Annotated in this window: 52 protein-coding genes (1 of these 52 running past the window's edge); 29 read left to right on the forward strand and 23 right to left on the reverse strand. The window is 68.6% G+C overall.

Translation table 11 applies throughout. From position 1 onward, the window contains the following. Positions 1–250: 250 nt before the first annotated feature. The 3 genes from rplT to infC all read right to left on the reverse strand — a co-directional run bounded on the left by rplT (position 251) and on the right by infC (position 1,644). Positions 251–631: a 50S ribosomal protein L20 gene (rplT, locus tag G1H11_RS23310; RefSeq protein ID WP_163821028.1), complete on the reverse strand. Its 381-nt coding sequence runs from the start codon at positions 629–631 to the stop codon at positions 251–253. Between the two features lie 76 nt (positions 632–707). Further along, positions 708–902: a 50S ribosomal protein L35 gene (gene rpmI / locus G1H11_RS23315; RefSeq protein ID WP_163821029.1), complete on the reverse strand. Its 195-nt coding sequence runs from the start codon at positions 900–902 to the stop codon at positions 708–710. 16 nt (positions 903–918) lie between these two features. Beyond that, complete coding sequence (infC, locus tag G1H11_RS23320; RefSeq protein WP_216844068.1) at positions 919–1,644, reverse strand: translation initiation factor IF-3; 726 nt, start codon at positions 1,642–1,644, stop codon at positions 919–921. A gap of 281 nt (positions 1,645–1,925) precedes the next feature. Between infC and G1H11_RS26160 the strand changes: the two genes are divergently transcribed. Further along, positions 1,926–2,300 carry a DUF1844 domain-containing protein gene (locus tag G1H11_RS26160; RefSeq protein ID WP_163821103.1) on the forward strand — a complete coding sequence of 125 codons (375 nt, stop codon included), beginning with the start codon at positions 1,926–1,928 and terminating at the stop codon, positions 2,298–2,300. 65 nt (positions 2,301–2,365) lie between these two features. Here the strand turns inward: G1H11_RS26160 and G1H11_RS23330 are convergent, their stop codons facing one another. Continuing rightward, the gene (locus G1H11_RS23330; protein WP_163821030.1) at positions 2,366–2,869 is read right to left on the reverse strand and encodes an SseB family protein; all 504 of its coding nucleotides are present in this window, start codon (positions 2,867–2,869) and stop codon (positions 2,366–2,368) included. Between the two features lie 227 nt (positions 2,870–3,096). On the opposite strand from G1H11_RS23330, the gene G1H11_RS23335 reads away from it, so the two are divergent. From G1H11_RS23335 to aroF, 3 genes are all read left to right on the forward strand, one after another. After that, the gene (locus tag G1H11_RS23335) at positions 3,097–5,217 is read left to right on the forward strand and encodes a Stk1 family PASTA domain-containing Ser/Thr kinase (RefSeq protein WP_163821031.1); all 2,121 of its coding nucleotides are present in this window, start codon (positions 3,097–3,099) and stop codon (positions 5,215–5,217) included. Between the two features lie 20 nt (positions 5,218–5,237). Continuing rightward, positions 5,238–6,164 (forward strand): deoxyribonuclease IV, encoded by a 927-nt coding sequence (locus tag G1H11_RS23340; RefSeq protein WP_216844070.1) that lies wholly within the window; start codon positions 5,238–5,240, stop codon positions 6,162–6,164. A 289-nt stretch (positions 6,165–6,453) separates the two neighbouring features. Next, complete coding sequence (gene aroF, locus G1H11_RS23345) at positions 6,454–7,521, forward strand: 3-deoxy-7-phosphoheptulonate synthase (RefSeq protein WP_163821032.1); 1,068 nt, start codon at positions 6,454–6,456, stop codon at positions 7,519–7,521. Between the two features lie 7 nt (positions 7,522–7,528). On the opposite strand, the gene G1H11_RS23350 is transcribed toward aroF, so the two are convergent. Continuing rightward, complete coding sequence (locus G1H11_RS23350; RefSeq protein WP_163821033.1) at positions 7,529–8,431, reverse strand: TSUP family transporter; 903 nt, start codon at positions 8,429–8,431, stop codon at positions 7,529–7,531. 359 nt (positions 8,432–8,790) lie between these two features. On the opposite strand from G1H11_RS23350, the gene G1H11_RS23355 reads away from it, so the two are divergent. Together G1H11_RS23355 and G1H11_RS23360 are read left to right on the forward strand one after the other, a co-directional pair. Continuing rightward, positions 8,791–10,185 carry a sigma 54-interacting transcriptional regulator gene (locus G1H11_RS23355; protein ID WP_163821034.1) on the forward strand — a complete coding sequence of 465 codons (1,395 nt, stop codon included), beginning with the start codon at positions 8,791–8,793 and terminating at the stop codon, positions 10,183–10,185. Beyond that, positions 10,182–12,194 (forward strand): vWA domain-containing protein, encoded by a 2,013-nt coding sequence (locus tag G1H11_RS23360; protein ID WP_163821035.1) that lies wholly within the window; start codon positions 10,182–10,184, stop codon positions 12,192–12,194. Before G1H11_RS23355 ends, G1H11_RS23360 begins: the two co-directional genes overlap by 4 nt. 22 nt (positions 12,195–12,216) lie before the next feature. Here G1H11_RS23360 and G1H11_RS23365 read toward each other — a convergent pair whose 3' ends face one another. After that, positions 12,217–13,422, reverse strand: a complete 1,206-nt coding sequence (locus tag G1H11_RS23365; RefSeq protein WP_216844071.1) for an MFS transporter — start codon at positions 13,420–13,422, stop codon at positions 12,217–12,219. A 64-nt stretch (positions 13,423–13,486) separates the two neighbouring features. Here G1H11_RS23365 and G1H11_RS23370 point away from each other — a divergent pair, with 64 nt between their 5' ends. Beyond that, positions 13,487–14,407 carry a LysR family transcriptional regulator gene (locus G1H11_RS23370; protein ID WP_163821037.1) on the forward strand — a complete coding sequence of 307 codons (921 nt, stop codon included), beginning with the start codon at positions 13,487–13,489 and terminating at the stop codon, positions 14,405–14,407. Positions 14,408–14,413: 6 nt separating this feature from the next. Here the strand turns inward: G1H11_RS23370 and metX are convergent, their stop codons facing one another. From metX to G1H11_RS23385, 3 genes are all read right to left on the reverse strand, one after another. Further along, positions 14,414–15,553, reverse strand: a complete 1,140-nt coding sequence (metX, locus tag G1H11_RS23375) for a homoserine O-acetyltransferase MetX (protein WP_163821038.1) — start codon at positions 15,551–15,553, stop codon at positions 14,414–14,416. A gap of 7 nt (positions 15,554–15,560) precedes the next feature. Continuing rightward, complete coding sequence (locus tag G1H11_RS23380; RefSeq protein ID WP_163821039.1) at positions 15,561–16,853, reverse strand: bifunctional o-acetylhomoserine/o-acetylserine sulfhydrylase; 1,293 nt, start codon at positions 16,851–16,853, stop codon at positions 15,561–15,563. 370 nt (positions 16,854–17,223) lie between these two features. Then, positions 17,224–18,258: a threonine aldolase family protein gene (locus tag G1H11_RS23385; RefSeq protein WP_174257913.1), complete on the reverse strand. Its 1,035-nt coding sequence runs from the start codon at positions 18,256–18,258 to the stop codon at positions 17,224–17,226. A gap of 88 nt (positions 18,259–18,346) precedes the next feature. Between G1H11_RS23385 and G1H11_RS23390 the strand changes: the two genes are divergently transcribed. The 4 genes from G1H11_RS23390 to G1H11_RS23405 all read left to right on the forward strand — a co-directional run bounded on the left by G1H11_RS23390 (position 18,347) and on the right by G1H11_RS23405 (position 22,868). Next, entirely contained in the window at positions 18,347–18,967 is a 621-nt protein-coding gene (locus G1H11_RS23390; RefSeq protein ID WP_163821040.1) for a TIGR02453 family protein, read from the forward strand. Between the two features lie 128 nt (positions 18,968–19,095). After that, positions 19,096–20,730: a LuxR C-terminal-related transcriptional regulator gene (locus tag G1H11_RS26165; RefSeq protein WP_163821041.1), complete on the forward strand. Its 1,635-nt coding sequence runs from the start codon at positions 19,096–19,098 to the stop codon at positions 20,728–20,730. 518 nt (positions 20,731–21,248) lie between these two features. Beyond that, positions 21,249–22,631 (forward strand): FAD-binding oxidoreductase, encoded by a 1,383-nt coding sequence (locus G1H11_RS23400; protein ID WP_163821042.1) that lies wholly within the window; start codon positions 21,249–21,251, stop codon positions 22,629–22,631. 15 nt (positions 22,632–22,646) lie between these two features. Further along, entirely contained in the window at positions 22,647–22,868 is a 222-nt protein-coding gene (locus G1H11_RS23405) for a putative antibiotic biosynthesis monooxygenase (protein ID WP_216844072.1), read from the forward strand. Between the two features lie 34 nt (positions 22,869–22,902). On the opposite strand, the gene G1H11_RS23410 is transcribed toward G1H11_RS23405, so the two are convergent. Next, on the reverse strand, positions 22,903–24,264 hold the full coding sequence (locus G1H11_RS23410; RefSeq protein ID WP_343074913.1) for a class II 3-deoxy-7-phosphoheptulonate synthase: 1,362 nt from the start codon (positions 24,262–24,264) through the stop codon (positions 22,903–22,905). A gap of 154 nt (positions 24,265–24,418) precedes the next feature. Between G1H11_RS23410 and G1H11_RS23415 the strand changes: the two genes are divergently transcribed. Further along, positions 24,419–25,633 (forward strand): pyrophosphate--fructose-6-phosphate 1-phosphotransferase, encoded by a 1,215-nt coding sequence (locus G1H11_RS23415; RefSeq protein WP_163821043.1) that lies wholly within the window; start codon positions 24,419–24,421, stop codon positions 25,631–25,633. 197 nt (positions 25,634–25,830) lie between these two features. On the opposite strand, the gene G1H11_RS23420 is transcribed toward G1H11_RS23415, so the two are convergent. Both G1H11_RS23420 and G1H11_RS23425 read right to left on the reverse strand, forming a co-directional pair. Further along, positions 25,831–27,918, reverse strand: a complete 2,088-nt coding sequence (locus G1H11_RS23420; RefSeq protein ID WP_163821044.1) for a penicillin-binding transpeptidase domain-containing protein — start codon at positions 27,916–27,918, stop codon at positions 25,831–25,833. Further along, a complete protein-coding gene (locus tag G1H11_RS23425; RefSeq protein WP_163821045.1) occupies positions 27,915–28,811 on the reverse strand; it encodes a hypothetical protein in 897 nt (298 codons plus the stop codon). The genes G1H11_RS23420 and G1H11_RS23425 overlap by 4 nt, the downstream gene beginning before the upstream one ends. Positions 28,812–28,891: 80 nt before the next feature. Here G1H11_RS23425 and G1H11_RS23430 point away from each other — a divergent pair, with 80 nt between their 5' ends. The 8 genes from G1H11_RS23430 to G1H11_RS23465 all read left to right on the forward strand — a co-directional run bounded on the left by G1H11_RS23430 (position 28,892) and on the right by G1H11_RS23465 (position 38,627). Beyond that, complete coding sequence (locus tag G1H11_RS23430; protein WP_163821046.1) at positions 28,892–29,842, forward strand: LysR family transcriptional regulator; 951 nt, start codon at positions 28,892–28,894, stop codon at positions 29,840–29,842. After that, positions 29,839–30,726, forward strand: a complete 888-nt coding sequence (locus G1H11_RS23435; RefSeq protein ID WP_163821047.1) for a serine hydrolase — start codon at positions 29,839–29,841, stop codon at positions 30,724–30,726. Before G1H11_RS23430 ends, G1H11_RS23435 begins: the two co-directional genes overlap by 4 nt. Positions 30,727–30,862: 136 nt before the next feature. Then, entirely contained in the window at positions 30,863–31,417 is a 555-nt protein-coding gene (locus G1H11_RS23440) for a helix-turn-helix domain-containing protein (protein WP_163821048.1), read from the forward strand. Between the two features lie 2 nt (positions 31,418–31,419). Beyond that, positions 31,420–32,391 (forward strand): alpha/beta hydrolase family protein, encoded by a 972-nt coding sequence (locus G1H11_RS23445; RefSeq protein WP_163821049.1) that lies wholly within the window; start codon positions 31,420–31,422, stop codon positions 32,389–32,391. A gap of 333 nt (positions 32,392–32,724) precedes the next feature. Then, positions 32,725–33,336 carry an NYN domain-containing protein gene (locus tag G1H11_RS23450; RefSeq protein ID WP_163821050.1) on the forward strand — a complete coding sequence of 204 codons (612 nt, stop codon included), beginning with the start codon at positions 32,725–32,727 and terminating at the stop codon, positions 33,334–33,336. A 107-nt stretch (positions 33,337–33,443) separates the two neighbouring features. After that, positions 33,444–35,243: an N-acetylglutaminylglutamine amidotransferase gene (locus G1H11_RS23455; RefSeq protein WP_163821051.1), complete on the forward strand. Its 1,800-nt coding sequence runs from the start codon at positions 33,444–33,446 to the stop codon at positions 35,241–35,243. A 41-nt stretch (positions 35,244–35,284) separates the two neighbouring features. Then, positions 35,285–37,021, forward strand: coding sequence for an N-acetylglutaminylglutamine synthetase (gene ngg / locus G1H11_RS23460; protein ID WP_343074914.1), 1,737 nt, complete (start codon positions 35,285–35,287; stop codon positions 37,019–37,021). 91 nt (positions 37,022–37,112) lie between these two features. Further along, positions 37,113–38,627: a M48 family metallopeptidase gene (locus tag G1H11_RS23465; RefSeq protein ID WP_163821053.1), complete on the forward strand. Its 1,515-nt coding sequence runs from the start codon at positions 37,113–37,115 to the stop codon at positions 38,625–38,627. A 58-nt stretch (positions 38,628–38,685) separates the two neighbouring features. On the opposite strand, the gene G1H11_RS23470 is transcribed toward G1H11_RS23465, so the two are convergent. Beyond that, positions 38,686–40,251, reverse strand: a complete 1,566-nt coding sequence (locus G1H11_RS23470) for a PucR family transcriptional regulator (RefSeq protein WP_163821054.1) — start codon at positions 40,249–40,251, stop codon at positions 38,686–38,688. Positions 40,252–40,494: 243 nt separating this feature from the next. Here G1H11_RS23470 and G1H11_RS23475 point away from each other — a divergent pair, with 243 nt between their 5' ends. Then, positions 40,495–40,977: a nucleoside deaminase gene (locus G1H11_RS23475; protein ID WP_163821055.1), complete on the forward strand. Its 483-nt coding sequence runs from the start codon at positions 40,495–40,497 to the stop codon at positions 40,975–40,977. Continuing rightward, positions 40,961–42,244 (forward strand): cytosine permease, encoded by a 1,284-nt coding sequence (gene codB, locus G1H11_RS23480; protein ID WP_163821056.1) that lies wholly within the window; start codon positions 40,961–40,963, stop codon positions 42,242–42,244. Before G1H11_RS23475 ends, codB begins: the two co-directional genes overlap by 17 nt. 111 nt (positions 42,245–42,355) lie before the next feature. On the opposite strand, the gene G1H11_RS23485 is transcribed toward codB, so the two are convergent. Beyond that, the gene (locus tag G1H11_RS23485; protein WP_163821057.1) at positions 42,356–42,928 is read right to left on the reverse strand and encodes a dihydrofolate reductase family protein; all 573 of its coding nucleotides are present in this window, start codon (positions 42,926–42,928) and stop codon (positions 42,356–42,358) included. Between the two features lie 94 nt (positions 42,929–43,022). On the opposite strand from G1H11_RS23485, the gene G1H11_RS23490 reads away from it, so the two are divergent. Together G1H11_RS23490 and G1H11_RS23495 are read left to right on the forward strand one after the other, a co-directional pair. Next, a complete protein-coding gene (locus tag G1H11_RS23490) occupies positions 43,023–43,598 on the forward strand; it encodes a TetR/AcrR family transcriptional regulator (RefSeq protein ID WP_163821058.1) in 576 nt (191 codons plus the stop codon). 75 nt (positions 43,599–43,673) lie between these two features. Further along, on the forward strand, positions 43,674–44,837 hold the full coding sequence (locus G1H11_RS23495; RefSeq protein ID WP_163821059.1) for an osmoprotectant NAGGN system M42 family peptidase: 1,164 nt from the start codon (positions 43,674–43,676) through the stop codon (positions 44,835–44,837). A 205-nt stretch (positions 44,838–45,042) separates the two neighbouring features. Here G1H11_RS23495 and G1H11_RS23500 read toward each other — a convergent pair whose 3' ends face one another. Then, complete coding sequence (locus tag G1H11_RS23500; protein ID WP_163821060.1) at positions 45,043–45,756, reverse strand: 1-acyl-sn-glycerol-3-phosphate acyltransferase; 714 nt, start codon at positions 45,754–45,756, stop codon at positions 45,043–45,045. A gap of 154 nt (positions 45,757–45,910) precedes the next feature. On the opposite strand from G1H11_RS23500, the gene G1H11_RS23505 reads away from it, so the two are divergent. Together G1H11_RS23505 and G1H11_RS23510 are read left to right on the forward strand one after the other, a co-directional pair. After that, positions 45,911–46,696 carry an alpha/beta hydrolase gene (locus tag G1H11_RS23505; RefSeq protein ID WP_216844073.1) on the forward strand — a complete coding sequence of 262 codons (786 nt, stop codon included), beginning with the start codon at positions 45,911–45,913 and terminating at the stop codon, positions 46,694–46,696. Positions 46,697–46,757: 61 nt separating this feature from the next. After that, a complete protein-coding gene (locus tag G1H11_RS23510) occupies positions 46,758–47,267 on the forward strand; it encodes a hypothetical protein (protein ID WP_163821061.1) in 510 nt (169 codons plus the stop codon). A gap of 16 nt (positions 47,268–47,283) precedes the next feature. On the opposite strand, the gene G1H11_RS23515 is transcribed toward G1H11_RS23510, so the two are convergent. From G1H11_RS23515 to G1H11_RS23530, 4 genes are all read right to left on the reverse strand, one after another. Beyond that, the gene (locus G1H11_RS23515; protein WP_163821062.1) at positions 47,284–48,003 is read right to left on the reverse strand and encodes an endonuclease/exonuclease/phosphatase family protein; all 720 of its coding nucleotides are present in this window, start codon (positions 48,001–48,003) and stop codon (positions 47,284–47,286) included. A 16-nt stretch (positions 48,004–48,019) separates the two neighbouring features. After that, positions 48,020–48,970 (reverse strand): ROK family glucokinase, encoded by a 951-nt coding sequence (locus G1H11_RS23520; protein WP_163821063.1) that lies wholly within the window; start codon positions 48,968–48,970, stop codon positions 48,020–48,022. Further along, positions 48,967–49,413 (reverse strand): SRPBCC family protein, encoded by a 447-nt coding sequence (locus tag G1H11_RS23525; RefSeq protein ID WP_163821064.1) that lies wholly within the window; start codon positions 49,411–49,413, stop codon positions 48,967–48,969. Before G1H11_RS23525 ends, G1H11_RS23520 begins: the two co-directional genes overlap by 4 nt. Positions 49,414–49,674: 261 nt before the next feature. Beyond that, positions 49,675–50,148, reverse strand: coding sequence for a hypothetical protein (locus G1H11_RS23530; protein WP_216844074.1), 474 nt, complete (start codon positions 50,146–50,148; stop codon positions 49,675–49,677). Between the two features lie 70 nt (positions 50,149–50,218). On the opposite strand from G1H11_RS23530, the gene G1H11_RS23535 reads away from it, so the two are divergent. Then, positions 50,219–51,835 (forward strand): histidine kinase, encoded by a 1,617-nt coding sequence (locus tag G1H11_RS23535; RefSeq protein WP_163821065.1) that lies wholly within the window; start codon positions 50,219–50,221, stop codon positions 51,833–51,835. After that, on the forward strand, positions 51,816–52,439 hold the full coding sequence (locus tag G1H11_RS23540; protein ID WP_163821109.1) for a response regulator transcription factor: 624 nt from the start codon (positions 51,816–51,818) through the stop codon (positions 52,437–52,439). Before G1H11_RS23535 ends, G1H11_RS23540 begins: the two co-directional genes overlap by 20 nt. A 207-nt stretch (positions 52,440–52,646) precedes the next feature. On the opposite strand, the gene G1H11_RS23545 is transcribed toward G1H11_RS23540, so the two are convergent. The 4 genes from G1H11_RS23545 to G1H11_RS23560 form a co-directional block, all read right to left on the reverse strand. Further along, positions 52,647–53,780 (reverse strand): glycosyltransferase, encoded by a 1,134-nt coding sequence (locus G1H11_RS23545; protein ID WP_163821066.1) that lies wholly within the window; start codon positions 53,778–53,780, stop codon positions 52,647–52,649. A 42-nt stretch (positions 53,781–53,822) separates the two neighbouring features. Then, on the reverse strand, positions 53,823–54,914 hold the full coding sequence (locus G1H11_RS27305) for an NlpC/P60 family protein (protein ID WP_163821067.1): 1,092 nt from the start codon (positions 54,912–54,914) through the stop codon (positions 53,823–53,825). 44 nt (positions 54,915–54,958) lie between these two features. After that, positions 54,959–55,216 (reverse strand): hypothetical protein, encoded by a 258-nt coding sequence (locus G1H11_RS23555; RefSeq protein ID WP_163821027.1) that lies wholly within the window; start codon positions 55,214–55,216, stop codon positions 54,959–54,961. Between the two features lie 80 nt (positions 55,217–55,296). Then, positions 55,297–56,583 (reverse strand): NYN domain-containing protein, encoded by a 1,287-nt coding sequence (locus G1H11_RS23560; protein WP_216844075.1) that lies wholly within the window; start codon positions 56,581–56,583, stop codon positions 55,297–55,299. Between the two features lie 113 nt (positions 56,584–56,696). Here G1H11_RS23560 and G1H11_RS23565 point away from each other — a divergent pair, with 113 nt between their 5' ends. Next, a protein-coding gene (locus G1H11_RS23565; protein WP_163821068.1) for a DEDD exonuclease domain-containing protein crosses the window boundary here: on the forward strand, positions 56,697–57,671 show its 5' portion. Its footprint extends 804 nt past the window's final position; the window shows 975 of its 1,779 coding nt (coding positions 1–975); the start codon lies at positions 56,697–56,699; the stop codon falls past the right edge of the window.

The following is a 57,671-nucleotide window of genomic DNA, read 5'->3' on the forward strand; positions in this document are numbered from 1 at the left end:
CACGCACGCCGTTCTCCTCACACCTTGTTTTTGATCTTCGACAATCAAAAACCTAGGCGGAAAGAACGGCGTGCGCTGCTATGACACGCTCAACCCACCCACGGACATGTCACAAGAGCCTCATTTGAGTGTGGGTGGGCGGAGGAGGTGGGCGGCGGACAAAGCAAAGGGCCTGCTGGAAAGGTTCCAGCAGGCCCCCATGGATGGGCGGCACCCAGTGCCATCCATGTTCAGCCGATACGCATCAACCTCAGGCGGCCGGAGCGTTCCGGTCGGCTGGCAAAGCCGCGCGAGCAGTCTCCACCAGCGCCTTGAAAGCCGTCGGGTCGTTCACCGCCAGGTCCGCGAGGATCTTGCGGTCCACCTCGATCTCGGCCAGCTTCAGGCCCTGGATGAATCGGTTGTACGTCAAGCCCTCGGCACGCGCCGCGGCGTTGATACGGGTGATCCACAGCTGGCGGAAGTCGCCCTTGCGCTGCTTGCGGTCACGGTAAGCGTAGACGAGCGAGTGGGTGACCTGCTCCTTCGCCTTCCGGTACATTCGGGAACGCTGGCCCCGGTAGCCGCTGGCCCGCTCGAGGGTTACGCGGCGCTTCTTGTGGGCGTTGACTGCCCGCTTCACGCGTGCCACTGATACTCCTTGCTAGTTCCGGTCAGCCACCATCAGCCGGCCGGATGTCGTCGAAAACGGTCAGGACGTACGTCGCTTACTTGCCGAGCAGCTTCTTGATGCGCTTCACATCTGCCTTGGACACCTCAGTGGTGCCGGCGAGCCGACGAGTGAGGGTGGTGTTCTTGTGCTCCAGGTAGTGCCGGCGGTTCGCCTTCTTGCGCAGCACCTTGCCACTGCCGGTGACACGGAACCGCTTGTTGGAGCCACTGTGGGTCTTGTTCTTCGGCATGACGCCGTACTCTCCTCTACTCTTCGTTCTCGGCGGCGTGAGGTTCCCGAACCTGACGGCCGGAGCGTTCCTGCTCCGCCGCCGCGCGCCCGGCAGCCCTCTCCGCTCGCTCTGCTTCAGCGTCCGCCTCGCGCTGAGCCTGCCGCTCCACCTTCGCGGCCTCACGCTCGGCTTTGGCATCCGCCTTCTTCTTGTGCGGCCCGAGAACCATGATCATGTTTCGGCCGTCCTGCTTGGGCGCGGACTCGACGAAACCCAGCTCTTCGACGTCCGAGGCCAAGCGCTGCAGCAGCCGGAAACCCAGCTCCGGGCGCGACTGCTCACGTCCGCGGAACATGATGGTGACCTTGACCTTGTCGCCGTCGGCGAGGAAGCGCTCCACGTTGCGCTTCTTGGTCTCGTAATCGTGCGTATCGATCTTGGGCCGGAGCTTCTGCTCCTTGATCAGGACATGCGACTGGTTCCGCCGAGCTTCCCGCGCTTTCATCGCGGACTCGTACTTGAACTTGCCGTAGTCCATGAGCTTGGCCACCGGAGGCCTCGCACTGGGGGCTACTTCGACCAGATCGAGCTCAGCTTCCGCAGCGAGACGCAGTGCGTCCTCAATACGCACGATGCCGACCTGTTCACCGTTCGGGCCGACGAGCCGGACCTCTGGTACCCGGATCCGGTCATTGATACGGGGCTCGACGCTGATGCCTTCCTCCTGATGCTGAGAGTGATTCGTTAAGTTGTCCTGCACGCGGTGTGGACCACGAAAAAGGCCCCCACTGCGTCAGCGGAGGCCATCCAAGGCGCGGACCGCGCATACGCACGGCCAGCACAGGAGCATCATGGGATGCTCGGACCTGGAACCCGACGGCCTGGTACGGCTGTTCGGGTGGGAGGTTCTCCGCTTGCGTTCCACCCGGCGGGACTTCTCTCGATGCCCTGTTCGGGTGAACCGGTCAGTATGACAGGCTATCACGAGTGACTAACAGTTCCCACCGCGGCTCTCTTCCCGACCCGGAGCGCCCGGGCAGCATGCCGCACCCGGCGCGAGACCACACACCGCAGCCCGGCTCCACGCCGGCGGCCGAGGCCGGCCGGGATCTCGCCGAGGTGCCGTCCGTCGAGGTCATCTCCACCGCGGCGGTGCACATGCTCAGCGCGGCGGCCGTGCATCTCGGGCTCGCCGAGGACCTGCCCGAGCACCGCGACCTGGATGAGGCCCGGTCGCTCATCGACTCCCTCGCGGGTTTGATCACCGCGGCGGCGCCTCATCTGGGCCACCACCACGCCGCTCCCCTGCGCGACGGGCTGAAGAGCCTGCAGCTGGCGTTCCGGGAGGCCTCGACCATCCCCGACGCGCCGGGTGATGGACCCGGAGAGAAGTTCACCGGGCCGATTCACGGCTGACCGCTTCGCCCAGCGCTGACCGCTTCGCCCAGCGCTGACCGCTTCGCCCAGTGCTGGCCGCCGGCCTACTCCTGACCCCAGACGGCTACCGGCCGGTATCCGGACGCGAGAGCACGCAAGCCCTCCGCGTCAACGGAGAACAGCACCGGCCCGGCCAGGTCGATCACCAGGGCGTCGGCCGAGTCGGCGAGCGCGGACTCGGCTGCCGCCCGGGTCGAGACCGGCACCGGCCGCGCCTCGGGGTTCCATCGTCGCAACGTCTCCATGCAGGTGAAGGCGAGCAGACCTCGTCTCCCGTCGCGGCCGATGGTGCTCACGGCGGCCATGTGCGACGACTTCTCCCCGGCGACGACGCCGCCGGGAATGGGAGTCGCCACGTCGGCGGGCTCGTCGAGCACGGAGACCACAGGAACCAAGACGCGGCTGCCGGCCAGTGCGGCGAGCACGTCAGCCGGCCCGCCGGCGCCTCGTTCATAGGCAGACAGCGCCGATTCGACAGCCGGGTCCACCGAACCGTCGTCGTCGCCGAACGAGGCGGGCGGCAAGGTCTTGTTGAGATCCACAGTCACGGGCGGCGAGACTAGCGTGCCTCAGCGCCAGATGCCAGGACCTCACCCCGGCTCGCGGCCGGCGTGGTGAGCCGCCGAGGCCGGTGCGGACCTGGCGAGCGTGCAGATTGACGCGCCACACATACTCGCGGCACCTGGTGAAATCCAGCCCCGCGGCGGCCGGCGCGCCCGCCGGGCGCCGTGTCGTCCTCCCCGGACGGCGGCCGGGGACCGTACACTCCATATCCGTGGACCTTTCTGTCTCCGATGCGCCGGTCGGGCGACTCCTCGACGGCCGGTACCGTGTCGAGTCGCTGCTGGCGCGCGGCGGAATGGCCACCGTCTACCGCGCCACGGACACTCGCCTGGACCGCACTGTGGCCCTGAAGGTCATGCATGCCGAGCTCGCCGCCGACGACGACTTCGTCGATCGATTCATCGGCGAGGCCAGGTCTGCGGCGCGGCTGTCGAACCCGCACATCGTGGGGGTCTTCGATCAGGGCGAGGACCAGGGGGCGGTGTTCCTCGCGATGGAGTACGTCCAGGGCCGCACCTTGCGTGACCTCCTGCGCGAGCGCGGCCGGCTGGATCCGGCCGTCACCCTGGAGATACTCGAAGCGGTACTGGCGGCGCTGTGGGCCGCTCACGAGGCACACATCGTGCACCGTGACATCAAACCGGAGAACGTGCTCATCAGCGACGACGGCCGGGTGAAGGTGGCCGACTTCGGATTGGCCCGGCCGTCTACCGGCCCCTCGAACGCCACCACGCGCGGCCTGCTCCTCGGCACGGTGAACTACATCTCCCCCGAACAGGCGCTCGGTGAGCGGGCCACGTCCCGCTCCGACGTCTACTCGGCCGGGATCATGCTCTACGAACTGCTGACCGGGCGTCCGCCGCACACCGGCCCCACCGACTTCGTCGTGGTCCGCGCGCACATCGATGAGGCCGTGCCGCCGCCGTCGGAATCGGCGCCCGTCCCAGGAGTGGTGGACAACCTTGTCCTCACCGCGACGGCACGTGATCCGCACGCGAGATACGCCGACGCCGGAGCGTTCCTGGCCTCGGTCAGGCTGGCCCGGGCGGCGCTGGCCAGCGGGGAGGCGCAGGACGGCCCAGGTAAGCACGCATCGGCCGGTTCGCTGTTGCCTCCGCCGCCGCCGGGGACCGGTGCCGCCGGTCCCATCGAGGTGGCCGAGGCTTTCCACCGCGACTCCGGCCAGGTGAACGTGGACCGGGATCACGCGCCTGCCAGCAACCCCATCGACCTCGCCAACGCGTTTTACCACGAGACCGCGCCCCCGCCGCCTCCGCCGCATTCCGCGGGGACGGCTCGCACCCGGGTGATCCACACCAGTGACGCGTCGTCCGCGGGCTCGCCTCATGCTTTCCACGAGGCCGGCGCCGCTCCCGCCTCCTCGCCGCAGACCGGCGAGGAAGAGCCGCGCCGTGCGCAACGGCGCGCTCATGCGCAATCACAGCGGAGTTGGCGCGGCCCGATCCTGTTCGTGCTGGTGCTCCTGCTTGCCGCGGCGGTGACAGTGGCCGCCTGGTGGTTCGGGGCCGGCCGCTGGACGTCGACGCCCGCACTGCTCAACCTCGAGCCGGCGGCCGCGATCGCGGCGGCGGAGGACGCGGGACTGAGCGCCAAGGCTGATGGAGAGGTGTACTCGGAAGGCGTCGAGGCGGGGCTCGTGGTCCGTACCGAGCCGGCGCCCGGTGAACAGATCCTCCGCGGCGGCACCATCAGCTTGATCATCTCTCAGGGACCGGAACGCTATGAAGTTCCCGACGTCAACGGTATGACCCGGGAACAGGTCGAGACCGCCTTGGGCGATCGCAACCTGATCCCCAACTTCACCGAGCGCCACGACGCCGACGCCTCCGAAGGCACAGCGATCTCCCAGGACATCGAGCCGGGCGAGGAAGTCCGGCCCCACACCGAGGTGACCGTGGTCCTCAGCCTCGGGCCGGAACCGATCGACGTCACCGACTTCGTCGGCAGCTCCGGCGAGGAGGCGCGCCAACAGCTCACCGACGACGGGTTCGAGGTCAACGTCGATGAGCAATACTCCGACGACGTCGCCGCGGGCCTGGTCATCTCCCAGGAACCGCGTGACGGCACCGGCTTCGCCGGCGACCAGATCTCGCTGGTCGTTTCCCGAGGGCCGGAGATCGTCGAGATCGACGTCCCGGACGTCCGCGGCTGGCAGCTCAAGGACGCCCAGCGACACCTCAAGGACGCGGGTTTCGAGGTCGAGGTGGAGTCGTCGTTCCCGGGACGCGGCCGGGATCGGCTGGTGCTCAACCAGGAGCCCGCCGGCGGAACCGCGCCACAGGGCACCACCGTCACCCTGTACGTCCTCTGACATCGGGAGAACGGAATTTCGTGAGCTTGTCCCCGTCCCCGCCCGGAGCTGCGCTGCCCGGCGCACCCCTCCCCGGAACGCACCTGTCCTCCAACGGCAAGCTGGCGTCGGTTCCCGAGCGCGCTGCCGCATTGGGAGCCTCCAGTGTCCAGATCTTCCTCGGCAACCCGCGCGGATGGACGGCGTCGCCGGGAGATCCGGCCGTCGATCTGGCGTTCCGGACCGCGGCGGAGGAACGAGCCATGCCCGTGCTCGTCCACGCCAACTACCTCATCAATCTCGGAAGTCCGACCGTGCAGACCTACGAGCGGTCCAAGGACAGCCTCACGCATGCGCTACACCGGGGCCGCGCCGTGGGCGCGGCGGGCGTCGTCGTTCACACCGGCTCGTGCGTCGCCGCAGGCAATCGTGATGCCGCGCTGAAACAGGTGCGGGAAGCTCTCCTGCCCGTCTTGGACGGTCTCGACGACGACGCACCGGCGCTCATGCTCGAGCCGACCGCCGGGCAAGGACAGTCACTGTGCGCCCGGATCGAGGATCTGGCGGCGTATCTCGACGCTCTGGAGCGCCATCCGCGGGCGCGAATCTGCTTCGACACCTGCCACATCTTCGCGGCCGGGCACAACCTCGCCACTCCAGGGGGCATGACCGCCGCGCTGGACACGCTGGTGGAGCTCGCTGGACCGGGCCGGCTCGCGGCCGTGCACGCGAACGACTCGATGGATGTGTGCGGAGCTTTCAGGGACCGGCACGCACGGGTCGGCACCGGTCACATCGGTGCCGCCGCGTTCGGTGAGCTGCTCCGGCATCCGGCAGTGGCCGGCCTGCCGGTAGTCCTGGAGACTCCGGGCGGCCCCGACGCGTACGCCGCTGACATCGCCTTACTGAAGTCCATGGTGCCCGGGCAGGAGCCGCAGGACACGCAGTCCCTAGCGCCTAGGGCCTAACTCACTAGCCCGCCCCGCGCCGTGGGGAGCCCGTCCACGGGCACCCAGTTCTGCGAGGACGTCTCGATAAACATCGCGCATATCCGGAGCTTCGTGCCGTGGCGCATCGAGTCAGTGTGCCAGCCGTATCATCCCGAACAACTACGCCTACTGCGTCCTGATCAATCCCGCATTTATAGCCTTGACACCAATAGTGACCAGACTGTGACCAATCGTCTTACTCACCGGACCTGGGATCCGCTTCCAGCGGAATCTGTCCTAACGTCGAGCCAGCGAAAGGAGTCCGGTCATGGTGGTCGTGATGACGCCCGATGCCAGCGACACGCAGGTAGACGCGGTTGTTTCGCGAGTTCGCAATATCGGCGGCGAAGCTTTCGTCAGCCGGGGTGTGCGCCGGACCATTGTCGGCCTCATCGGTGATGTCGATCAATTCCGTGCGCTGAATCTTCGCCGAATGGCGGGAGTCGCGGACGTGATCAGAGTCTCCACCCCGTACAAACTCGTCAGCCGTGAACACTATCCGAGCCGGAGCACCGTGGTGGTCGGGCAGAGTTCCGAACGCCCTGGCGTCAGCATCGGCCCCGGCTTCTTCACGCTGCTGGCCGGGCCGTGTGCCGTCGAGTCCCTGGATCAGGCTCTCGAGGCCGCCGAGATGGCCCGAGCGGCCGGTGCCAGCCTGCTCCGTGGCGGTGCGTTCCGCCCGCACACCTCCCCGCAGGCCTTTCGCGGCCTCGGCAAGTCCGCGCTGAGGATCCTGGCTGAGGCAGGTGCCGCGACGGGGTTGCCGGTAGTGACCGAGATCATGGATGCGAAAGACATCGACCTGGTCTCCGAGTACGCCGACATGCTTCAGATCGGTGCCCGGAACATGCAGAACTACGCCCTGCTGGACGCCGTGGGCCGCATCGCCAAGCCGGTGTTGCTCAAGCGCGGCATCCAGGCGACCGTCGAGGAGTGGCTCTCCGCGGCCGAATATGTGGCCCAGCGCGGCAACCTCGACATCGTGCTGTGCGAGCGCGGCATCCGCACGTTCGAGCAAGCGACCCCGGCCACGCTCGACATCTCCGCTGTTCCTACCGTGCAGCGGCTGTCCCACCTTCCGGTCATCGTCGATCCGACGCATGCCAGCGGCCGCCGGGACCTCGTCTTGCCGCTGGCCCGGGCGGCCATCGCCGTGGGGGCCGACGGCGTCTTGATCGACGTGCACCCGGATCCGGACTCGGCCCTGTGCGATGGGCCGCAGGCGCTCGCCGGATCGGAGATTCGCGAGCTTGCCTCGGCGATCCGACGGCTCGCCCCGTTGTTGGACCGGCGCACCACCGAGGTAGCCGCCGCCATGGTGCCCGAGCCCCGCTAAGCGCCGTCTAAGCCGGTCCGGACGGCGCGGAGACAGACTCTCGCGCCGTCGCCTCGCGGTGCGCCTTGATCGCGTAGGCGACCGCGGTACCCCAGACCACAAGTACGGTGACCACGACTGTGGCTCGGACACCGCCGGCCAGACCAAAGCCATGCTCGGACATGAGCGTTCGAGCGTTCAGCAGGACGATGAGCCCTCCGACCGCTGAACCGAGGACACGGGCGGGTATCCGTTTCACCAGCCACGCGGCGATCGGCGCCGCGATCACTCCGCCGATCAGCATCGCGGCGACCCACGTGAAGTCGATGCCGCCGAGTCCAAGACCGAGCAGGAAGCCGAGACTCGCGCAGGACGCGACCACGAATTCGCTGGTTCCGACCGAGCCGACGATTTTGCGCGGCTCTAACCTGCCCGTGGCGAGCAGGGCGGAGGTGTTGACCGGCCCCCAGCCGCCGCCCGCCGTGCCGTTGACGAATCCTGCGACAAAGCCGAGGGGCGTGAGGAACCGTGAACGCAGGGGCATGCCGAGCTTGTCGAGCGGCAGCGCGGCGACCGTAAAGCGCACCAGGATGTAGGCGCCCAGGGCGACGAGTATTCCGGCCATCAGGGGCACGGCCGCACCGATGGACAGACTGGTCAGAAAGAGGGCCCCGGCGAAGGCTCCCACACCACCGGGGATGACGATGCGACGCACCACGTCCCAGTCCACGTTGCCGAACCGCCAATGCGAGGCACCGGATGCCAAGGTGGTGCCGATCTGGGTCAGGTTGACGGTAGCCGACGCCAGCGCCGGATTGGTTCCCACTGCCAGCAGCAACGTGGTGGACGTCGCGCCGAAACCCATGCCGAGGCTGCCGTCCACCATCTGTGCACCGAAGCCCACGAGCCCGAGGATCACCAGGATGTGCACGCGCCGACCTCTTCCGATAATTCCTATGGACTCAGTAGGATTACTCTACGAGCACGAGGCGGCGTGTGGTCAAGGCTTAAGACGGAACGTCTCGGATAGCGATACGTCTGGCGTGGAGGAGACACGTCGCCGATTCGGCGGCGGCTCCACGGCGGCCGCGACGACGAACGAACGGGCCAGCGCCTGGCGCTGCCCAGGAGATCGTGGCGGCGCACCGGCTGGTGGCGCGAGAGAGCACGCTCGGGCTGGGGAACGGCCCGTCCGTCGTGTATCCCATCCCGGGCACGGACGCCTCGACCTCCCGGCTGTGACCGCCGTCACTTTGGGCTGCAGGTCCGCATCGACATAGGTTCACAAAGGTGACGGCTCACGAACAGCTCCCCCGCACCGTCGGTGAACTGCGCGCGGCCAGCCATCAGCCGCGTGGGGTGAAGACCGAGATCACCGAGAACCTGCTGGCGTTGCTGCGTGCCGGACAGGATCCTTGGCCCGGTATCGTCGGGTTCTCCCGGACTGTGCTTCCCCAGCTGGAGCGTGCCCTCCTGGCCGGGCACGATGTCGTCCTTCTCGGCGAACGCGGTCAGGGCAAGACCCGGTTGCTGCGGGCCATCGGCGGCCTGCTCGACGAGTGGACACCCGCCATCGCCGGATCCGAGCTGCACGAACATCCGCTGCGGCCCATCACGCCCGCGTCCGTCCGGCGCGCGGCCGAGCTGGGTGACGAGCTGCCGGTCACCTGGATACACCGCTCGCAGCGCTACACCGAGAAGCTGGCCACGCCGGACACGTCGGTCGGCGATCTGGTGGGCGACGTCGACCCGGTGAAGGTGGCCGAAGGCCGTAGCCTCGGAGACCCCGAGACCATCCACTTCGGACTGGTGCCCCGCTCGCACCGCGGCGTCGTCGCCATCAACGAACTCCCCGACCTGGCCGAGCGGATCCAGGTGTCGCTGCTGAATGTGATGGAGGAACGCGACATCCAGATCCGCGGCTATACACTTCGCCTCCCCCTCGACGTGCTGATGGTGGCCACCGCGAACCCCGAGGACTACACGAACCGCGGCCGGATCATCACACCGCTCAAGGACCGGTTCGGGGCCGAGATCCGCACTCACTATCCGCTGGAGGTGAGCGACGAGGTCGCGCTCATCCGGCAGGAAGCGCTCCTGGTCGCGGACGTGGGCGAATCTCTTCTGGAGATCCTTGCCCGGTTCGTGCGGAACCTGCGCGGATCCGCCGCGGTGGATCAGCGCTCCGGTGTGTCCGCGCGGTTCGCGGTCGCGGCTGCGGAGACCATCGCCGCGGCTGCCCTGCGGCGGGCCGCCGTGACCGGCGAGCACCCGGCTGTCGCGCGGCCGGTCGATCTAGAAGCAGTGCCGGCCGTGTTGCGTGGGAAGGTCGAGTTCGAGCCGGCCGAGGACGGCCGTGAGACCGAGCATCTGGTTCACCTGCTCCGCCTGGCCGTCGCCGAGACCGCCCGCGAGCGGTTCGCCGGAATCGACCTGGGCCCGCTGGCCGCCGCCGTGGAGGACGGCCATCTGGTGGCAACCGGGGAGAACGTGCCTGCCAGTGAGGTACTCACCGCGCTGCCGGAGTTGCCTCTCCTGCACGAGGTGGCACGACGAGCCGGAGCGGAGCCGGACGACCCGCCCGGCCGGCTGGCCGCCGCCGTGGAGCTTGCGCTCGAGTCGCTGTATCTCGCCCGGCGGCTGGCCAAGGACACCGACGACGACACGGCGGTCTACGGCCGATGACCGGCACCGGGCGCTACCTCTACGGCCGCTGGCACGAGGGCCCGGACCCGCTGGCGCCGCCGGTGGACCTTCGCGAGGCCCTGGATTCCCTGGGTCGCGACGTCATGCAGGGCTACTCGCCACGGTCGGCGCTGGACGAGATGCTGCGGCGCGGCACCCGGACGGCCACCGGCCTGGACGACCTCACCCGCCGGGTGTGGCAGCGGCGGGCCGAGATCCAGGCCCGCAATCGGCTCGACGGCACGTTGCGCGAGGTACGCCGGCTGCTCGACGAGGCAATCGACGCCGAGCGCCGAGCGCTGTTTCCCGATCCATCCGACGAAGCCCGCCTGAGTGAGGCCGAGCTCGACGCCCTGCCGGCGGGCACGGCGGCCGCGGTACGGGAGCTGGCACCGTACCGCTGGCGCTCGGAACAGGCCCGGGAGAAGTACCGGCGGATCGAGGAGCTGCTCGGCCGGGAATTGCTGGACGCACAGTTCGCGCGCATGAGAGACGCGCTGTCCCAGGCCGACCAGGTGGACGCGGACCGGGCACGCGAGATGCTGGCAGATCTCAACGCCCTGCTCAGCGCCCACGCCCAGGCGGCCGGTGACATCAACGCACGGTTCGACGAGTTCATGAGCCGCCATGGCGCGTACTTTCCGGAGAACCCGAACGACGTCGACGAGCTGATCGACGCGCTCGCCGCCCGTGCGGCCGCTGCCCAGCGCATGCTCAATTCGATGACGCCCGAGCAGCGGGCCGAGCTGGCGGAGCTGTCCCAGCGCGCGTTCGGCGATCCGCGGCTGGCCGGCGAACTGGCGGCGCTCAACGAGGCGCTGCGCGCGCTGCGCCCGCAAGAAGACTGGTCGTCGTCCACGCGGTTCAGCGGACAGCAACAGCTCGGGCTCGGCGCCGGTGCGCAGGCGATGGCCGATCTCGCCGAACTCGACGCGCTCGCCGAACAGCTGTCCCAGTCCTATCCCGGCGCGCGCCTGGAGGACATCGACGTCGAGGCGCTGGAGCGCCAGCTGGGATCGGAGGCCACCGTCGACGCGCGCCGGCTGGCGGAGCTGGAACGCCAGCTACGTGAGCACGGACTACTCGAGCGGGCGGCCGACGGATCCTTGCGGCTCTCCCCCAAGGCTCTGCGCCGTCTCGCGGAAGCGGCGCTGGCCGACGTCATCCGAGCCGTCCGCGAGACGGGCCAGCGCGACACCGAGTCTGCGGGTTCCGCTGGGGACCTGTCCGGCGCGACCACACCCTGGGAGTTCGGCGACTCCCGCCCGTGGGACGCGTCACGGACTGTCCGCAACGCGGTGCTGCGAGTGGCGGCCTCCGGCGCGGCGGCCGGGCGGGGAACCACCGACGGCCCGGCCGGGCGCGGTCCGCACCCCGCCGGTGACGGGCGGATACGGCTGGATGTGACCGACGTCGAGGTGGCCGAGACCGAGCACCGGTCCCGCGCGGCGGTCGCCTTGTGCGTCGACACGTCCTGGTCCATGGTCCAGGAGGGCCGCTGGCTGCCGATGAAGCGCATGGCGCTCGCCCTGCATCACCTGCTCTCCACCCGGTTCCGGCAGGACGCGCTGCAGCTCATCACGTTCGGAAGACATGCGGCCTCGGTCGAGCTCGAGGAGCTTGTCGGGCTGGACGGCGTGTGGGAGCAAGGAACCAACGCCCACCACGCGCTCCTGCTCGCCGGCCGGCACCTGCGCCGCCACCCCGGCGCCAAGCCGGTGGTGCTGATGGTCACCGACGGAGAGCCGACCGCGCACCTCGAACCCGACGGCACGGCGGAGTTCAGCTACCCGCCGTCGATGCGCACCCTGCGCAAGACCGTGGCCGAGGTGGACCGGCTCGCCGGGCTGGGTGCGTCGGTGACCGTGTTCCGTCTCGGCGACGACCCGGCGCTCGCGGAGTTCGTCGACCTGATCGCCCGCCGGTCCGGGGGCCGGGTGATCGCCCCGGTCATGGACGGGCTCGGGGCCGCCGTGGTCGGCGACTACCTGCGCACGCGCAACCGCTGAGCCTTTCGCCGGCCCTGGGATCTCACCGGCGCCGGGTGTTCAGGGTAACGACGACGACGCCGCCCCCGAGCGACGTCACGACGGCCACGACGAGCCAGGTCCAGCCGCCGTGGCCATACACGGCGGCACCGGCCGCGCCCGCGATGCTGCTTCCCAGGTAGTACGCCGAGGTGTAGGAACCCGACACCTGGCCACGCGCACCTTCGGGGGCTGCGGCCGCGGCCCAGCCGTTGGCCACCGAGTGGGCTGCGAAGAAGCCGGTGGTGAGGGTCACGATCCCGGCGACGATCCACGGCAGCGAATCGGGAACCGTGAGCGTGGCGCCGACGGCGGTCACGAACAATGCTCCGACCAGTGCGCGCCGCTTCCCGATCCGGCTCACGAGCGTCCCCGCCGTCACCGAGGAGACCGCGCCGGCCGCGTAGGCGAGAAAGACCAGCGACGCCACCGCGGATGACAGCGCGAACGGCTCGTCGAGCAAGCGGAACCCGATCGAGTTGTACACGGCTACGAAAGTCCCCATCCCGACGAACGCGACCACATACTGCGCCCGGAGGACCGGTGTGCGCACAGCGGCCGCCATGCCTGCCGCCACGCCGCGTGAAGGCACCGGAGCGCCGGACATGTCCTCGCGGTGTACCCGATCCGAGGTACGCGGCAGCGCGATGAGCGTGAGCACCGTACAGACGGCTGAGAACCCCGCGACCACGCCGAAGGCTCCGCGCCAGCCGAGCGTGTCGGCGCTGAACCCGGCGCACAGTCTGCCGAGCATGCCGCCCATCGTGTTACCCGCGATCATCGCGCCGATGGCTGCCGTCACCCCCGCGCGCCCCAGCCGCTCCACCAGAAAGGCCGCCGCCACACCCGCAACCCCGGCGATGGCCACGCCCTGGGCGGCGCGCACAGCCAGGAGTACTCCGTACGACGACGCGAACGGCAGGAGAACGCTCAGCACCGCGGAGGCGGCGAGGGACCCCGTGATCACTCGCCTCCGGCCGATCACCTCGGACAGCACCGCGATCGGCAGGACCGCGAGAGCCAGGGCGCCGGTGGCCACGCTGATCGCGAGCGAGGCACCGCCCGGGTCGAGCCGGAACTCGGCGGCCAATTGCGCGAGCACCGGCTGCGGCGCGTAGAGCAATGCGAACGACGACGTCCCCGCTACCGCCACGCCCAGGGTGAGTCGCCGGACCTCGGATCGGGGCGTCACCTGCGCATCGAGACTCACGCCAGGCACGCTACGGCCGGGCCGTTCCATACGTCCAATACAATCTCCTGCCATAATCCATACGATGATGAATCATTCGCCGCGGGACGCTGCTGATCAGCGGCTCGCCGTGGACCTGGCGCCCATGCTCGCCCTCCTCACAGCGCTCCGGGATACGCGCAACATCACCCGGGCAGCCGAACACCTGGGCACGCCGCAGCCCACGGTCAGCAGGCGTATCGCCGCGATGGGCGCCGCCCTCGGAGCGCCGCTGACCGAGCCGTCCGGCCGGGGCATCCGCCTGACCAGAGCCGGCCGGATCCTGGCCGAGGCCGCGAGCGAAGCGATGGAGACCATCGAGACAGCCGCCCGCCGCGCTCGCGAAGAGATCGACCCCGACCGTGGCCACGTGGTCTTCGGGTTCCTGCACCTCATGGGCCGCTCGCTCGTGCCGAATCTGCTGCGCGGGTTCCGCGCCACCCATCCAGGCGTGCGGTTCACCCTCGTCCAGGGTTCCCGGCAGCACATCCTCGACCAGCTCGGAACCGGTCAGGTCGATCTCGCCCTGGTGGCGCCACTGCCCAGCGAGGACCCTCTGCTGACCGGGTTCGCGGTCACCGACCAGGAACTCCTGCTCTCCGTTCCCGCTGCGCACCATCTGGCCGCACGACGCCGGATCCGCTTCGCCGAGCTCGCCGGCGAGCAGTTCGTCACCCTCGAGCCCGGCTATGGGCTCCGCCAGATCATGGACCGGCTCTGCGCCGAGGCCGGGTTCACGCCGCGCATCGCGTTTGAAGGCCAGGAGTCCGACACGGTCCGGGGACTCGTCGTCGCCGGCCTCGGCGTGGCGCTGCTTCCGCACTTCGACCCCGGAACCCCCGCTGGCGTCGTCGAAGTGCCCCTGTCACCACGGATCACCCGCACCATCGGGCTGGTCTGGCCGCGCGCGAAGGCGATCACTCCGACGGTGCGCGCGTTCCGGGACCACGTGCGCACCCACGTCTGACCTGCCTCAGCCGAGCGCCGCCGCCACGAGCGACCCGACGGGCCCGGTCTCGATCAGGAAGCCGTCGTGGCCGAACGGGGACGTGATCACCTGCACGTCGCTCGCGGACGGGATGTGGCGCGCGAGCAGTTCCTGCTGCCACAACGGATACAGCCGGTCCGAATCGATGCCCGCGACGACGGTACGAGCGCTGACCCGGGCCAGGGCGGCCTCCGTCCCGCCTCGGCCCCTGCCCACGTCATGGCTGTTCATCGCCTCACTGAGCACGATGTAGGAGTTGGCGTCGAACCGCCGAACGAGCTTGCGCGCGTGGTGGTCGAGGTACGACTCCACGGCGAAACGGCCACCGCCGAGCGGGTCCTCACCATCCTGGGGACGCCGGCCGAACCTCTCCTGCAGCTCCAGCTCGCTGCGGTAGGTGATGTGCGCGATCCGCCGGGCGATGCCCAGCCCGACGTGGGGACCAGCACCGGGTGCGGCGTCGTAGTAGTCGCCGCCGTGGTAGCCGGCGTCCGCCCGGATCGCATGGATCTGCGCGGCCGACAGGCCGATCTGCTCGGCCGAGGCGGCCGCGCACGTGGCCAGCAGCACCATGCTCCGTACGCGGTCCGGCCAGGTGACCCCCCACTCGACGGCGCGCATGCCGCCCATCGACCCGCCGACCACGCCTGCCCACGCATCGATTCCCAGGGTGTCGGCAAGCAGGGCCTCGACCGCGACCTGGTCCCGGACCGTTGTCCTCGGAAACCGCCCGCCCCAGGCCCGCCGCCCGCCTGGCTCCGCCGACGACGGTCCGGTGGTCCCCTGACAGCCGCCCAGCACGTTGGGCGCCACCACGAAATACCGGTCCGTGTCCACCGGAGCCCCGGGGCCGACCATCCCCGCCCACCAGCCGGGTGACGGGTGGCCCGGTCCCTGGTCGCCGACCACGTGGCTGTCGCCGGTGAGGGCGTGCTGGACGAGCACGGCGTTCGAGGCGTCGTCGTTCAGCTCGCCCCAGGTCTCGTAGGCCACCCGCACATCTGGGATCACCTGCCCCGACTCCAGCTTGACGTCACCGACGCCGGCGAACAGCCGATGCCCAGCGTCGTCGCCCTCCCGCCAGGCGCCGCTGGCGGGAGGACTCGGGTCGTCGCGTGGAGGCACCCGCCTGCTAGCCCTTCGCCGCCCGTAGGCCGGCTTCGAGGTCCGCCTTGATGTCCTCGACGCCCTCGAGCCCCACGGCCAGGCGGACGAGTCCCGGGGTCACGCCGGCCGCGCGCTGCTGCTCCGGGTTGAGCTGCGAGTGGGTGGTACTCGCCGGGTGGATCGCCAGACTGCGCACGTCGCCGATGTTCGCTACGTGGCTGAACAGCTCAAGCGAGTCGATGAAGCGCCGCCCGGCCTCGTGCCCGCCTGCCAGCTCGAAGGTCAGGACGGCTCCCGCGCCGCGTGGCAGATACTTCTTGCTGGTCTCGTACCACGGGCTGGATTCCAGACCCGGATAGTTGACCGACTCGACCTCGTCGCGCGCGGTGAGCCAGCTGGCGACCGCCACGGTGTTCTCGACGTGCCGTTCGATCCGCAGGCTCAGCGTCTCCAATCCCTGGGCCAGCAGGAACGCGTTGAACGGGGAGATCGCGCTGCCGAGGTTGCGGAGGAACTGGACCCGCGCCTTGGTGATGTAGGCAGCCGGCCCAAGTGCTTCGGCGTAGACGAGGCCGTGGTAGCTCGCGTCGGGCGTGGTGAAGCCGGCGAACTTGGCGCCGTGGGCGGCGTAGTCGAACGTCCCGCCGTCGATCAGCACGCCCGCTATGGCCGTGCCGTGCCCGCCGATGTACTTGGTGGCCGAGTGGACGACGACGTCAGCGCCGTGCTTCAGCGGATTAAGCAGGTACGGGGTGGCGATGGTGTTGTCGACGATGAGCGGGACACCCACGTCGTGCGCCACCGCCGCCACGGCCTCCACGTCGAGAACGTCGCCCTTGGGGTTACCGATCGTCTCGCCGAAGAACGCCTTGGTGTTCGGCTGGACGGCATCGCGCCAGGCCTGAGGGTCGTCGGGCGCATCGACGAAGCTCACCTGCACGCCCAGCTTCGGGAAGCTGTGCCGCAGCAAGGTGTCGGTGCCCCCGTACAGGCTGGCCGAGGCGACGATGTGGTCTCCGGCCTCGGCTACGTTCAGCAGCGCCGCCGAGGTGGCCGACTGCCCCGAGGACAGCAGCAGGGCGCCGACGCCGCCTTCCAGGCTGGCCAGCCGCTGCTCCACGACATCCTGGGTCGGGTTCATGATCCGGGTGTAGATATTCCCGGGCTCGGCAAGGCCGAACAGGTTCGCGGCGTGCTCAGTGTCGCGGAACGCGTACGACGTCGTCTGGTAGATCGGCAAAGCCCGTGCGCCCGTGGCGGCGTCGGGTTGCTGACCGGCATGGATCTGGCGGGTCTCGAACGACCACTGTTCACTCATCGGGTTACTCCTCGATCGGGTTCGGTCATCAGATATCGGGCTCGGTCATCAGGTGGAGGCTTCGACGGGGTGACGCATCGCCAGGGCCGGCCAGCGGCCAGCATGCGAGCCGGCGGGGCTGGCGGAAGGAGACGGCCCGGTCTGCGCGGTCACAGCACCGTTCGGGTCGTCCGGCACCGGCGCCGCGTCCAAGGCGTCAGGCGGAGACTCGGCAACACATCATGCTGGCCATGCACCTGGAATCCATGGCGACAGGCTGGCTCAGCATCAATGCGAACATGGAGACATCGTCAGGTCAGGAGAGCCGGGAAATCAATACTGTTCCATATAATGAGATACGAGTCCGAAATGTGGACCTGCCGGTCATGGTCTATCGAGAGAGGACTGCGCCCAGCACCTCGGCCGCCTTCCTCGACTCGCCCGCGCCGACGTCGAGATGAGTGATGAGCCGGACAATGCCGGGGCCGACCACGCCGACCAGCACGCCTGCCTCGCGCGCTTCGGCCACCAGCCGCTCGGCGCGGTCACCGACGTTGAGCAGCACGATATTGGTCTCCACCGACGCCGGGTCAACGACGCCGGGCGCGGCGTCGTTGACCACCTCGGCGACCATCCGCGCATGAGCGTGATCCTCGGCGAGCCGATCCACATGATGATCGAGGGCGTACAGGCCCGCCGCCGCGAGCACACCGGCCTGCCGCCAGCCCCCGCCCAGTCGCTTGCGCCACTGCCTGGCCTCGGCGATCATGTCCGCCGGGCCCACCAGGACCGAACCGACGGGCGCACCAAGCCCCTTCGACAAGCACACCGACACCGAATCGAACACCGAGGCGTACTCCGCCGCGGGCACACCAGTGGCCACCTGGGCATTCCACAGCCGCGCACCGTCAAGGTGCAGACGCACGCCGGTGCCGTGCACGGCCTGCCGCAACGACGTCAGCTCGTCGAGTGCCTGGACGGTGCCACCGGCGAAGTTATGCGTGTTCTCGACTGCGATGGCCGCAGTGGAGACGAGGTACGGCCCGGCGTCCGGCGCCACCAGCGCGCGCACGGCGGCGAGATCCACCTTTCCGCGCGGATGGAACCAGGTGCGAGTGGTGACGCCGTTCAGCGCGGCGTGCGCACCGAGCTCAGCCCGCACGATATGCGCCTGCGCCTCGCAGAGCAGTTCCTTCCCAGGGGCCACCCAGGCTCGCACCCCGAGGATGTTCGCCAGGGAGCCGGTGGTGGTGAACAGGCCTGCCTCGTGCCCGAGCATGGCGGCGACGCGTTGCTCCAGCGCATTGGCCGTGGGGTCCTCACCATAGACGTCGTCGCCGGTATCTGCGGCCGCCATCGCCGCCAGCATCGGCGGCGACGGGCGGGTCACCGTGTCACTGCGAAGATCGATCACGCCTGAGGCCATACTCGCACTCTATCCACCCGGATGGATCTGGAAGACTCACCCTGGGTGGGGCTCCACCAGACGGGCTGGACGAGAAGAGGTGAGGCCGGTGGGCTTCGAGGGGTGGCCGGTTGAGGCGCTCGAGTTCTACGAGGGCCTCGAGGCGGACAATTCGCGGACGTACTGGACCGCGAACAAAGCCGTCTACGACCAGGCGGTCCGCGAGCCGATGACGCTGCTGCTGAAGGAGCTCGAGCCGGAGTTCGGCCCCGGCCGGATCTTCCGGCCGAACCGGGACGTGCGGTTCAGCACCGACAAGTCGCCCTACAAGACCACCATCGCTGCCACCCTGGAGCAGGGTGGGTACGTCCAGCTGTCGTCCGCCGGGCTGGCCGCCGGCAGCGGAATGTACCTGATGGACACCGACCAGCTCGCACGTTATCGCCGGGCCGTCGACGACGATTCCACCGGCGAGGAGTTGCGCGCCGTCGTCGACGCGCTCACGGACCGCGACGTCGAGATCACTGCGCACGGACGGCTCAAGACCGCACCGCGTGGGTACCCCAGAGATCATCCTCGTCTCGGGCTTCTCCAGCTCAAAGGGCTGGTGGCCTGGAAGCACTGGCCCGCGGACGCCTGGCTCGGTACAGCCGGTGCCAAGGACCGCGTCGTCGACCTCCTGCGAAATACCCGACCGCTCAATGGCTGGCTGGCCGAGCACGTGGAATGATCCCGCGGCCCACGGGATCCGAGGGCTCGACGCCGCCCGGCGCCGACGTCCGGCGCTAGAATGCCCACACCATCGCAAAGAGTGGTGAACCCGTCGCCTTGCCGGCACGATTGTGTGCAGGGGGTGTGATGAACCTCGGTCGAACGGTGAAGCCGGCTGAGCATCAGCCCGCGTCCGGGGGCGCACACTGGAGAGAGATCTGTGACCGCCTCGGCGATGTCGCACCCGAGACCCTCGAAGCCGGTGAGCTCGAATCACTCGCCGATGCCAAGTTCTGGCTCGGCCGCCCACGCGAGTCGATCACCGTCCGCCAGCTCGCGTATCGCCGGCACCGGGACGCTCACGACGCCGCACGCGCCACCAAGGCCGCCTGGCGACTCTTCTACAGCTACTTCGACCTCAACGAGACCGCCGTGGCCAGCGGCTGGCTCCAGCGTGCGCACCGGCATGCTCTGGAGGCTCCGGAGCAGATCGAGAGCCATTACGTGTCGCTGGCCGACGCGGACTGGGCGCTGTACCAGAACAAGCTGGACGACGCCCTCTCCTCGGCTCGTCACGCGTGCGACGCGGCACGCCAGTTCGACGACCGTGACCTCGAAGCGCTGAGCTTGGGTGTCCAGGGCAGGATCCTCATCAGCCGTGGCGCCCCCGCGGAAGGACTCGACCGGCTGGACGAGGCGATGGTCGTGGCGCTCAGTGGCGAGCTCACCGCGTTCGCTACTGGCTGGGTCCACTGCCTTCTCCTGTCCACGTGCCAGGAGCTCGGCGACGTACGTCGTGCGGCCGAGTGGACCGGCGTCGCCGTCCCGTGGGCCGAGGATCACGGCGAGGAGAGCTGGTATCCCGGCCTGTGCCGGCTGCACCGGTGCGAGGTCCAGTCGCTGCGCGGCGAGTGGTCGGCGGCCGAGCGCGAGGCACTGCACGCCGCCGAAGAACTGGCCCCGTTCGGCGAATACCTGATCGCTGACGGGCAGTATCTCGCCGGCGAGATCCGGAGGCGCAGAGGTGACCACGAGGGCGCGAAAGAGGCCTTTCTCCGCGCCCATCAACTCGGCCGCGACCCGCAGCCAGGACTGGCACTACTCAAGCTCGCCCAAGGCGAGGCCCACCAAGCCGCCGCGACGCTCAGGCTGGCTCTCTCCGCGCAGTACGGTGGCCCGGTCGGGCGCGCTCGCCTGCTGTCCGCGCATGTGGAGGCGGAGCTGTGCGCCGGTGACGTGGAGGCTGCCGCCAGATCGGCCGGGGAACTGCACGACCTCGCGGAGGCAAGCCGGACGCCGTACCTCCGTGGTATGGCCGCGGCGGCGAACGGTGCGGTTCTGCTGGCAAGGGGCGACGTCAACGGCGCATTACCGGTGCTGCGCTCGGCGTGCGACATCTACCGCAGCCTGTCATGTCCGTACGAGTGCGCCGCCTCCCGAGTCTTCCTGGGAATCGCCGCACGCCAAGCGGGCGACGAGCACACGGCGCGTCTGGAGTTCGACGCCGCGATGGCGGTTTTCGAGCGCCTAGGAGCGGCACCCGACGTCGAACGTGTCAACGCCCTGCTCAACCGCGACACCTCCACACCCGACGGCCTGACACAACGCGAGCTGGAGGTGCTGAAGCTGGTGGCGCACGGCCGATCAAATCGGCAGATCGGCGCTGAGCTCTTTATCAGCGAGCACACGGTCGCGCGGCACGTCAGCAACATCTTCGCCAAGATCGACGTCACCTCCCGTTCCGCCGCGACGTCCTATGCCTTCCGGCACCATCTCGCCTGAGAACCTGTCTCCGAGCCGAGCCTCGCATTCGTACAGCCCCATGTGGCGGGTGCCCGCCTGCCTTGGCGCGCGGCGTGACTACACCCCACTGGGCAGCACTACCCATCGGGACGATGCCGCGGGGAGTGGGTGTTGACCGGCCTTCAGGTGATCGCCACGTGGGCCGCCGGGCGGGAGAGGTGGTAGGCCTGGCTGCTCGGCGCTGCGTACAGCCCGTGTGAGATCGTCGACGCCGTCGTGACCGCCCAGCTGGGCTTCGTCCCCGGGTGCGTGGTTTCCGCGGCCGTGAGAACTGCACAACGTCCGCGTTCGCGAGCCGGCGGCCGCGCCGTCGATGGTCAGTTCTGACCATCGCGGGACGTCGCTACATACACATTCCTCTCGATGCCGGCGCGACGTGGCCAGCCGTAGCGTCAAGTCGCACGATGTCCACCGTGTGTCCGCACGGCTCGACTCCGCGGCGGACGTCGACCCCGCGGCGAGCCGATCAGGACTCGCTCCCACCAGAAAGGTGTGTCATGACACGCGACAATCTGCGCGCATTCGGCGACCAGCTGCGCGGAGACCTCATCCGGCCAGGCGACGCTGAATACGACGATGCACGCGCCGTCTGGAACGGCATGATCGACCGCCTGCCCGCCGCGATCGCGCGGTGTGCCGGCACCGACGATGTGCTGGCGACGGTCGCCTACGCCCGCGACAATGCCCTTCCGCTGACCGTGCGCGGCGGCGGGCACAACGTCTCCGGCAGTGCCGTCAGCGACGACGGGGTCGTCATCGACCTGTCGCGGATGGACGCCGTCCACGTCGATGCCGCGCGCCGGCGCGTCGTCGCCGGGGGCGGGGCCACGATCGGCGACGTCGACCGAGTGGCCCAGGAGTTCGGACTCGCCGTACCCCTGGGCCTGGTGAGCAAGACCGGAATCGCCGGTCTGACGCTCGGCGGCGGACTGGGGTGGCTTCGCCGGGCCTATGGCGCCAGCTGCGACAACCTGGTCGCGGCCGACGTCGTCACCGCGACCGGCGAGCGTCTTCACGCGTCGGAGACTGAGAACCCAGAGCTGCTCTGGGGACTGCGCGGCGGAGGCGGTGGCCTCGGAGTCGTGACGTCGTTCGAGTTCCGCGCATATCCCGTCCCGCCACAGGTGTCGTTTGCGCTCGTCTTTCATCCATGGCACGACGCGAAAGCCGCACTGCAGCACTACCGCGAGTGGGCGGACACGGCGCCGGATGACGTGAGCTCGTTCGCGATCTTGTGGCACGCGCCGGCCATCGACGAGATCCCCGGCGAGTATCACCATCAGCCCGTGGTCGTCTACGCCGCCGTTCACTGCGGTGACCGAGCCGAAGCTCGGAGTGATCTCAGCCCGCTGCGGGACTTCGGCAATCCCATTGCCGACCTCAGCGATGCCGTGCCCTATGCAGAGGTGCAGCAACTGTTCGACGAGGACTATCCCGCACACATCATGCGGTATTACTGGAAGTCGCTGTACCTCACCGGCCTCGACGACGCCGCCCTGGAGACGATGAGGTCGCTCAACGAGATCAGCCCCTCTCCCCACTCGACCCTCGACGTCTGGCAACTCGGGGGCGCCTTCTGCCGCGTCGCACCGGACGAGTCCGCCTTCGGTGACCGGTCGGCACCGTTCCTGCTCGGCATCGAGGCCAACTGGGAGGATCCGGCCGACGACGAGGCGAACATCGCCTGGGCGCGCAGAGTTCATGAGGCGATGAGCCGCTTCTCGACCGGCGCCGAGTACCTCAACTTCCCGGGCTTCTTCGAGGACGGTGAGCAGAGTCTCCTTCGCAAGTCCGTGGGGGCGAACTACGCACGGCTGTCCGATCTGAAAGGCAAGTACGACCCCCAGGGTCTCTTCGCACTCCGCGGCGGTTTCAGCTGACCCCTGCCCGCCGCCATGCCGTCGATCCACCGGCGAGCACTCATCACCTGGCTCGCGATCTTCCCGCTGGTCTGCCTCGGCCAAGTGGGGCTATCCCCCGTCGTGGACGAGCTTCCGTTGGTGGTCAGCGCGCTGATCCTCACGGTCGTCGTCGTGCCGGTAGCGGTGTACGTCGTCGTGCCATTCCTGCTGAAAGCCAACGCACGTATCTCGCGCCGCCCCGACGCCCGCCGGTAGGACGGCTCGCCGTGACGGCAACCACGGCGTGAGCTCAGCTGGCGGGTTCGAGAAGCTCCGCGACGAGGAAAGCCAGTTCGAGGGACTGGGTCCGGTTCAGGCGCGGATCACAGACCGTCTCATAGCGGCTGCCCAGGCCGTCCTCGGCGATCGGGTCTCCCCCGCCGACGCACTCGGTGACGTCGTCGCCGGTCAGCTCCACGTGCAGGCCGCCCGGATGGGTGCCGAGACCGTGGTGCACCTCGAAGAACCCGCGGACCTCGTCCATGACGTCGTCGAACTTGCGGGTCTTGTGCCCGCTCGCCGCCTCGTAGGTATTGCCGTGCATCGGGTCGCAGACCCAGGACGCCACCAGGCCGCTCGCCGTCGCTTTCTGCACCAGCGGCGGCAGCGCCTCCCGGATCTTGGCCGCGCCCATGCGCGAGACGAACGTCAGCCGTCCTGGTTCACGGTCCGGGTCCAGTTTCTCGGCCAGTGCCATCAGGTCGTCGGGGGACGTCGTCGGGCCGACCTTCACTCCGATCGGGTTCCGGATCCGGGATGCGAACTCCAGGTGCGCACCATCCAGCTGGCGGGTTCGCTCGCCCACCCAGACGAAATGTCCCGAGACGTCGTAGGGCGACCCCGTACGTGAGTCCACCCTGGTCAGCGCCGTCTCATACTCCAGGAGCAGGGCTTCGTGGCTGGAGTACAGCTCCACCTTGCGCAGAGTTTCGGCGTCGATGTCGATGGCTCGCATGAACCGCAGCGCCTGGTCGATCCGCCCGGCAAGGCGCTCGTAGCGCTGGCCCGCGGGAGAGGTCCGGACGAAGTCGGTGTTCCACGAGTGGACCTGGTGCAGGTCCGCGAACCCACCGCCGACGAAGGCGCGGGTGAGGTTCAGTGTCGCCGCCGACGCGTGATAAGCCCGCAGCATTCTGTGCGGGTCCGGAACGCGGGACGCCTCGGTGAACTCGAACCCGTTCACGATGTCGCCGCGGAAGGCCGGAAGCGTGACGCCGTCTCGTGTCTCGGTCGATTTGGACCGCGGCTTCGCGTACTGCCCGGCCAGCCGCGCCACCTTGACCACCGGCATGCTCGCCGCGTAGGTCAGCACCACCGCCATTTGCAGCAGGGTCTTGAGCTTGTTGCGGACGTTGTCGGCGGAGACGCCGTCGAAGGTCTCGGCGCAGTCGCCGCCCTGAAGCAGGAACGCCTCGCCCCGCGATACCGCCGCGAGCCGTTCCCGCAGCAGGTCACACTCACCGGCGAACACCAGCGGCGGCATGGCACGCAGCTCGGTCACCGCCTGCTCGGCGGCCGAGCGGTCCGGCCATTCGGGCTGCTGGGCCGCGGGGAGCGCACCGAGCGCGGTAGTCAGTTCCGCGAACAGTTCATTGTCAACATCCGACGTCACTCGGCCTAGGGTAAGCGGTCATCCGTCATCCGAGCCAAACATCCCACTCTCCGGACGCGTAGGCCGCGAGGCGCAGCGATAGGCTGGCGCACGACTACGCGACACGACGACGTGCGCGCCATCCGATGTTGAGTTGTGCCGAAAGGTCTGGGTCATGTCCGACAAGCCGATTCGTAAGGTCGCGATGCTCACCGCCGGAGGTCTGGCCCCGTGCCTGTCGTCCGCTGTCGGCGGGCTCATCGAGCGCTACACCGAGATCGCCCCCGAGGTCGAGATCATCGGATACCTCGACGGCTATGCGGGTCTACTGACCGGCCGCTCGGTGACCGTGACACCCGAGATCCGGGCTACCGCCCACCGTCTGCACCGCTTCGGCGGGAGCCCCATCGGCAACAGCCGGGTCAAGCTGACCAACGTCGAGGACGCCGTGACGCGCGGCCTGGTCGCCGAGGGTCAGGACCCGCTGCAGGTCGCCGCCGAACAGCTCGAGCGCGACGGCGTCGACGTCCTGCACACCATCGGCGGCGACGACACGAACACCACGGCTGCTGACCTCGCCGCCTACCTGGCGCGGCACGACTACGAGCTCACCGTCGTGGGGCTGCCCAAGACCGTCGACAACGACATCATTCCCGTGCGGCAGAGCCTCGGGGCGTGGACCGCGGCCGAGCAAGGCGCCCGCTACGCGCAGAACGTCGTCACCGAAAACACCTCCAACCCGCGCCACCTGGTGATCCACGAGGTCATGGGCCGGCATTGCGGCTGGCTCACGGCGGCGACGGCCCGCGCGTATCGGGGCTGGCTCGCCACCCAGGAGTGGGCGCCGGAGATCGGCGTGGATCCGCGTCGCTGGGACGTGCACGCGGTGTACGTGCCGGAACTCGAGCTCGACATCGACGCTGAGGCCGGCCGCCTGCGCGCGGTCATGGACGAGATCGGCTGCGCCACGATCTTCCTCTCCGAGGGCGCGGGCGTCGAGGAGATCGTCGCCGAGCTCGAAGCGTCCGGCCAGGAAATCCCGCGCGACCCGTTCGGCCACGTCAAGCTGGACAAGGTCAACCCCGGGGAATGGTTCGCCAAGCAGTTCGCCTCACGCCTCGGCGCCGAGAAGGTCCGGGTGGAGAAGAGCGGATACTACAGTCGCTCCGCCGCTCCCAACGCCGACGACCTGCGCCTGATCAAGAGCTGCACCGACTACGCGGTGGAGTGCGCGCTGCGCCGGGAAGGCGGCCTGGTCGGGCACGACGAGGAGCACGGCGGCCGGCTGCGCGCCATCGAGTTCGAACGCGTCAAGGGCGGCAAGGCCTTCGACCCCTCGGCCCCCTGGTTCGCCGATCTCCTCAACGCCATCGGCCAACCCACCAAGTAGCCCGCCTTTGGTCACCTGATCGTCGATATGTCGACTGATCGTCGCCTGGGCGGCGATCAGGTGACCTTGGGGTGCTGTGGGCACGGTTGACGTCATCTGATCGCGTCTCACGATACGAACGTGCGGCGATCAGACGGCCAAGTCGCGCGAGCGCTGGACGTTGTGTCATCTGATCGTCCGGCGCCCGGAGCCGACGGTCAGATGCCGCGCAGGAACTCCTCGAGGATCGGGCCTGCGGTGCTGGAACCGGACTCTCCCTCCTCGACGAAGACGGCGACCGCGAGGTCGTCCTGGATGGCGATCATCCATGCGTGCAGCCCGGGTTCGCCGTCGGCGACGTACTCCGCCGTGCCGGTCTTGGCGCCGACCCGGCCCCCGGGGACGTCCTGGAGGAACGAAGCTGTTCCACCGTCCACCGCGGCCCACATCATCTCTCGGAGCTGGCTCGTCTCCTCGGTGGTCAGCGGCTCGTCAGGCGCCTGGTCGTCACTCTCCGGCGACGGCTGCTCCACCATGATCGGGCTGACCGCCTCTCCCGCGAGCACCGACGCGGCGACGGTGGCCATCGCCAGCGGCGACGCCAGGATCTCGCCTTGGCCGATCATGGCCGCCGCGTGCAGGGTGCCGTCTGCCTCGGACGGCACCGAGCCGAGGAAGGCCGGTGCGCCCACCGGACGGTCCACTCCCATCCCGAGCGCCACGGCCGCATCGGCCAGATCCTGCTGGGAGGCCTGGTCGCGTTCCCCCATCAGCGCCGTGTTGCAGGACTCGGCCACCGCGGTCAGCAATGAGATGTCGCCCAGCGCGCTGTCCGGATAGGCGCTGTAGTTGCCGAACTCCCGGCCATCGACGGTCAGTGTGGGCGGGCACGACACGGTCGTCTCCGGCGTCAGGCCGGCCCGGAGCAACGCCAGAGCGGTCACCATCTTGAACGTCGAGCCCGGCGCGTACTGGGCGACCGTCGCCGTCGGGTACCCGCCGCCACCCGGCCCGCTCGCCGCGGCACGCACCTGGCCCGTCGGTGCGTGAACGGCGACGACGGCGCTGGCGGGTGCCACATCCGACAGCACCGACTCCGCATGGGTCTGCAACTCAAGGTCGAGGGTGGTGACGACATCCTCCCCCGCGATCGGTTCCGTCTCGTGCACGGTCGACGGATCACCTTCGGACGGGACGATGTCGACCCGCAGACCCGGCGTGCCGCGCAGGACGTCGTCGTACTGGTGCTGAAGGCCGGAGAGCCCGACCATGTCTCCTGCCTGTACGGTGCCGCCGGACTCCTCGATGATTTCCGCCGTGGCCTCGCCTACCGTGCCGAGGATCGGCCGGGCGAACTCACGGGTGGGCGCCAGTTGCATGGTTCCCAGGAGCGCGGCAGCGCCGTCAATGGCGTCGACCTCGTCCAGGACATCCTCCGCCTCATGCGCACGCAATGTGATCGCCTCGATGAACGCCTTCTCACCAGCCGCCAGGACGCGGCCGGCCAAGCCCTCGCCGTCGACGTCCAGCAGATCGCCGAGCGCCCGCGCCGAATCCTCCATGTCGTCCTCGGACACATCACCGTCGAACCGAGTCTTGTCGATGCCGATCCGGTAGACGTCGCGTTCGGTGACCAGCACCGCCCCACCCGCCCCGAGAATTTCGCCACGCTCGGCCGCCTCGGTTCGCAGCCGCAGTGTGTCGCCCGTCTCCAGATCCGGATGGATCAGTGCCGGGGACCAACTCAGCTCCCAATCGCGGTCTTCGGCTTCACTGGGCGCGAGGTGCGCAGTCGTCGTATAGGTCCAGTCGTGCCCGGCCGCGCCGGGATCGCCGTCCTCGCCTTCGGCCTCATCTCCGGCCTCGCCGGCCCCGTCGTCGTCCTCCGCGGCATCGTCCTCTGCGACCTCGTTGTCCCCGGGCGTCTCTTCGTCGTCGCCCGCGACCTCGTCGTCCGCCCCGCCGGTCAGGTCCCACGCCACATCGAGGGTGATCACCCAGGCGTCGTCGGGCGCATCGGGCGCGTCGTCGGGCACCAGAGCCCGCACGGACACGGACCGCTGGGCGCCGCCCATACCTTCGACGATCTCCTCCAGTTCCGTCGCCGCCTCCGCGGGAGACGAGCCGGCGAGCGGGACAGCGCCGAAGTCACCCGAGGTGAGCGCTTCGGCGAGCGCGTTAGCCGCGGGCTGCGGGTCCGGCGGGTCCTCGCTGCACGACGCCAGCAGGAGAGCCAGCGACGCGACGCCGGCAGCTACGCCTCTGGTCAGCGCACGGGAGGCATGACGAGTCACGACGGCATTCACGGCGCACCGTCCTCGGGCCTCGGCGTTCCAGGGACGAGGCTGTCCTCGGGTTCGCGGGCTGCCCACGCCGCCGAGCAGCCGACCTCCCCCGGTTCAAGACTGATCCGTGGCGGGCGCACCACGCGCACCTCGCCCGGCACCACCCGCGCCATCACACATGACTTGTCCTTGCCGATCGCCACCCCGATCGCCCCATCCACGCTCGTCACCCAGTCATCTCCTGCCAGAACGTCATCACTTGTCAATACCGTGTCCGGGTCAACCCCGGGGATGTCCAGGGCTTCCCGTTCAGCCTGCGCGTACGCCGACCGTACCGCCTCGGCCACCGCCGTCTTGGTGATTCCCGCGTCCGCCTCGTCCGCACGACCGGCAAGCGGCTCCAGGGCCTCGTACAGCGCGTCGTCGACGCCGTTCGGCAATGTCGCGGTCACCGGCGGCGGATCCAGCTCGATCACCGGCACGTCCGGGCATTCGGAGAGCCGTTGAGGGCGCTCGTCGCCGCGGCCGAACACCCACTGGTAGCAGGCACTGATCTCATAGAGCTCGGGCACACCCGAGGGCAGGAACTCCCGCACGGTGCGTTCCCGCCGTAAGCGCAGCACCACGACGGTTCCGCCGTGTTCTGAGGATTCGGAAGCGTGCAGGGTCTCGATCCCGGGGCCAGGCCCGTCCACCATCCGAGGGAAACGCTGCGGATCCGGGCCATGGGCGCGGGCACGCCCCATGACGATGGTCAGCTCGTCGGCATAATCGTCCAGGAATCCGATGTCGCTCCAGTACCGGAGCCCCTCGACCGTCGCCCGCTCGCTCAACGCGTATACCGCCCCGGTGGCGCCCATAGCCGCCGCGGATACGACGATGATCCACCTACGAGTTCGACGTCTCACAGACATCGAGGAAACACGTCGTCCGTCCAGTAGTCCAATATGCCTATCGGAGCACGTTCGAACGACCTTGGATATCGTTGCTGTTCGTGGACCTAGTTCGACATCTGGCGTACTTCACCGCCATCGCCCATGAACGGCATTTCGGCCGGGCCGCGCAACGGCTCGGTATGCGGCAGCCGCCGCTCTCCCAGGGCCTGAGACGCCTGGAATCCGAGCTCGGCGTCCGCCTGTTCGACCGGGACAGCCAGGGGGTCACCCTCACCGACGCCGGAACGGCGCTCCTGCCCGCGGCGCATCGCGTGCTCGACGAGGTCGAACAGCTCCAGCTCCTGGCGCGGAGGCAGGAGACGCCCACCCGCGAGCGTTGCACTGTCCGGGTGGCGCCAGGGCTCGGCGCACGCCACTACGCGGCGCTCGTCACGGCGTGCCGTCGAGCCGTACCGAGCGCCGATGTCGACGTCAGCGAGCAGTCCACCGCCGACCAGGTCCAGGATCTGCTCCAGGGTCGCGCCGACATCGGGATCCTGCGGGAGCCCGTCGCAGCGCGCGGCTTGACGTGGGGCGCCCGCGTCGTTGTGCCACTGCGATGCCTCATGCCTGCGGACCACCCCGCCGCCGCGGCCGGGCGCGTACGGTTACGCGACCTGTCCGGCTTCGAACTGATCCTACCCCCGCGGGATCAGGCTCCCGCCGCCCACGACGAACTCGTCGCGGCGTGCGAGCGGCACGGCTTCCTGGCGGGCAAGGTCTCCGGGGTCGCCGACGACCGGCTGGTCCATGGGCTCGTCGCCTCGGGCGGGCAGGTCAGCTTCACCACCGACGCACCCTCGGCCGGCGAAGGCGCCGCGATCGTCCCGATCGACGACGAGCCGTTGGTCCTCACATTGCGCGTGGCCTGGCGGGGCACTCTCGACGTCCACGTGCGCTCGCTGCCGCAGACCATCGTCGGCGCCCTCACCCGCCGGCACGCGTCCCCGACGGTGCATCCCGGCCGCACACCCCGCGCTGCGTCCGAGCTGCCGGCGGAACCGGCATGAGCACCGCCGCCCACGGCATACAACGCTCGTTCGACGACGCCGGAGTGTTCGGCTATCTCCATGCTCGCGCGCTGCACGAGCCCGGCCGGGAGATCGGGCTCCTCCCGGACGATCCCGTGGTCCTCGCCTCCGTCTTCAAACTGCCACTCGCCGTGGCATTCGCGCGTGCGGTCGACGACGGCCGGCTCGACCCCACGGAGCCGGTCACGCTCTCGCCGGACACCCGCACACCCGGCGCCACGGGATTCGCGGCGATGTCGGACCCGGTCACGATCTCCTGGCGCGATGCCGTCCGCTCGATGATGACAGTCAGCGACAACGCGGCCGCGGACGCGTTGCTCGACGCTCTCGGGACGGACGACGTCAACTCCACACTGGCCGAGCTCGGGCTGACGTCGACACGGGTATCCGGCGGGACCCGGCATCTGTACGCATCCCTGATCGCGGACTTCGGCAGCCCGTCGCTGAGCGAGGCGATCAGGCAGGTGCAGAACGCCACCACCCTTGACGAGCTCACCAGCTTCGACCCGCATCTCACCACAAGTACCGTGGGAACCTGCCGCGACATGACGGCGCTGCTGGAAAGCGTCTGGCACGATCGCGCGGCCTCGGCGGAACAATGCGCTTTCATCCGCGAGGTCATGGCACAGCAGGTCTGGACTCAGCGGCTCGCTGCGGCCTTCCCGTTCGACGACGTGGTGGTGGCGGGCAAGACCGGGACCTTCCTTGCCCTGCGCCACGAGGTCGGCGTCGTCGAGTACCCCAACGGGGAGGCATACGCGGTGGCGGTGTTCACTCTCTCAACGCGCGCCCGCTTGATCCTTCCCGGCGCCGACGCGGCCATCGCCCAGGCGGCGAAACTCGCCGTGGCGGTGTTGCGCTGAGCACACGCAGCACCGCTTGCTCGTCGGTTGTCGCTGAGTGCTCCGGGCCTCGGGCCGATTCGTATGTCCGAATCCACCAGGGAGATGCCAAAGGGGTATTTGACATCTAGCAGTTGTCAAACATACCTTTGACTTTGTGCGCATTACCGATCCCCAGGCCATGCGGGCCATGGCCCATCCGCTGCGGCTGAGTCTGATCGAATTGCTCGGAGCCCTCGGCCCGTCAACGGCCGCACAGTGCGCCCGTCACCTCGACTCCACCCAGGCAAGCTGTTCGTTTCACCTGCGCCAGCTGGCCAAGTATGGCTTCGTCGAGGAGGCACCGCCCAGCGGTGATGCCCGGGAGCATCCCTGGCAGCTGACGGACGTCGAACAGAATTGGGCCGCCGACGGCGGGCCTGCCGCCGATGAGCTGGAGCGTGTCTTCGTCCAGCGAGAAGCCGACAGAATCCTGGCCTGGCGGGCGAAGGCCGACGGTCAGCCCGAGCACTGGCGCGGCGCGTCCTTCGTCGGCGGCGCCACCGTACCCATGACCGCGGGCGAGCTCGAATCGGTCCGCGGCCAGATCCGGGCCGTTCTCGAGCCGTACATCGCCCGGCTGTCCGAGCGCACGGACTGGCCTGCGGACCACCGGTTCGTCCGCATCCTCCTCGCCGGCACACCACTGAGCCATCTCGACGAAGGAGAGTAGACATGCCAACGGAGATCGACGCCGTTGTACCGACCGCCGTCGGTGATCTGGGAGCTCTGATCCGAATCCCGGATGCGGACACGCCGTTGCCCGGCGTCGTCCTCGTCGACGGATCCGGCGAAGGCGACCGCTACGACTGGGGCGGCTGGCCGGAGTGGATCGGCGACGCCGGCTCAGTGGTACTCCGCCACGACAAGCCGGGTTGTGGCGGTTCGCCCGGCCATTGGACCGAGCAGACACTGCAGGACCGCGCGCGGGAATCGCTGGCCGCTGTCGAAATGCTGCGCCGTCATCCAGCCGTCGCCGGGCAGCCAGTCGGCTTGTACGGCATCAGCCAGGGCGGCTGGGTGTCGCTCATCGCGGCCGCCATGCAGGAGCCATCAGTGGACTTCGTCGTCTGCCATTCCGGGCCTGGAGTCAGCCCGGCCGAGCAGGAACGGGTGCGCATCGGGCGCGAGCTACGCGCGTCGGGCCTCTCCGGTGACGACGTGGCGGAGGCGATGGCATGGGTCGACGAGCGGGCCGCGCGGATCCTGCGCGGCGACAGCCCGGAGTCGATCTCCGCCGATCAGGAGCGATTCGCGGCTCGGCCCTGGTACTCGATCGCGACGACAGGCGCCTACGACGACCCGGACGTGCTCCGCTTCGCGAGCCGCATCTTCGCCTTCGATCCGCTGACCGTGCTGCCGAAGGTGACGTGCCCGGTCCTGACACTCCTCGGCGGCGCCGACACCTTGATTCCGGTTCCCGCCAGCGTGGCAGCATTCGCCGAACATCTGCCGCCGTCCCCAGACGGGCACGGCCTCGCCGTGTTTCCCGGCGCGGACCACGGCCTGTACATGGCCGACCCGGACCCCGCGATGCCGCGCCGTGATCAGCTCGCACCCGGGTATCTCCAGATGGTCGAGGGCTTCCTCTCGGCCCGGAAGTCGGTGGATCGGAAACCGACATCATCCGGGCTATTAGCCCGATGATGTCGGTTCGCCTTGATCCGGAACTGGCGTGTTTCGCCGCTAACTGGGCCGCTGACCCCTGAATCAACAAAAACGGCCCTCCGAGGAGGGCCGTCAGGGTCACGCTCGTTAAAACGTGACCGGGTATGCACTCACTATATGACTCGCCCCGGTCATATGCAACCGGAAAACCGAGCATCTCGCATCTAGCGCACGCTAGTGCAGCCTAGACGGATTCATCAGCCGCAGACCGCGCCGACATTGTCAGCGGCACCTGGCACGATCATGGCAACAGACCTCACCCGGACCGTCCGCCGCCGCCGGAGGACACTCGTGATGAACCAGAGGTGCTCAGTGTCCCAGCTCATTGTCTATGTGGACGGCTTCAACCTCTACCACGGCCTACACGAGAAGTGGGGCCGGCGGTATCTGTGGTTAGACCTGGTGGAGCTGGCTCGTTCCCTTCGCCCGGATGATGACCTCGTGGCGGTCAAGTACTTTACGGCGAGCGTACTCGACGACCCAGACGGCCAAGCTCGTCAGGACACATACATCAATGCGCTCACTGCGCGTCACCCGCAGGTCTTCTCAGTCATCTACGGGCGATACCAACGCAAGCAGATGACGTGCCGGACTTGCGGCATCACCTGGCGGAGCTACGAGGAGAAGGAAACCGACGTTAATATCTCTGTGTCGATCGTTGCGGATGCCGCGAGTGAGGCCATGACTAGCGCGCTGCTTGTCAGTGCGGACAGTGACCTCGCACCGGCGATCCGAACGGCCAAATCAACGGCACCTGGTCTCTTCGCGGTCGCTGCGTTCCCGCCTCGGCGTTCGTCCACCACACTGCGCACTCTTATGCCATCATCGTTCACCATCGGTGCAGGACGTATCAGAGCCGCCCAACTGCCAGACATCGTCACGGTGGAGGGCGCCACCTACAAGCGTCCGGCCAAGTGGACCTGACCATGTGCCGGCACGAGCGTCCCGGCCACACTGGCTATGCCGCGACGAGGCTCACTTTCACGAAGCCGTGTGTAGTGATCAGCAGCGGACGTGTAGGGTCGAATTACATGTGCGGACTCTCTGGCGAGTACACCTTCGACGGCCGCCCGGCTGACCTCGCGGCCGTGGCCAACATGTGTGAGGCGATGGTCTCGCGCGGACCCGACGATTACGGGGCATACGCGCACGGATCGCTGGCACTCGGGCACCGGCGGCTGTCCATCATCGATCTCTCTCCCCACGGCCATCAGCCCATGGTCGACTCCGACCTCGGCCTGACCACGGCGTTCAACGGCTGTATCTACAATTATCAAGAGCTGCGCGAAGAGCTGCGCCGAGCCGGATACACCTTCTTCTCCACCTCCGACACCGAAGTGATCGCCAAGGCCTACCACCACTGGGGCGAGGACTGTGTCGATCGCTTCCTGGGCATGTTCGCCTTCGCCATCCACGAGCGCGACAGCGGCCGGCTGATCCTGGCCCGGGACCGCCTCGGCATCAAGCCGCTCTACTACTCGGAGAGCAACGAACGGATCCGCTTCGCCAGCAGCCTGCCCGCCCTCGTCCGCGGTGGCGATGTGGACACCAGCATCGACCCAGTGGCACTGCACCACTATCTGTCCTGGCACGCCGTCGTACCCGCGCCTTACACGATCCTCAAGGGCATCCGTAAACTCCCGCCGGCCACCATGCGGGTCATCGAACGCGACGGCACCAGCCGTGAGCGGCTGTATTGGGATCTCACTGCCGCCCGTGACCCGGAGAAGGCGTCCTGGACCGATTCCGACTGGGAGGAGGCGGTTCTCGAGTCGCTGCGCGTGTCGGTCCGCCGCCGGCTCGTGGCGGACGTCCCCGTGGGCGTGCTTCTCTCCGGCGGGCTGGACTCCAGTCTCGTCGTCGGGCTGCTCGCCCAAGAGGGCCAGACCGGCCTGAACACGTTCAGCATCGGCTTCGACGCCGTCGGCGGAGAAGAGGGCGACGAGTTCAAGTACTCCGACGTCGTCGCCCGCGAGTTCGCCACCGAGCACCATCAGATCCGGATCGGCACCGAGCGGATGCTTCCGGCGCTCGAAGACGCCATCCGGGCCATGAGTGAGCCCATGGTCAGCCACGACGCCGTAGCGTTCTTCCTGCTCAGCCAGGAGGTCAGCAAGCACGTCAAAGTGGTGCAGTCCGGGCAAGGCGCCGACGAGGTGTTCGCGGGCTACCACTGGTATCCGCCACTGGCAGGAGCCGGGCGGGACGACGCCGTGGCTACCTACGCCCAGGCGTTCTTCGACCGCAGCCACGAGGAGATGCGCGGCGTGGTGCGTCCGGAGCACCTGGTGGACTCACCCGTCAGCCTCGACTTCGTCACCGACCACATGAAGCGCCCCGGCGCCGAGACCGCGGTCGACGCCGCACTGCGGCTGGACACGCAGATCATGCTGGTGGACGACCCGGTGAAGCGGGTCGACAACATGACTATGGCCTGGGGACTCGAGGCACGAGTGCCGTTCCTCGACCACGAGCTGGTGGAGCTCGCCGCGCAGTGCCCGCCCGAGCTCAAACTGGCCCAAGAGGGCAAGGGCGTGCTCAAGGAGGCCGGGCGCCGAGTGGTGCCGCACGAGGTGATCGACCGCCCCAAGGGGTACTTCCCGGTGCCGGCGCTGAAGTACCTGCGTGGACCGTACTTGGAGCGAGTCCGCGATGCTCTGCACTCCCCCGCGGCACGGTCCCGCGGCCTTTTCCAGCCTGCCTACGTCGACCATCTTCTGGCGGACCCGAATGCCGAGCTCACTCCGCTGCGCGGGAACAGACTGTGGCAGCTCGCCCTCCTGGAGATGTGGCTGCAGACCCATCTGCCTGACGCGGGCAACACGCCGTGAATGAAGGCCGCCGCCGAGGGGGAAGCGAGCCCCGTCAACCGTTGTGGACCCGGCCCTGGCAGGAGACGCCCGAACATCTCGTACGTGACATGCGCCGTGGTGTGGCGATGGACTGCGGATGGGGCCGGCTGATCTTCGCCCAGACGTTCGACGACGACGCCGACATCATCACCCTCCTGCGGGCCGAGGAGGAGGGTCGGCGGGACATCGCCATGTACGTGCCCGACCCTCATGTCCTGGTGTCGAGGGCGCCCGACGAGCTGTTCATCGACCCGTCCATGACCTACCGGCTGGAGCTGCACCGCTACCGGCCGCGCCGGGAGACCATCCCGGGCGTGGTCGTGAGCACGATGGCCGACGCGAACGACGCCGACGAGGTCAATCGCATCTACGCAGCCCGCCACATGGTGCCCGCCGATCCCGACCTGATGTGGTCCAACCAGCGCACACGCACCTTCACCTACCTGATCGCGAAGGACGAGCACACCGGCGCCGTGATCGGCACCGTGACGGGCGTGGATCACGTCTTGGCCTTCGATGACCCCGACCAGGGGACCAGTCTCTGGTGCCTGGCGGTGGACCCGCAGACCCCGGTGCCCGGAGTCGGGGAGGCGCTGGTACGCGTCCTGGCCGAGCGTTACATCGGCCGTGGCCGCGACCATCTCGATCTGTCGGTGATGCATGACAATGACCCCGCCATCCGCCTGTACAAGAAGCTGGGCTTCCGCCGGGTGCCGGTCTTCGCGGTGAAGCGCAAGAACATCATCAACGAGCCGCTGTTCGTGCCCGAGCCGGAGGCGGACGTCGTCGAACTCAATCCCTACGCGGCGATCATCGCCGACGAAGCGCGACGGCGTGGCATCCTGGTCGAGGTTCTCGACCCGGAGTGGGGCGAGATGCGACTCGTGCACGCCGGCCGCAAGATCGTCACCCGGGAATCACTGTCCGAGCTCACCACGGCAGTGGCGATGAGCCGGTGCGACGACAAGCGAGTCACCCGCCGGATCTTCGAGCGTGCCGGCCTCCGCGTCCCGCGCGGTATCGCGGCCGGCGACCACGACGCGGAGAAGGCCTTCCTGGAGGAGGTCGGTGAGGTGGTCGTGAAGCCGGCCCGGGGAGAGCAGGGACGCGGCATCACGGTGGGCGTCAGCGATGCGGACGCGCTCGCCCGGGCAGTGTCGCTGGCCACCACCTACTGCCCCGACGTTCTCATCGAACAATGTCACGACGGTGAAGACCTGCGTATCGTCGTCATCGGCCACCAGGTGGTCGCCGCCGCGGTGCGCCGGCCGGCATCCGTCATCGGCACCGGACGGCACACCATCGCCCAGCTCATCGACCGGCAGAGCAGACGGCGCGCCGCCGCCACCGGCGGCGAGTCGACGATCCCGATGGACGACGTCACCGAGGACACCCTGAAGGCCGCCGGTCACACTCTCGACGACGTCCTACCCGACGGCGTCTCCCTCCAGGTTCGCCGTACCGCGAACCTGCACACCGGAGGCACCATCCACGACGTCACGGCTGAGCTTCATCCGGAGCTCGCGGAGGCCGCGGTCAAGGCGAGCCGGGCGATCGACATCCCGGTCACCGGCCTCGACATGCTCGTTCCCTCGGTCGACCAGCCCGAGTACGTGGTGATCGAGGCGAACGAGCGTCCTGGGCTGGCCAACCATGAGCCCCAGCCCACCGCCGCCCGGTTCATCGATCTTCTCTTCCCGGAGACGAGGCCGGCGCCCCGGGCCTGGGAGCCTCCACCCCCTAGCTCATCGCGGTAATCGGCTCGACACCGGGTACTCCCGCGTGCCTCAGATCCGGTGGTGCTACTCTCCCCCGGTTCTGATGCATACTTTTGGGAGATTCATCACTATGAAAGTGACGCTCCGCGCGTTTCTCGCGCTCAGCCTGCTCGCAGGTTTTTACCTGCTGGTGGGCGCCATCATCGCCATCGCCCTGGTCATCGACATCGGCCTGATCGTCCGCGGAGACGGCCAGGGTCTCCAGGCCGGCATCGTCATCACTCTGGTGGCCTTCGCGCTCGTCCGGGCGCTCATCATGGTCTCGCGCCGGCAGCAGGCCGCACAGCCGGGTGTCGAGGTGACGCCCGAGCAGGAACCCGAGCTCTGGCGCACCGTCAACGAGCTGGCCGAGCAGGTCCAGACCCAGGCACCCGACGAGATCCGGATCATTCCAGACGTCAACGCCGCGGTCAGCGAGGACACCAAGTTCCTCGGACTGAAGGCCACCCGTCGCCGCATGTACATCGGTATGCCGCTGCTGATCACCATGACGGTGGACGAGATGCGATCCATCCTCGGACACGAGCTCGGCCACTACAGCGGCTCGCACACGAGGCTGGGCGCCCCCGTGTACCGCGGCCGGATCTCCCTCATCGCGGCGGTTCAGGGGCTGGAGAAGCATCCGTTCGTACAGAAGATCTTCCTCGGCTATGCCAAGTTCTTCCTCCGGGTCTCGCAGGCGGTCTCCCGGCGCCAGGAGCTGGAGGCCGACGAGCACTCGGTGCGCATCGCCGGGCGTGCCGCGGCGTCGAGCGCACTGCGCAAGGTTCACGGCGCGGCGCCGGTCTGGGGGTACTTCCTCGAGGCCTACGCGGGCCTGGTGGGGCCCGCCCAGGCCCGCCCCGCGGACCTCTTCGGCGGGTTCCAGGCACTGGTGAGCAATCCGGTCCGGCAGCGGGAGATGGCCGCGATGATCACCGAGGAGCGCGAGCACTCCCCGTACGACTCCCACCCGTCCCTGACCGACCGCCTCTCCGCGATCGAGAAGCTCCCCGACCCGGCGGTTCACGCGGACCAGCGCCCGGCCACGGAACTCCTGCGGGACCCGGACCTGGCAGCGCGTGCGGTCGAGGAGTCCTTCTGGACGCCGAACACGCTCGCGCTGCCGACGGCGAGCTGGGAGGACGTCGTCGCCCGTGGCATGTACGTGGCGGCCAACCGGGAAGCCGCCCGGGACTTCGCGCTCGCCGGCCAGCGCCTCGTCGGCGCACCGGACACCGTGGTCGACGCCGGGTTCGAGGCGCTGGCGCGCGGGCAGGTGGCGGAGTTGAGGGCCGAGCTCGTCGCGGCGGGCTGGAACGACGGCGAGCGGCTGCTTGACGCCGTGATCACCAGGACGCTGGAGGCGGCACTCATTGACCACGGCTCGGCGTACTGGGCGCTCTCGTGGTCCTCGGCTCCGCGCCTGATCGACACGGCGGGACAGGAGGTCAAACTCGCTGAGTTCGCCGCTGCCGTGGTGGCTGATCCACCGAACCAGGTGCCGGTCTTGCGGGATTGGCTCGCTCGCAGCGGAATCAGCCCGGACTATTGCCCAGAGCTTCCCACGGAGCAGAGTCCGGAGGCGCCGCTGCAGTCCGCCTGACACCGGCACCGGTGGTCGTGGCGGACCGACCGTCCTCGGGACGGCGTCGAGCGCACGATCACCGGGCCGGACCAACGGCCCGTGAAGCCAAGAGCAGCGGCAGCACGGCGGCCGGGTCGTCGAGCGCGTAGCCGAGCAGTTCCTCGGCTCTGATCAGCCGTTGGTGAAGGGATTGCCGGCGGATGTGCAGGACACCGGCCGCACGGGTGGGGCTGCTGCCGTGTCGCAGATAGACCTCGACGGTACGGACGAGGTCGCTGCCGTGCGCGGCATCCCAGCGCCGCAACGGCCCCAGGACATCGTCGACCAGGTGTCGCCGGTCGTCGTCGCCCAGGAGCCCCAGCAGTCGGTCGGGCAGGGTCTCCCGCCACGCCCAGACCCCCGGCCCGGCCCCTTCAGCCGCTCGATACGCCTCCCCCAGCGACCGCCCTGCCCGGGGAAGGGGCACCGCCGGGCCCACGACGCAACTGAACTCCTGTTCGGCCGACCCGTGCTCGCGGAGCCGGTCCACCAAGGTTCCCACCGGGTCCGCGTCATCCCGGCCGGCCGCCACGATCGCGACGACCCGGCCTCCGACCCGACCGGCGATCAGGCCACCAGGCGCGCCGGCCGCCCGCAATGCCGCCGTCGCAGCCACCGGATCGGCGGCGTTCCCGACGACGCCCAGCACCAACGCGCCCACCCGCGGATGCAAGCCCGCCAGTCCCGCCCGGACCACAAGCTCGTGCTCGCTCACCACGTTTCCGGTGAGCAGCTCCTCCAGGAGCGCAGTGGCCACGGGCCCGGACTCACCAGGACTGTCGCCGAGATGCGCCACCGCGACGGCGGCCGCGGACGCCGTGCGCTGCGCCGCCGCCGTGAGCACATCCGGACTCCAGGGGTCACCGTGTCCGTGTGCTGAAGTGCCCATGCCGGCATCGGCCATCACCGGACCGTCGGCTGTGCCGCCGTCTTCGGCACTCTGCCGCTGACCGATCAGCACCTCGCCCCAGCGCCGCCCGTCGACGACGATCGACGCCCGTGCCACGGCTCGGTCGGCTAGCCGGTTCAATGCCTTGGCGGACGCCACCCCGCTCACCGCGACGGGCTGCCCCGACTCGGTCGCCACCATGACCGGCCGGGCCGTGAGATCGGCTACGCAATGAGCGACGGCGCTCAGGCCTCCTCTGGTCAGAGCAGCGAAGAGCTGGTGGCTCAGCTCGTCCACAAGGCGAAGGGCCGTGCTCTCGCGGTCCAGCAGGACGGTGTTCACAGCTCGGCAGATCTGTTCGAACGGGACGACCCGGTCGAGCCGGATCAGCGGTAGCGCACACCGGTCCGCTTCGTCGGCCAGCTCGTCGGGGAGGGCCGGAAAGGAACGCCCTACCTCGATGGCGACGGCCGCCACCTGGCGTTGAGCGAGATCACGCACCCAGAATCTCCGCGCGCCGGCGTCGGCACCGGACAATCCGAGTCCGGTGGTGAGGAGCAGCTCACCACCGGACAGCAAGGGCCCGATCTCGAAGATCTCACTTGAATGCGCCCAGGTGACCACGTGGTTCAATCCACGCGGCGCCGTCATAAGCGCGGGTGACGCGGCTCGCACCACTGGAAGATCGAGGATCTCGCGCACCGTTAGGGACATCCCATGACAGTGCCGTAAAGAGGCATGGCCGGTCAATGACATATTGACCGATATCACGCTCACGAAAGCTGACGATTCACCCGTTGCGACGTTGCCCTCCAGCCACCAAGCTGTTAACGCTTGCTCCCTGGCCATCGACGTCCGCGGCCCGATCCCTCCCCCTGGCTCGCCCTGCCATCCGGACTGAGCGGTGGCCGGGGAGCAGGCATCCAGAGAAACCCACCATCGATCCGGAGGGTGCTGTTGAGCTCCGAACCCCATCACGTCGAATCCGGTCTCGCCCGATCATGGCTGCACGTCGCCCTCGACGAGGCCAGAGCGGGCCTCGCCGAAGGGGGCGTACCTATCGGGGCCGCCCTGATCAGCGCCGGCGGCGAGGTGCTCGGCCGGGGCCACAACCGCCGGGTCCAGGACGGCGACCCGTCTTTGCACGCCGAGACGGCGGCATTCCGAGCTGCCGGCCGGCAACGCTCCTACCGCGGGACCACCATGGTGACGACGCTGGCCCCCTGCTGGTACTGCAGCGGCCTGGTTCGGCAGTTCGGCATCGGCCGGGTCGTGATCGGCGAAGCCACCACGTTCAGCGGCGGACACGACTGGCTCGCCGAGCACGGCGTGGACGTCGTCGTCCTCGACGACCCCGGATGTGTCGCTCTCATGGAGCAGTTCATCTCGGCTCACCCAGCACTGTGGATGGAGGACATCGGCGATGACGGTGAACACTGAAGGTGCGCCTGTCGACCCCGACTACCCGCTCGACCCGGTTCCTGGCCATGCTCGCAAGTCGCTGTTCTCGGTATCGATCGTTCTGCTCGGCTTCACCTTCTTCACCCCCACGATGCTCGCCGGCGCGCAGGTGGGTGCGGCGTTCGAATTCTGGCCCCTGATGGGTGTGCTGGTGCTCGGCTGCGTCGTCCTCGGCGTGTACGTGGCCGTCATCGGCGGCATCGGCGCCCGGACCGGCCTGACGACGGTGGTCATGTGCCGCTACGCCTTCGGAGACAAGGGCTCCAAGCTGAGCTCGCTCCTGCTCGGCGGCACCCAGGTGGGCTGGTACGGCGTCACTGTTGCCACTCTCGCACAGCTCGTCGCTCAAGCGGCCGGCTGGGAGGGCGACGGCGTGCAGCGGCTACTGATGGTGCTCGGTGGATTCGTCATGGGCGCCACTGCCTACTACGGCTACAAGGGCATGTTCGGGCTGTCGGTCGTGTCCGTGCCACTCCTGCTGGTCCTCGCAGCCTGGGTCACCGTGCGCTCGTTCGACGAGGTGGGCGGCATGTCCGGCATGCTCGATCAGAGCCCGACGACGACCATGAGCGTCGCCGTGGCCGTCACCATCATCGTCGGGACGTTCGCCTCCGGTGGAACGCAGGCGCCCAACTGGACGCGGTTCGCCCGGACGCCCCGGCAAGGTTTCAGCGCATCCGTCGTCGCGTTCTTCGTCGGCCAGATGCTGATGCTGTTCTTCGGCGCCATTGGGGCCATCGCCTTCGGCCAGCCCGACTTCGTCCTCGTGCTGTTCGAGCTGGGACTGGTCGGCTGGGGTGTGGTCTTCCTGATCGGCAACCTGTGGACCACCAACGACAACACCGCCTACAACTTCGGCGTCGCCGGTGCGGAAATCGCCAACTCGCGATCCAAGAAGCCGTTCGTGGTGGGTGGCGTGATCATCGGCACGCTGCTGGCGGTGACCGGGATCTACGACAACCTCATCACCTACCTGAGCTGGCTCGGCATCATCATCCCGCCGATCGGCGGCGTCATCATCGGAGACTGGTGGGCACGCTGGCGGCGGGGCATGCCGTCGCCGTCGGAGTACGCGTTCCCCGCCGTGCGATGGGAGAACATCGGAGCCTACGCCCTCGGAGCGCTGGTGGCGTGGGCGTCCGACGAATGGGGGTGGGGCATCCCTCCGGTCAACGGCATCGTCGTCGCAGTTCTGGTCGCCGTGCTGGCCGCCCGCCTCCGCTCCCCTCAACCCACCTCCAAATGATCATGTAAACCATGTTTTCTCGTGCTTCACCAGGGCTGCAGCCCTGGTGAAGCACGAGAAAACATGGTTTACATGATCATTTAGGTCGGGACGACGATGGGTGGGGCGTCGTCATGTGCGCTCGTAGACGACGAACACGAGGCCGTCGTCGTACACCCGGCTGCGCGCAGGCTGGAAGCGCTGCGGCGCGAACCGCGCGCCACCGAAGAGAGACATCCCGGCTCCGGCGACCACCGGATAGATCTTCACGTGCAGTTCGTCGATCTCCGGACGCAGGACACCCGCCAGTTCCGAACCTCCGCACAACCAGATGTCCAGCCCGCTCTCCTGTTTGAGTTCGCGAACCTTGGCTACCGGATCGGACCCGACCAGCTCCACGGTGGGGTCCGGACTAGAGGTCATCGTGCGGCTGAACACGTAGTGCCTCAGATGCGGGTACGCGTTGGTGATTCCTTCACGCAGGCCGACTTCGTAGGCGCCGCGGCCCTCCAACACCGTGTCGATGCTCCGGTTGGCCGGGTCGACGCCCAAGGCCTGTCGAGCATGCACCGGTATCGTCTCCGGATACTCTTCGAGGAGCTGGTTCGAGTGCTCGCCGTTGGTCCCGTAGAAGTCGTACGACCCATCCGGCCCGGCGATAAAGCCGTCAATCGTGCTGGCGACGTAATAGATCAGCTTTCGCATGCCACTCTCCTTGCTCCTCGTGGAACGACTAACCACTCCATATATAGTACTTCGTATGTAGTGGTTGCAACTGCAGAGCGACGACGGAGGCACGATGGCGCACAATCCCGAACGGCGGACGGCCCTGGTCGACGCGGCGATCGAGGTCCTCGCCCGGCAGGGCGCTCGCGGCCTGACCTTCCGCGCCGTGGATGCCGAGGCCGGGGTACCCAAGGGGACAGCGTCGAACTACTTCACCAGCCGTGACGATCTGATCGGCCAAGTGGCCCGTCACATCCACGTCCGGCTCGGCCCGGATGCCCAGGAGCTCGAAGCGGCCGAGAACGCACCTCGCACCCGGGACGCACTCCCCGCGGTGCTGACCGCCCTCTATCAGCGCGTCACCCGGGAACGCACGGGCTATCTGGCGCTTCTGGAGCTTCGACTCGAAGCCACCCGCCGCCCAGAAGTGCGGGAGATCCTCACCGAGGCGATCCGCGCCAACCTGCAGCGCGACATCGACTACCACCTCGCCTCCGGCCGCCCCGGGGATGACACCACAGTCGTGGTCCTCTACCTCTCGTTGAGCTGGCTCATCGTCGAGGACCTGACCCTGCCCGGCGTGCTGGCCGACTACCCTCCCGAGCACATGGTGAAGGTTCTCACCGGCCTGCTCGTCCCGCCGGACTGAGCCCCCGGCATGCACTCAATCGCGCCGTCTGACCTGGTGCGTAAGTGCACGGGCACGCATGCGAAGCTATGCCACATGGACCACCTCGAGATCGATATCGACTACATGCGCAACGTGCTCCTCGAACTGTTGCGCACGCCCAGCCCCTCCGGCCGCACGGACGCCGTCATGCAGATCATCGGCGACCGTCTCGCGGAACTTGGGCTGCCCATCGAGATCACCCGCCGCGGGGTTCTTCGGGTCACCCTGCCGGGCGAATCCCACGACGCCAGCCGCGCCGTGGTGGTCCACGCCGACACGATCGGGTGCATGGTCAAGAGGCTGAAGGAGAACGGGCGCCTGGAGGTGGTGCCCATCGGCACGCACAGCGCACGCTTCGCCGAGGGTGCTCAGGTCACCGTCTTCGTGGACGATCTCACCCAGATCTACACCGGAACCGTGCTGCCCCTCATGTCCAGCGGCCACAACTTCGGCGAAGCCGTCGACACCCAGGGAGTGGGCTGGCACCAGGTCGAGATCCGCATCGACGAGGATGTGGCCACCCGCGAGGACCTGATCGAGCTGGGCCTGCGCGTAGGTGACTTCGTCGCTCTCGACGCCGCGCCGCAGATCACTCCGAACGGCTACGTCAAGTCACGCCACCTGGACGACAAAGCCGGCGTCGCCGCCTGTCTTGCTGCCGTCAAAGCGCTCGTCGAGCACGGCGCGGTGCTCCCGGTCACCGCCTACCTGCTCGTGACCATCGGCGAGGAGGTCGGCATGGGGGCCACTCACGGCCTCGACGACCGGGTGGCCGAGCTGGTGGCGGTCGACAACGCCGTGGTCAGTCCTGGCCAGGAGTCCCGTGAAGACACGGTGAACATCGCGATGCTGGACTCCACCGGCCCGTTCGACTATCACCTCACCCGCCGGCTCATCCGGCTCTGCCAGGAACACGATCTCCCCCACCGCCGCGATGTCTACCGCTTCTACCGGTCCGACGCCGCTCCCGCGATCGAGTCCGGCATGGAGGCGCGTACTGCCTTGATCGGCTTCGGCGTGGAATCGAGTCACGGTCATGAGCGCACACACCTGGACGGTGTACGACGAGTGGCCGAACTGCTCACCATCTACCTGTCCAGCCCACTGACGTTCACGGACTGGGACGAAGACCCCACCGGCAAGCTGGAGGACTTCCCGAGCCACAGCGTGCAGCCGGCGGAGCCCGAGCCGGAGGCGACTCCTGGGCGACACGGCTGAGCGCGGCAGACCGAAGGAGGAGCGCGGCCTCGCGCGGCGCCGGATGAGCGCGGGCGGCGGCTCAGTCGGCCCAGGAGGCTCAGTCGGCCCAGGGGCCGGCTCAGTCGGCCCAGGGGCCGGCTCAGTCGGCCCAGGGGCCGGCTCAGTCGGCCCAGGAGGCTCAGTCTCAGTCGGCCCAGGGGCCAGCTCTGTCGGCCCCCGTGGCTCAGTCGGCCTGGCCGGCCTTCTTCTCCCTCTGCTCGGAAGCGAGCTTCGCTTTCACGCTCGCCGCGTACTGGTCCACGTACTCCTGGCCGGACAGCTCCATCAACGCGTACATGACTTCGTCGGTGACGGAGCGCAGCACGTAACGGTCTCGTTCCATGCCCTCGTACCGGCTGAAGTCCAGCGGCTCGCCGAACCGCACGCCGGGCCGCATCCGCTTCGGGATCAGCCGGCCGGCGGGCTGCATCTCGGCGGTACCGATCATCACGACCGGGATGACCGGCACCTTCGCCTCGAGCGCCATCCTGGCCACGCCGGTCTTGCCCCGGTACAAGCGGCCGTCGGGCGAACGCGTGCCCTCCGGGTAGATGCCGAGCAGGTTGCCGTCGCTGAGTACTTGCAGGGCGGTGCGCACTGCCGGCTCGCTGGCATGGCCACCAGAGCGGTCGACGGGGACGTTTCCGGTGCCGCCGAAGAAGGCGCGCTTGAACATGCCCTTCAGGCCCGGCTGGGTGAAGTAGTCGCTCTTGGCGAGAAACGTCACCTTGCGTTCCAGCACGAGCGGCATGAAGAACGAGTCGACGACTGTGAGGTGGTTGCCCGCGAGGATCGCGGGACCCGTCTTGGGCACGTGCTCGGTTCCCTCGGCCCACGGCCGGTAGTACACCCGGAGCAGCGGACCCAGGAAGACCTTCTTGAGCAGCCAGTAGAGCACGTCCGAACCCTACAACGACGACCGCCGGACGCGCGCGGGCGCAGCGGCTCGCCAGCATGATCAACAGCAATGTTCCACGTCAGCCGGTCAGTCCGGCCAGAGTGCTCACCCGCCGGGGTTCGCCGCGAGCATTCGTGCCACCGATCGTGGGATCATGGGCACCATGCACCCCGCGACCCGGCCGTTCCACCACCAAGGCGGCCGCGTCGGCGTCCTGCTGTGTCACGGCCTCACCGGATCGCCCGCATCGATGCGCCCGTGGGCCGACCGACTGGCTGCCGAGGGCTATACCGTTGATCTCCCGCTGCTGCCCGGCCACGGACGCAGCTGGCAAGCGATGAACCTGACGCGCTGGCCGGACTGGTATCACCGCGTCGAACGTTCGCTGCTCCATCTGGCCGACCGTTGCGACGAGGTCGTCGTCGCCGGCCTGTCGATGGGCGGATGCCTGGCGCTGCGTCTCGCACAGGAGCACGGCACGGCGGTCCGTGGACTGGTTCTGGTCAATCCGGCCGTCGCCAGCGCTGATCGCCGGCTCCTCGCCCTCCCGGTGCTGCGGCACCTGTCGCCCTCCGTCGCCGGGCTGGCGAACGACATCGCCCAGCCTGGACAGGACGAGCACGCGTACAGTCGCACTCCCCTGCACGCCTTGCACTCCTTCACGCGACTCTGGAAGATTGTGCGCGCGGACATGCCCCGGGTCCATCAGCCGTTGCTGCTCATGCGAAGCGCCCAGGACCACGTCGTGGACGGCAGCGGTGCGCCGGTCATCCTTTCCGGCGTATCCTCGTCAGACGTCACCGAAGTGGTGCTCAACCGCAGCTATCACGTCGCCACCCTGGACTACGACGCCGAGACGATCTTCACGACGGCCGGCGCGTTCATCGAGCGGATCACGGCGCGCACCTCGGTCGGTCTGACGGCGGGGGGCAGCGGATGACCGGCCGCCGCCCGGAAGGGCAAGGACACACCCGGGTGCCAAGAGGAGGTGTCGGTCACCGATGAACGCGGGCCGCGACGACGACAAGACCTGGGCCGAACTGGTCGACGCGTTCAACGCCGAACCGGCGCCGGACGATCCACCGCGCAGCTGGCCGGCGATCGAGGACGTCGAGCCGGACGATCGGGCGCCCTACGGAGAATTCACCGATCCCTATCACACCGCGTCCTACCTACCGGGCGAATCCGCCGCCGGAGCCCTCGCCGGAGCGCCCCAGCCGGCCTCCGCCGAGTCCGAGCTGGGCGCCGGTCAGGACGGATTCGCCGAGGACGACCACTTCGTGCCCCCCGTTCCTCCGCCCATCCCCCGCGGTGACCGGGTCACTCGCTGGGCGTGGACCGGAATGGCCGCCGCGCCGTCGGTCCTCTTGCTGTCCACCATCACCCGATGGTCTCCGCCCGACGGTCTGATGATGGTGCTGATCGGAGGGTTCATCGCCGGTTTCGGCACGCTGGTCTCGCGGATGCGCGGGCGCAACCCGCACGACCCCGACAACGGCGCCATCGTCTGACCGCCCGGCACCGCCCTCAGCTCGGAAGCACGAGGTCCACGACCACCGGCCGATGATCGCTCGCCGCTTGAACCAGCGATGAGTCGAGCACCTGGTAGGACGTCACCTCGGCCGGCCCACGCACGAAGACACCGTCGATGCGGTGCCGCGGCCGGGCCGAAGAGAACGTCGGCGTCGGGTCGCCTGCGCCGGCGTCCCGGTACTGCGCCGCGAGCCGGGACCAGGTAGGCGCACGGTCGCCCTCGTTGATGTCACCGGCGACGACGGCGACCGGGACCGGCGCTCCGGTCATGGCGTCAGCCGCGAGGCCAGGCGGGCGGATCAGGCGGTTCATCAATCCGGTGATATCGGTGAGGTGCCGCGCCCGCTCGGCCGGATCCAGGCCGAGGTGCACCGACGCCACACCGAAATGAGCCGGTCCCTTCGCGAGCGAAGCGAGGACCACGCCACGGCGGGTGAGCCCGGGCGTGCGGCGCAGCCGGTGTTCCTGCACGTCCCGGATGTCCACTCGGATGGCGGTGAACAGCGCCGTTCCACCGGACGTCCCGCCGCCACCGGCGTACAGCAGATGGGAACGCCGCGCCAACGCCGCACACCGCCCCCGCCAGGCCAGCCGCTTCGGCGCTTCTTGCAGGCAGACGACATCCGGATCGAGATCGCGCAGGATCTGAGCCACCGCGCCGGCGTCGTCGCGCAGGCTCCGCACGTTGTAGGTCACCAAACGCAGTTGAGTCACGAGCTCGCCCGACCTCTCATGTCCGGGCGAGGTCGGCGGCGCCGACGATGCCGGCGTCGTTGCCGAGGGTGGCCAGCCGGACCGTCGCGTGCGGGCGGTGCGTTCCGCCCGTGATGCTGCGCCGCATGGCGTCCTCCGCGGGATCCAGCAGCAATGGGCCGGCATCGGCCACACCACCACCGATCACGAACACCGCCGGGTCGAATACCGAAACGAGCGAGCCCATGGCGGCGCCGAGCCATCCACCGAGCTCCGCCATCAGGTGAACGGCCAGAGGGTCACCTTTCTGGGCGGCCTCGGTGACCATCGGGCCCGTAATGCCCTCGGCCCGTCCACCAGCCATGTCCAGAAGCATCGCCGGAGAACCGGGGAAAGCTGCTGACCCGCTGGCGGCCGCGCGGGCGTTGCGGACCAGCGCGCTGCCACTCGCGTATGCCTCCAGGCAACCCCGCAGCCCGCAGCCGCAGTACTGCCCGTCCGGCACGATACGCAGGTGACCCAGTTCGCCGGCGATCCCGTTGGCGCCGCGATACATCGCGCCGTCCAGGACGACGGCACCGCCCACTCCAGTGCCGATGGTCAGCAAGACCATGTCGTTGACGTCCTCGGCGGCACCGAAGCGGAACTCCGCCCAGGCCGCCGCGTTGGCATCGTTCTCGACGACCACGGGAAGCCCGGTGGCGGCGGCCACCTGGTCCCGCAGCGGCAGATCACGCCAGGCGAGGTTCGGGGCGAACATCACCCGTGAGCGCCCGGCGTCGATGAATCCGGCCGAGCCCACGCCCACGATCTCGACGTCGTGTTCAGCCGCGAGTTCACGGGTGACGCTCACGATGGCCTCGACGATGGCCGGCGCGTCCTTCGATGGGGTGTCCCGCCGGGTGCGGGCGATGATCGCGCCCTTCTCGTCTACGACCCCGGCAGCGATCTTTGTGCCGCCGACGTCGACACCGACGCTGAGGCTCACGGCTCGGTCCTGCTCTCCACCCGTTTCTTCAACTCCTTCAGTGCGGTGTCGATGATCACTTTCTCCGCCTTGCGCTTCATCAGCCCGAGCAGAGGTATCGATACGTCGACGGTCAGCTGGTACGTGACCTCGGTCTGCTCACCGGCGGCAGCGAGCCGGTAGGAACCCTCGAGCGCCTTGATCAGGCCGCCCTCCACCAGGCTCCACCGGACCTCGTCGTCGCCGTCCCACTCGTACGAAAGCGTGTAGGTGTCCTTGATCGGACCCGCGTCCAGGATGAACCTCGCCTCGGCCGGGCGGCCGTCGTCCTCGTTGACGGAGAGCACGTCGACCTGCCGGACGGATGCCGTCCACTCCGGATACGACTCGAGATCGGCGATCACAGCCATCACGTCGGCAGCGGGTGCAGCGACGACGATGCTCGAGGTGGTCTGCGAAGACATGAGCCCAACCCTAGTGGGTTGTGCGCAAGTCCGGCGACGACGGTGGGTGCCCGTGCGTTCTGCGGGCACCCACCCGAGGAGCCGGAGCCGACCCCTTGTGCACAACCCACCATCCGAACCAGCCCGTGGGTTGTGCGCAAGTCCGGCGACGACGGTGGGTGCCCGTGCCTCTCCCTTCCGAATGATCATGTAAACCATGCGTTCTCGTGCTTCACCATGCCTGCAGCCCTGGTATCGCACGAGAAAACATGGTTTACATGATCATTCGGAAGGCGGTGGGGCCTTCTGCGGCGCGAGGCGTTCACGGCGGGCCAGAGAACCACGCTCGCGCCCGGCGTCTCCCGGCCGGGGCGTGCCGACGGCGCGGCCGGCTTCGAGGGCGTCTTTCAGGGCGTGGAGCCGCGACTTGTAAGCCGTCACGTACGACGCGGTGAGCCGCCCCGGATCGATACGCCGCCGGCCCAGCGGACCGCCCGGACGCGCCGGCTCGGCGCGCAGCATCCAGTGGACCCGTACGCCGTCGCCCCACGGCTGCAGCCAGATCTCGGCGGTTCCCACCAGCTCTCCGTCGACCGACCAGCGCACGCCTTCGTCGCCCCGGTCTTCGGTCACGGCGATACGCAGCCGCGGCCACCACCCTTGCCACAGGGCCGGATCGCGGAAGCGCGCAGCCACCTCCGACGGCTCCGCCACCACGAAGCTCTCGTCCATCACATCGACGGCGGGACGGTTCACGGCGGCAAGACTAACGCCGCGCTCGTTTCGGCACGCCATTTCCGATCAACATGGGGCACACTTATCCGTTGTGAGCGTCTTGACTTCCGACCCGGCGGTGGCACAGCGTCATTGGCGAGCACTCGCTGTCGCGCGCCCCGGGATGCTCGCCCTGGTGGTGGCGCTCACCGGTTCGGCAAGCAATTTCGTCAACGACTGGTGGTGGCTGGGTGCCCTAGGCCTCGTGGCGCTCGCGGCGGCCATCGCTGAGCGCATGCTTCCACCCTCGAGACTGCGAGCCGCCGGTGAGATGGCGCTGGCGTCCATCGTCATCGGTCTCGGTTTCCCGGATGCTTACCTCGCGCTGCCCTACCTCCTGCTCCCCGCGTTCGCCGGCGGCCTGGCCGGTGGGGCCGCCGGTGCCATCCTCGCCACCGTCATCGCGGCCTTCGGCATGGCGGCTGGTGACATCCTGGCGCGAGACGCGCTGCTCGACCTCAGCTCGGCCGGCAGTCTCGCCGCGTGGCTGATGATCGTGTTCGTCACCGGCGCCATCGGAGCGTGGCTGCTTCGGCAGGAGAACGTGCACGTTGCCGACGGCACCCGCTATGCCGCTGCCTACCGCCTGCTGTCCGAGCTACGTGTGGTCTCGCGGCGGCTATCCGGCGGTCTCGACCCGATGACGCTGGCCGAGGGCATCCTCGACCACGTGGCCACGCGCATGGAGATCCGTCGTTCAGCGCTCCTGGTCCGGCGCGACGGCGGTGTGCTGTTTCCCCTGGCGCGCCGGGGCGACGACGACGGGTGGCTGGTGGGCGCCGAGCACGATCCGGTGGTGCTCGACGCCTGGACGAACGAAGTGCCGGCCTGGGCACCCGCTGGCCGCCGAGGCTACCGCGTCGTGCTCCCACTGCGCGTGGGCTCGCGAACTATCGGAGCCGTCATTGCCGACGCCGCCGAGCAGGTGTCCACCGAGGAGCTCAACGAGCTCGCCCGCTCCACCGACGAGGGTGCGGTTCGGCTGGAGACGGCGTTGCTCTTCGACGAGGTCCGGGAACTGGCGACCCGTGAAGAGCGGCAGCGGCTCGCCCGGGAGATCCACGACGGTATCGCCCAGGAGCTTGCCTCGCTCGGCTACCTCGTCGACGACCTGCTGGCACGGACCACGAGCGCGGACACCGCATCGATAGCCACCACGCTGCGGCGAGAGCTCACCCGGATCGTGACCGAGTTGCGCCACTCCGTGTTCGACCTCCGCAGTGACCTTGACCGCGAAAGCGGGCTCGGAGAGACCCTGTCGGGCTATGCGCGCCAGATCGGTGCGCAGGCCAAGCTCAAGGTCCACTTGGTCAATCAGGAAGGTCAGGAGCGTCTACGACCAGAAGTCGAGGCGGAATTACTGCGAATCGGCCAAGAAGCCATCACCAACGTGCGTAAGCACGCAAAAGCCCGTAATCTGTGGGTCACCGTCAACGTTAACCCACCATCAGCGCACATCCGCGTTGCCGACGACGGCACCGGGATGAGAGAACGCCCGAGCGACCGCTACGGGCTCGACATCATGGCCGAGCGTGCGCGGCGCATCGGCGCCACTTTGGTGATCGAAGACGCGCCTGAAGGGGGTACGGTCGTTGGCGTATCCCTGGGGCCCGAGAATGAAGAGGGGTTAATCCGTGCCAGTGACGGTCATGCTGGTCGACGACCATGAGCTCATCCGGCAGGGGCTTCGCCGCGCGTTCGAACGCGATGCGGAGTTCCAGGTCGTGGGTGAGGCCGCCTCGGTAGCGGAAGCACGACGGCTGGCGGAGACCGCACAGCCGGATGTCGCCGTTCTCGACGTCCGGCTGCCCGACGGCAGCGGGCTCGATCTGGCCCAGGTCCTTCGGGCAGCGCGCGCAGACGTCGGTCTGGTCATCCTCACGATGTACGCGGGCGACGATCAGCTCTTCGCCGCTCTCGATGCCGGCGCTTCGGCCTTCGTCCCGAAGAGCGCGCCCAGCGACGACGTCGTGGCGGCCGCCCGGCACGCCGCGGCGAAGCCGTCGTCGTTCATCGCGGCCGACCTCGCCGAGGCCATGCACCGCAAGCTGAACCCCAGCGGGCCGCAGCTGACCCGCCGTGAGCGAGAGGTGCTCGGGCTTCTCGCCGAGGGCCTCGGGGTGTCCAGCATTTCGCGCAAGCTCTACATCAGCGAGTCCACCACCAAAACCCACGTCTCCAAGCTGTACGACAAACTCGGGGCGGGAAACCGCGCGCAGGCCATCATGGCCGCCGTGCGTGCCGGACTCCTGGACAGCACCATCGAGCCGTAACCCCCGCGCGTGGGTCACCTGATCATCGATGCGTCGTCTGATCGTTCACCTCGTGACGATCAGGTGAGCTGAGCGTCGTCAATCGTCCGGGTCGGCCATCCTATCCCGTCTCAGTATTCGAACACCGAACGATCAGAGGCCAATTTCGCACCACGCTCGGCACTTCCGTGATCTGATCATTTTTCTGCCGTCGCTGCCCGGCCGTCCTCACGGTCCGTCGACGAGCGAGCGCAGCGTCTTGAGTGATGTCTCCCATGTCCACTCGCGCTCGACCCACTCTCGGCCCTTCATGCCGAGGTCCCGGGCGATCTCACGATCCGCGAGCAGTGAAATGGCCCGCTCCGCGATCGCCTCGGGGTCACGGGGGTCAACCACGTAGCCGGTGTCTCCGTGTCGCACGGTCTCGGGCGCGCCGCCGCTGTCCCCTACGAGAACAGGCTTGCCGCATGCCTGAGATTCCAGGAACACGATGCCCAGAGCCTCCGGCTCTAGCCCGCCCATCCTCGTGCGGCACGGCATCGCGAACACGTCCGCGCAATCGAACCAATCCGGCGCCTCCGACCACGGCACCGCACCCGCGAAGAGCACGCTGTGCTCCACGCCGTGCCGACGGGTCAAGCGCTCCAGGTGACGCCGGTACGGGCCCTCTCCAACGAGAACCAGGAGGGCCTCCGGCACTGCCGCGAGGATCTGCGGCATCGCCTGGATAAGCATGTCTTGCCCCTTGCGGGCGATGAGCCGCGATACGGACAGCAGGACGGGGCGCTCTGGGGCGATGTCCCACTGGGCACGCATGCGCAGTCCGCCGCTGTCAGGGCGGAACACGTCGACGTCCACGCCGGGCGCCAGGCGCACCATCCGCCGGAGCGCCTCGTCGGACAGTCCTCTGCCGATCCTGCGCCGGCAGAACTCCGAAACATAGGTGAGGACATCGCAGTTGTCCCCGATCCTCTGCAACGCGCCTTGCACCACCGGCACCCGCGCCCACCAGGTCTCGTGGCCGTGGGTCATGCCCACCACCCGATTCGCGCCCGCGTCACGCAGACGCGGCGCCAATAATCCCAACGGAGCGGCGGCTCCGAACAGCACCGACGTGCAGCCTTCGGCTCGCAAGACCGCCGCGGTGCGACTCGCCACGGCACGGGTGGGCAGGATTATCGACGATCGATCACGGATCACGCGATAAGCCAGTCTCGCGTCGAACTCAGGTGAACCTGGCATCGACGCCGTGTAGACCACGACCTCGTCTGGATCCAAACGGTTGCACAGTGCGTAGATGAACGACTCTATGCCGCCGCGCCGTGTGGGGAAGTCATTGGTGACGACGAGGGTGCGGCTCACCTGGCTGAGCCTGCCACACAACCGCGGCCCTCACCGGGCGAATCACCCAGGACGGCTGGCACCCGCGAACGGCATCTGATCCACCGGGCTGACCTTCACCACGTCGCCGGGCTTCGTCGCGTGGACGATCTGGCCGTTGCCGATGTAGATAGCCACGTGGCTGATGGGGCTGTAGTAGAACACGAGATCGCCGGGCTGAAGCTGGCTTCGTGACACCCGGGTTCCAACACCGATCTGGGAACCCGACGAGCGGGGCAGGGACACACCCGCCTGTCGCCACGCCATCATCGTGAGCCCGGAGCAGTCCCACGAGTTGGGGCCCGATCCGCCCCACTGGTAGGGCTCGCCGCGCTGGGCCATGGCGAACTGCACGACAGCCGCGGCGTTGCCATTGGGCGGCGGGTCGTCCGTTCCGGTGTCGTCGTTGGTGTCGTCGTCGGAGTCGTCGCGGTCGTCGTTACGGCTGGTGTCCTCCGCCGCCTGCTCACGTTCCCGCTCGGCTTGCCGGCGTCGTTCTTCTTCGAGCCGTTCGCGTTCTTCCTCTTCGAGCTCGTTGAGGAGTTCCTCGGCTTCGGCGAGGGACTTCTCGATGGTCTTGCGCTCCGCCTCGAGCTCCTCCTCGATCGCGGCGCGTCGAGCGAGCTCCTCGTCGGCCAGCAGCTTGGCCTGCTCCAGCTGGCGGGTCTCATGGGCGACGGATTCGACCTGCTGCGCTTGCTGAGAGGCGTACGCATCGAGCACGGACGCGTGGGCCAGGTACCCCACCGGGTCGTCGGCCAGCAGCGTCCGGATAGTGGGGTCGATGCCCCCGGTCTGATATGTGGCTGCGGCGTAACCAGCCATGCCCGCCAGTGCTGCGGCGACCTTCTCTTCCTGCTTCGAGATCGCGTTCTCTGCGCGTTCCAGGCGCCGCTGGACCTCGTCCAGCTTCTCGCCGGCGAGGTGGTAGCGCTCCGTGGCTTTGCCGACGTCACTATTGAGCTCGTCGACCCGCTGCTGTACCTCCTCCAGCGTAGGGCTGGGATCGGCGTGGCCGACTTGATGAAGACTTACTCCGGCCGCCACCGTGACGGCGGCTGTGCAGAATGCCAGCAGGCGCGGAGATCTCCTGGATCGGCGTTGGTGTTCAGGCACACTGGTCCTTCCGTTGACTGGGGTCAGGCACCTGAACGGGGAGCCTAGCCAGCCGACCGCATGTGTGGCAAACCCCTCGGCCAAGTTTCGTCCAAATTTTTCATCTCATTTTGATCTTCCGGGCCGTCTCGGTCGACCACGGTCAGCCGCAGCGGCGGCACCAGGCCAGCCTCCGCCAGCACACCGATGGCTTCCCGCTCGGCTCCATCGAACTCGTTCCCGCCTGCACCGAGCAGAACGTTCACGACGCAGTCGGAGCACGCGATGTTTCGCATCTCACAGCGATCACAGTCGATGAACACGACGACTACCTCCTGGCCTCGACACTTGTCTACGTGGGCTAGACCCTAGGGCGGCCCACCGACAAGGTCCGGGCCGGAGCTCAAGCGCGCAACAAGCCGGCCAACGCCACGGCCTCGACAACGCGCACGCCTGGCCGACGTACCCGCTCGGCGATCTCCCGGTCGGACGTGACCACCACCACGGCCCTGCCGTCGGGCTCGGCCTCGACCAGGTCGCCGATCAGCTCGTCGGCGCTACGGCCCTCCGGGCTGAAACGCACCCTGATGCCCTGAGCCGGAGTCACCGGAGGCGGCGCACTGACATCCGCGCCGTCGAACACGCAGGTCACCTCTGAACCGGAACGCGCTGCGATAGCCGCCAGTCCCTGAACGAGCCGGGTGCGCTGCGCGTCGAGGGGCATCGTGCGCCATGCGGTCTTGGTGACGTTGTAGCCGTCTACCACAAGATGAACGTGTGGCAGCGTCAGCAACTCCGCCAAATATGCCGGCTCGGCCGCGGATCTGCCTCCTCCCGAGCTGTCCACACGGGCAGCTGGCGAGCGCGCCTCCTGGACGGTGTCGCCCGGACGCAGGGAGGACGCGGGCAGGGCAAGCTCCCGCCGAAGCCCACTGGCCGCGTCGGACAGGGTGTCCAGCAACAGCGCCAGCCGTGCCGTCGTCAGGTCCCGCTCCCCCCGTCCTGAGCGACGCGCGGACGTGGCGGCCTCCTCCGCCTCGGCCAGCCGTCCACGAAGCCGGCGCATTTCCGCCTCTGCCGCCCGCTGGGCCGTCTGGGCCTGATCCACGGCGCTCGAGGCGTGCTCACGTGCGTTCCGCTCGCCTTCCTGGGCGCTAGCCAGCTGCTGGCGAGCCTGCTGGAGTTTGCGGCGCAGTGCGGTGTTCTCCTCTTTGAGCCGGCTGATCTCACCCTTGAGCCGCTCGCGTGTCTCTCTGGCACTGGCCCGCGCGGCGTCGAGCTGCTCACGGACCCGGGTCGCGGCTTGCGCCTCACGGTCGCGGCGTTCGGTGTCCGTGCTCTCCCGCACCGCGTCGAGCGCTGCGTCGAGCAGCTTCTCCCAGCCGTCGGGACGCTGCAGGTACACCAGCGCCGCGACATCGACAGGGTCCGCAGCGACCGGCAGCTCGGACTGCTCTAGGACCCGCACCAGGTCTGGATGGGCCTGGGTGGCCACCTCGAACGTCTTCGCGCGGAACGCAGGCTCGCCGGCGATCGCCGCGCCGATGGCCGTTCCGCCGAGCCTGGACCGCTTGGCCGCGGCGAACTTCGCGACCGGCCGCAGCGCTGGCGGGACCTCGGCAGCCGGCATCGAGCCGAGCGCCTGCGCGCCGAAGGCGACCAGTCTCACACGAACGGGTTCGGGCAACACACTCCCCAGGCTACGGCTACCTCCCGCGATGTCGCAGAAACCTGCGGCTGTGCCGGCCCACCGGCCGCGTGGCGGCGCGACGTTGTCGGTGCGCGCCCGTAGCGTGCGGTCACATGAAGCCAAGCGCAGCCAGTGGGGTGGGCGCTGCTCTCCCGTCGGCGGGTGTGCAGGGCACCATCGACGAGATCGGGATGCCGCTTGCGTCCACCACGTTCGTCGTCGTCGATCTCGAAACCACCGGGGGTTCGCCGAACGCGGCCGAGATCACCGAGATCGGTGCCGTAAAGGTTAGCGGCGGCGAGCTTCTCGGCGAGTTCGCCTCGCTGGTGCGGCCTTCGGTCCCGATACCGCCGTTCATCGCCGTGCTCACGGGCATCACCGACGCCATGCTCTCCACCGCACCACGCATCACATCGGCGCTGCCGTCATTTCTGGAGTTCGCCCGTGGGTCGGTCCTGGTCGCACACAACGCCCCGTTCGACATCGGCTTCCTGCGTGCCGCCTGTGACCAGATCGGGGTGGCATGGCCCATGTTCCAGGTTCTCGACACCGCCCGGCTGGCGCGTCGTGTGCTGGCCCGGGACGAAGCACATGACTGCAAGCTGTCCACCTTGGCCCGGCTGTTCAGAGCCTCCACCACCCCGAATCACCGCGCTCTGCAAGACGCCCGCGCCACTGTGGACGTGCTGCACGGCCTGCTGGAGCGGCTGGGCAACGTCGGTGTACACACCGTCGAGGAACTGAGCCTGTGGCAGAGCAAGGTCACGCCCGCGCAGCGCAGCAAGCGCCACCTCGCCGAGCAGGTGCCGGCTGCCCCAGGTGTCTATGTCTTCGCCGACGACGACGGCCGCGCCCTCTACGTCGGCAAGAGCAAGAACATGCGCAGCCGCGTCCGCACATACTTCACCGCGTCGGAGACGCGCACCCGGATGACCGAGATGATCGCCATCGCCTCCAAGGTCACCGGCATCGAGTGCGCTACCAATCTGGAGGCCGAGGTTCGTGAGCTCCGCCTGATCGCCGAACGCAAGCCGCGTTACAACCGTCGTTCCCGGTTCCCGGAGAAGGGCAGCTGGCTGAAGCTCACC

The organism is Phytoactinopolyspora alkaliphila, from assembly GCF_010550695.1.
Classification (GTDB): Bacteria; Actinomycetota; Actinomycetes; order Jiangellales; family Jiangellaceae; genus Phytoactinopolyspora; species Phytoactinopolyspora alkaliphila.

Bases quoted from the DNA above. Each gene is read 5' to 3' on its own strand.
- G1H11_RS23445 (WP_163821049.1), top strand. From the start codon at position 31,420: ATGCCAACGGAGATCGACGCCGTTGTACCGACCGCCGTCGGTGATCTG.
- aroF (WP_163821032.1), top strand. From the start codon at position 6,454: ATGGTGGTCGTGATGACGCCCGATGCCAGCGACACGCAGGTAGACGCG.
- G1H11_RS23385 (WP_174257913.1), bottom strand. From the start codon at position 18,258: ATGGCCTCAGGCGTGATCGATCTTCGCAGTGACACGGTGACCCGCCCG.
- G1H11_RS23525 (WP_163821064.1), bottom strand. From the start codon at position 49,413: ATGTCTTCGCAGACCACCTCGAGCATCGTCGTCGCTGCACCCGCTGCC.
- G1H11_RS23370 (WP_163821037.1), top strand. From the start codon at position 13,487: ATGATGAATCATTCGCCGCGGGACGCTGCTGATCAGCGGCTCGCCGTG.
- G1H11_RS23435 (WP_163821047.1), top strand. From the start codon at position 29,839: ATGAGCACCGCCGCCCACGGCATACAACGCTCGTTCGACGACGCCGGA.
- G1H11_RS23485 (WP_163821057.1), bottom strand. From the start codon at position 42,928: ATGCGAAAGCTGATCTATTACGTCGCCAGCACGATTGACGGCTTTATC.
- G1H11_RS23540 (WP_163821109.1), top strand. From the start codon at position 51,816: ATGCTGGTCGACGACCATGAGCTCATCCGGCAGGGGCTTCGCCGCGCG.
- G1H11_RS23455 (WP_163821051.1), top strand. From the start codon at position 33,444: ATGTGCGGACTCTCTGGCGAGTACACCTTCGACGGCCGCCCGGCTGAC.
- G1H11_RS23400 (WP_163821042.1), top strand. From the start codon at position 21,249: ATGACACGCGACAATCTGCGCGCATTCGGCGACCAGCTGCGCGGAGAC.
- G1H11_RS23510 (WP_163821061.1), top strand. From the start codon at position 46,758: ATGAACGCGGGCCGCGACGACGACAAGACCTGGGCCGAACTGGTCGAC.
- G1H11_RS23470 (WP_163821054.1), bottom strand. From the start codon at position 40,251: ATGTCCCTAACGGTGCGCGAGATCCTCGATCTTCCAGTGGTGCGAGCC.
- G1H11_RS23465 (WP_163821053.1), top strand. From the start codon at position 37,113: ATGAAAGTGACGCTCCGCGCGTTTCTCGCGCTCAGCCTGCTCGCAGGT.
- G1H11_RS23495 (WP_163821059.1), top strand. From the start codon at position 43,674: ATGGACCACCTCGAGATCGATATCGACTACATGCGCAACGTGCTCCTC.
- G1H11_RS26165 (WP_163821041.1), top strand. From the start codon at position 19,096: ATGAACCTCGGTCGAACGGTGAAGCCGGCTGAGCATCAGCCCGCGTCC.
- G1H11_RS23490 (WP_163821058.1), top strand. From the start codon at position 43,023: ATGGCGCACAATCCCGAACGGCGGACGGCCCTGGTCGACGCGGCGATC.
- G1H11_RS23505 (WP_216844073.1), top strand. From the start codon at position 45,911: ATGGGCACCATGCACCCCGCGACCCGGCCGTTCCACCACCAAGGCGGC.
- rpmI (WP_163821029.1), bottom strand. From the start codon at position 902: ATGCCGAAGAACAAGACCCACAGTGGCTCCAACAAGCGGTTCCGTGTC.
- G1H11_RS23360 (WP_163821035.1), top strand. From the start codon at position 10,182: ATGACCGGCACCGGGCGCTACCTCTACGGCCGCTGGCACGAGGGCCCG.
- G1H11_RS26160 (WP_163821103.1), top strand. From the start codon at position 1,926: ATGCCGCACCCGGCGCGAGACCACACACCGCAGCCCGGCTCCACGCCG.
- codB (WP_163821056.1), top strand. From the start codon at position 40,961: ATGACGGTGAACACTGAAGGTGCGCCTGTCGACCCCGACTACCCGCTC.
- G1H11_RS23405 (WP_216844072.1), top strand. From the start codon at position 22,647: ATGCCGTCGATCCACCGGCGAGCACTCATCACCTGGCTCGCGATCTTC.
- G1H11_RS23380 (WP_163821039.1), bottom strand. From the start codon at position 16,853: ATGAGTGAACAGTGGTCGTTCGAGACCCGCCAGATCCATGCCGGTCAG.
- G1H11_RS23425 (WP_163821045.1), bottom strand. From the start codon at position 28,811: ATGTCTGTGAGACGTCGAACTCGTAGGTGGATCATCGTCGTATCCGCG.
- G1H11_RS23415 (WP_163821043.1), top strand. From the start codon at position 24,419: ATGTCCGACAAGCCGATTCGTAAGGTCGCGATGCTCACCGCCGGAGGT.